Origin of the sequence: Micromonospora sp. NPDC048999, assembly GCF_040649295.1 — a bacterium.
Lineage (GTDB): Bacteria > Actinomycetota > Actinomycetes > Mycobacteriales > Micromonosporaceae > Micromonospora.
The window spans coordinates 1-57671 of sequence record NZ_JBEZFI010000039.1 but is presented as its reverse complement, the minus strand read 5'-3'; the positions used below and the strand labels follow the sequence as shown (position 1 = coordinate 57671).

The following is a 57671-nucleotide window of genomic DNA, read 5'->3' as shown; positions in this document are numbered from 1 at the left end:
GCATCAATCGCTGCTCTCTGACGACGCTCGCACCGTTCCGCCGAGGGCGCACCGGAGTCGCGCGGCGCATCTCGGCGGTGTTCTCCACGACTACGAGCATGCTGCGTGACCTGTACGGACGAGGTTTTCGGCAAGTGCAGCGTCGAGATCGTCGACCCAGTCGGCGATCGCGGCGAACGTGCTGGCTCCCGCCATCACCGCGCACACCGCGACCGCGAGCACGCTCGCTGCCGGCAAGGCCCGCACCGGCGCCGCCCTGGACAATCCGGTCCTGCGCACGGAGGGCCGGGTCACGCTCATCGACGGGCTGCTCGCGGTCGCGGTGCTCGCGGAGGCTGGCGCTCAACGCTGGCCTGGGGTGGTGGTGGGCCGACCCGTTGGCTGGGTTCGTGCTGGTGCACTACGCGCTTCGGGAGGCCCACGCGGTCTTTTCGACGAGCATTGAGCGGTCCGCGTCGGCGAGCGGCGACTGGTGGCCGAGCCGGCGCACCGGGCCGGCGCTCAGCGGCAGCGCCGCCGCCAACAGCACGCCGGGGGCGAGCCACAGCACCGGCCGGCTGCCGATCGCGTCGACCAGCGCGCCGGCGGCCACGGAGCAGACCGGGATCGCCGCGAACTGCACGAGCCGGTAGCTCGCGTTCATCCGCGCGTGTAAGCGCGTCGGCGTGAGCAGGTGCCGCAGGGTGACCGACGCCGAGCCGGTCACGCACGCCCCGGCCGCGCCCAGCAGCAGCGCTACGCCGGTCAACGCCACGGTGACCGCCGGCGTGTGCCCGACCGGCACCAGCGCCATCGGCATCGCGCCCAGGACGATGCCGGCGAGCATCGTCCGGCCATAGCCATGACGGCGCAGCAGCGCAGGCGCCGCGAGGGTGCCCACGATGCCGCCGACACCGCCGGCCATGAGCGTCAGGCCGAACAGCGCGGCGCCGAGGTGCACGTCGGCCAGCAGGTACACAACCATCGCGACGTTCGCCAGCTGGGTGCCGACCGTGAACACCGTCGCGTACACCACGCAGCGGCGGATCACCGGGTGGCCGAACACAGCCCGGAGTCCTTCGCGCGTCTCGGCCACCGGGTCGCGGTCACCCGGTGCGGCCATGGCCGGCTCGCAGTGCCGGATGCGCAGCAGCATCGCGCCGGAGACTACATAGGACACCGCGTCGAGCAGCAGCAGCGGCGCCGGGCCGACCAACGTGGCCAGCCAGCCGGTGAGTCCCACTGCGGTGGTGCCGGAGACGGCCAGGCTGGCGTGCATGCGGCTGTTGGCCTCGGCGAGCCGGAACGGCCCGACGAGCGGCGGCAGGTAGGCAACCGCAGCGAGCTCGGACACGACGGTGAGCGCGCCGCCGACCGCCACGACCGCGTAGACCTGCGGCCAGCCGAGCACGCCGACCCAGGCGCAGACCGGCACGGTGAGCACGAGGATTGCGCGGGCCACGTCCGTGCCGAGCATCACCGGCCGGCGGGCACGGCGCTCGAGCCACACCCCGGCCGGGAGCGTGAGCAACAGAAACGGCACGGTGTACAGCGCCCGCAGGAGACCCACCTGAGTTCCCGTCGCACCGAGGACCAGCACGGCGATGAGCGGCAGGGCGTTCATGGTGACCTGGGAGCCGACGGTGGACACCGCGTTGCCCCACCATAGACGGCGGTAGTTGGGCAGCCGCCAGACCCCGTCCGCGCCGGTGGGCCGCGCCACAGCGCTCACCGCTCGCTGCCCCGAAGTCGTCACAGGCCTCGCCCCTCCCGCGGGACGTGGGTCCGCCCGTCCCGGTCATCCTGCGCCGCCGGGCCCGGCCGCCCAAGTCGGGCAACTCCCCGATGCGGCGCCCGGCGCCGCGCCGCAAGACGCGTCCGACGACGATCGGGAGAACCACCGACTGCGCACCGGCGGCTACGCACGCGAGGTTGGGCAGCGTGCCCCAGAACTTCCCGACCGGCCTTTCCGGGCTGCCCGCATGACGGCGACGGCCGCGACACTCAGGCTGTGGCTCGCCGAGGGCAGCACTGGGCCGTTTCCGTTCCTGCCGGTCGTTCGCGAGCTGCAACGCACCGGCAAGCACTGCGCCGACGTCGCGCTGCTCGACGCGCTGGCGGAGGTCCGCACCGCGGTCCGCGCGGAGCAGGTGGCCGACGGCGACCGGATGCTCCGCCGGTTCCTCGACGTGGCGCTCGACAAGCACGACGATCGGCACCGCTACCCCAGCTACACCGCACTGTCGCTGTTCGACCTGCCCTCCGGGGCGGACGCCGGGCCCGCGCAGCGCCGCGCCGACCGGCTCGTGGTGGGATTGGTCGGCGACGTGCTCCGGTTCGAAACCGCGGCGCTCGCAGGGCGCGGCGCCATGCTCCCCCGCATGCGGCCCGGCCCCGATCTCGTGGCCAAGCGCTGCCGGCACGGCCTGCGGGTGCTGTCCCCGGCGCTGAACCGCCTGGGGGTAGCGCGCGCCGACCTCGACGCGCCCCGAGCCGTCCGAGAAGCCGCCCGCGTCTGGGTCGCCGGCCGGCGACCCGTCGGGCCGGACCCCCTGAGGCTGAGCATGCTTCCGGTCGACACGATCCACGACGAGCACCTGTTCATCCGCGTGCTGCAGACGTTCGAGGTGAGCTTCGCGCTGACCGCGGTGCGGCTGCACGCTACCGTCGCGGCGCTCGACGCCGACGACCCGGGCGCCGCCGCGCGGCACCTCGACACCGCCGCCACGACGTTCGGCGAGACGGCGCCGCTGTTCGCCCTGCTGGCCACCATGCGCGTAGAGGCCTTCCGGACCTTCCGCACATTCACCGATGGCGCGAGCGCGATCCAGTCCGACGGGTACAAGACGATGGAGTCTCTGTGTCGGCCGCCGGACCCGGCCCGGCTCGCCTCGGCCGCCTACGACGCGGTGCCGGAGGTGCGCGCGCGGGTGGCCGCGGGGGTACGCACCATCGACGAGGCCGTGGACGACCTGCGGCGCCGGGGCGGGACGGTGTACCAGGTGCACGCGGCCCAGGAGCGGTTCGCCCGCGCGTGGACCCGCTGGCGGCACACGCACCACCGGCTGGCGGCGCGCATGCTCGGCGACGTGCGCGGCACCGGCTACACGGTCGGCGTGCCGTACCTCGCGAGCGTCGTCGACATCCCGGTGTTCCGCGGCCTCCCCGGCTGAACGGCTACCCGGCTTCGTCCATCGCCCGGCGCAGGCTCAACGGCCGCATGTCGGTCCAGACCTCCTCGATGTGGGCCAGGCACCGGGCGGTCGGGCCGGTCGGGCCGGCCACGTGCCATCCGGCCGGCGGCGGCTCGTCGGCCGGCCAGATAGAGTACTGCTCCTCGTCGTTGCGCACCACGACGTGCAGCGCGTCGTCCTCGTCGTTCGTCACTCGATCACCATTCCTCTGCTCACGACGACGAAGTCGCCGTCCTCGTTGCCGGGCATCGTGTTCGGCGGGCGGCGCACCGCGCCGCGCAGCTCGGGGATTTCCTCGGTGCTGTAGCTGCGGTCGAGCAGCCGCACCGGGAACGGTGCCGACGACTCGACCTCGATCGTCACCTCGACCCCGTCGGCCGGTGGCGCGATGTAATGCAGGCTCCACCGGAACCCGTACGGGTCACGCTCGGCGGTGTTGACCACACGCCGTCCGTCTATTGTGGCCGCTCTCACCTTCGCGGGGGAGAGACTGATGATCTCGACCATCGGCGCGGGCCGGCCCGCCTTAAGCCGCAGCCGAACCGTACGGATGCCGTCGGTGACGGTGTTGGACAGAACCGTCGCCTCCGGGGCGGCCAGCGCGGCCGCTGGTGCCTGGCCGACGTGGAAGCCGAGCGGCATGCGGAAGTAGGTCGGCATCGGCCCGGCCCGGTAGTGCTCGACGAGCTGCTCCTGCCACGGGTCGGGGTCGGCGTCCAGGACACCCCAGATCGCCTGCCCGGTGTCCGCGTCCAATGCATAGAACACGTTGCCGGGCTTGGGGCGGCCGGGTCCGAAGTCGCCGGTGGGCACAGTGGCCACGAGCACGGCGACCGCCATCACGGCGGCGACCACCGGGGTCCACCGCCGCACCAACGGCCGGTCCAGGCGCAGCACCGGGAACACCACCAGCAGCACGGCCGACAGCAGCGGCACGCCGACGACCGCTAAGGCGGGCCCCACCGCCAGACCGAACAGGTACAGCACCGGGGTGAACAGCACCACGGTCACGGCGGCGGCCGGCGCGAACGCCAGCACCTGCCGGCCGGCCCGATCGTCTGGATGGCCGCGCAGCAGCCGCCACCCCAGCCCGGCGACGGCCGCCAGCAACGGCCACGCGAACAGGTAGGCGGCCACCGGCGCGACCGCGACACACCCGGCGAGCAGCAGCGCCCAGAGCACCGCAACGCCGGTCACGACGGTGTCCAGGCCCCACCGTCGCAGCCCCAGCGCCAGCCCGGTCGTCGACAGCGCGACCGCGAGCAGCCCGAAGCCCACCAGGTACAGCCCGCCGTTGTACCCGTCGCCGGCGTGGAAGCGCGTCAGGTCGGGATCGACCCGCTCCAGCAGCAGCCACACCCCTTCCACGACGGCGGCCGACACGACAACGCCGGAGACGGCCAGGCCCAGCGCCGCCGCGGCACGCCGCAGCCGCAGCCGACCCCGCGACCGACCGACGATCACGGCGCCGCACAGCCCGACGAGGGCCAGCGCCGTGAACACGGTGTTCAGCCAGCCCGGGTAGTGCACCAGCCCGAGGCCCGGGACGGTGAAGTACACCGTCGGGGCACCGCGGTCGGTGCCGGCGCCGTGCCGGTCGAAGTGCCGGGTGAGCTCGACCGCGTATTCGCCGTCGTGCTGGACCACGTCGGGGTCGACCGAGCGCAGCGAGTCGGCGGCGTCGTGATAGCGGACCTGGTCGCCGATGAAGGCGAAGTTCATGCCCCGGATGCCGGCGCGGTCGAAGACGGTGAAGTCGGTGTCGTTGGGAAGGAAGCGGTAGACCAGGGTACCCACCGAGCTCGCGACCGGGTGCGATGTCGCGGCGAGCCCAGCGACGAGGTCGGCATCGCCGGCGCTGGACTCGAACATGACGACAGGCCCGCCGCTCCCGCGAGCCTCGAAGTTCAGCAGCACCTTGGCGTCGGCCGCCCAGGGATGCTGCTCGGCGAAGGCGTGCGCGCCTAGCAGCCCGAACTCTTCGCCGTCTGTGAACAGCACGACGAGGTCGTGCTGCAGGGGCGGGCCGGCGGTCAGCACCCGCGCGGCCTCCAGGATCGCGGCGACGGCGACCCCGTCGTCGTTGGCGCCGGGGCCGGCGGCCACCGAGTCGAAGTGGGCGCACAGCACGATGGCGCCACCCCCGCCCGTACCGCGTTTGCGCCCAAGGACGTTGTCGACCACGCCAGCGTGAAAGTGGGTGGGCTGCTTCTCGTGGATCGCGGTCGTGTGCTGGATCTCGGTGTCCATGCCAAGGCCGGCGAGGGTGGAGCGCAGGTAGTCGCGCACGTCGGCGGCCGGCCCTGAGCCGGTCGGCCGGGGCTGCCGGGCGATGCGCTCCAGGTGCGTCATCGCGCGCCCGGCGGAGAACGCACCGGACGGCGCGCCGGCGCCCACCGCGTCGGGCGGCGCGAGCGGCCAGGCGCTGACCGCCACCAGCAGCACGAGCGCCAGCCAGCCGAGGGCCGGGGCGCCACGGCGCGGCCACGAGCCGACCCCGGGTGATGACGTCCGGGGTGGCGGGGCGGCGATCGGGTCGCCCCCGCCGTCGGTGTCTGGTCCTGGTGCGCGCTCGAACAACGTCGCCATCGGACAACTCCCCCTCGGCTCCCGTGCGCTGTACCGAATTCTCACGCAGACGCGAGAACCGCACAGGTCGGTGGTTGCCCTGAACGCACCAGCGCGGCGGGGGCTGGGGACCGCCACCGCGACTCGGTGATATTCCCGCTGGTGTGGTGGCGACCGCGACCGCGATCGTCGACATCGGACCGCGAACCGGCGGCTCCAGGAGCGGGCGGAGTGCGAACGTGGGATGTGAGACGACGGCTGCGGCGGCGGGAGCCACGGCGATGACCGACCCGGCCACAGCCGCCGAGCGCCTGGTCGCGCGGGTCTGGTCGGAGCTGCTCGAGCTGCCCGAACCGGCGCCGGCCATCGGCCGGGACGACGACTTCTTTCAGCTCGGCGGCTCGTCGCTGATGCTGGTTCAGCTCGCCGCGCGACTGTCGGCCGCGTCCGGCGTCGACATCGAACTGCTGGATTTGTTCACGGCGACGACCGTGCGCGCGCAGGCCGTTCTGGTCAACCGCGACGGCCTGGCGGCGCGGGCTCGTGCGCTGCCGCCGATCACACCGCTGGCCCGGCCGGGCGAGGAGCGATGACCCACGTGTACGCGCAGCCCGCCGTCCTCGACCGGCCGGTCGAGCACCGGCTCACCGACGTCGAGGCGCGGTCGGTGCTGGCCTTGGCGACGGAGCTGACGGCCGGTGGCGCCGACCCGGCCGACCCGGCGTTCTACGACCGGGCCTGGCCGGTGCTCGACCGGCTGCCACACGGCCTGCGGTGGTTCCTGGAGCGGTTCCGCCGCGAGGAGCCGGCCGCCGCGTGCCTCATCCACGGGTTCCCCGTCGATGACGCCGGCATCGGCCCGACGCCGGAGCACTGGGAGGCGGCCGCCCGGCGGCCCGTCACCGCCCGCCTGCACGAGGCGTGGCTGGCGCTGTGCGGCATGGTGCTGGGCGAGCCGTTCACCTGGTCGACGCTGCAGTCCGGACGGCTGATCCAGTCGATCCTGCCGATGCGCGGCGACGAGCAGCGGCAGAACGGCTACGGCAGCGAGGCGATCCTCGAGTTCCACACCGAGGACGGATTCCATCCGCGGCGCTGCGACTACCTGCTGCTGCTCGGGCTGCGCAACCCGGACGCCGTGCCGACGCTGCTCGCCTCAGTCCGCGACCTCGACCTCGACGCTGGGCACCGCGCGGTGCTCGCGCAGCCACGGTTCCACATCGTGCCCGACGACGAGCACCTGCTGCAGCTGGCCGCCCGCGACCCGCGGCACCCCGCCCTCGCCCGGATGCGCGCCATGCACCGCGACCCGGAACCGGTGGCGGTGCTGTTCGGCGGCCACCGTCGGCCGTACCTGCGCATCGACCGGCCGTTCATGCGGTGCGCCGCCGGCGACGCCGACGCCGAGGCGGCGCTCGACGCGTTGATGGCCGCGCTGGAGCGGGTGCGGCAGGACGTGGTGGTCGGTCCCGGTTCACTGCTGGTGGTCGACAACTACCTGGCCGTGCACGGCCGGCGCAGCTTCGCCGCGCGCTACGACGGCACGGACCGGTGGCTCAAGAAGCTCACCGTGAGCCGGAACCTGCGCCGGTTCGCCGACCACGCCGACGCGACCCACCGGGTCCAGTTCTAGGAGACCGATGCGCACCGTTGTCATCTCCGGCGCCTCCAGCGGCATCGGCCGGGCAACCGCGGCCCGGTTCGCCGCGGCCGGCGACCGCGTCGTGAACCTCGATGTGCGCCCGCCGGACCCGGCGGACGTGCGCGGTGGCATCAGCTGGCGCGAGGTCGACGTGGCCGATTGGGTGGAGGTGGGCCGAGCGGTGGACGAGATCCATGCGGAGCACGGCGCCATGGACGTGGTGGTGGCCAACGCTGGCATCAGCGTGCGTCGCGGCGTGCTGGACATCGACGAGCGCACCGCCCGCCGCGTCATGGAGGTCAACCTTCTCGGCGTGCTGCGGCTGTGGCAGGCCGCAGCCCGGCACATGGTGGCGCGGCGCCATGGGGTGCTGCTGGCGACGGCCTCGGTTAACGGAATGCGGGGCTACCCGCTCTACGCCGACTACAACGCCACGAAGGCGGGCGTCGCGTCGTTGTGCCGCACGTTCGCGCTGGAGCTCAGCCCGCACGTGCGGGTCGCCTGTGTCAGCCCGGGTGCGGTGCTCACCCCGATGCAGCAGGCGGAGTACACCGAGGAGATGCTCGCAGCCGTCAACCACCAGATCCCGGCCGGCCGGCACGCCGCGCCGGAGGAGATCGCGGCCGCGTTCGTCTATCTGGCCTCGGACGAAGCGCGCTTCTGCACCGGCCAGGAGCTGGTGATCGACGGCGGCGAGACGGCCGGCGCGACGACGGCGATGCACGGCACCGCCTACGCCTGACAGCGGGCTCGCACGGCTTCGATCACCGCCGGTCCGGCCGCACCCGTGATGAAGAAGTGCCCCCATGAGCAGCAGGACCTCGGTGTCCACGCTGCTCCACCGCGACCAGGCGGTCAGCTCCTCGACGGTGACGTCGTCGTCGGCCGCACCCAGTACCCGTGATCGGCACCGGCAGCGGCGCGCCGGTCGGTGGGGTGGCCGTGCCGCACACCTGGAAATCGGCTCGCATGGTGGGCAGGACGAGCTGGAGCAGCGCCGGCACCCGCAGCGCCTCCGGTGGCGTCCCGCCGAGCCGGCGCAGCTCGGCGACGAAGCTCCTCGTCGCTGCGCGGCAACGGCCGGCGCGAAGGCGCGGAAACGTCGCGCGCGGATCGGCCCCGGACCGCGACGCTCCAGGCCGGGACGTGCGGCGCGGCGCACCCACTGGCGAACAGCCGTGATGGCGGCGGTGCCCCGGCGGTCAGCAGCGACTGCACCGGGCCGAAGGCCAGACGTGCCCCCATGCTGTGCCCCAGCACCGCCCACGGCCGGTCGAGCTCGGGTCGCAACACCTCGGTCAGCGCGGCGACGGCGGTCTGGTAGACGGTGATCGCCGGCTCGGCGATCCGCGACTCCCGGCCCGGCAGGTGGACCAGGACCACCTCGATGTCGTCGGGCAGCGCGGCGGGCCATCCGCGGAACATGGCCGGGCCGCTGCCGGCCGCGTGCAGGCAGATCAGCCGGGTCCGGGCGAGTGGACGGGCCACCGGCCGCACCAGCCACTGCCCGGACACGGCCGAGGCGCTCACCGGGCGGCGCATTCCGCGTCGGCGAGCGCCGTCCGCAGCCAGCCGGCGAGGGCGTGCACCCGCGGCGGGTGCAGCATCGTGTGGTGGTTGCCCTCGGCGGCGTGCACGGTGAGCCGGCCGCCGGCGACCGGCGCCCAGCCGAGCGTCGGGTCCTGGCCGAACACGTTGGGCTGCTCGGCCGCCCGGACCAGCGTGACCGCAGTGTCCGGCATGGTCGGCCGGTGCCGGTTCATGGCGGTGATGTGGGCGCGGGTAACCCGCCGGGCGTGCCGGTCGGTGAGCAGCAGCCCGGCGACTGGGTGCTCATCGAGAATCCGGCGTACCTCGGCGGGGTCCGGGCCGGCACCCGCGGCGGGGTGGCGCGGCCCGCCCGGGCGCAGCACGTCGGCGACGAACGCCGGGGCGCCCGGCTCGGTGTCCAGCCAGGGCTCCCACCGGTCCAACAGTTCGGTGATGGCCGCCAGTTGCCGCGCCATCTGGTGCGGCACGCGGGTGTCGAGCATGACCACAGCGGGCACGTCCGCGCCGGCGGCCAGCAGCAGCCGCGCCATCTCGAGGGCGACGACGCCGCCGAACGACCAACCGCCCAGCAGGTACGGCCCGGCCGGCTGGACCGCGCGCAGGGCGTCGGCGTACGACCGGGCGATCGTGGCCACGTCGGTCTGCGGCGGCGCGTCGCCGTCGAGGCCGGGCGCCTGGACCGCGCGGAACGGCCGGTCGGCGCCCATCGCGTCGGCCAGGGCCCGGAACCCCAGGGCGCTGCCGTCCACCGGGTGCACACACACGAACGGCGTCCCGGATCCGTCCGGCTGGAGGGTCACGATGGGTGACCGGCGTGCCGTCGCCGCCCGCGAGCCGGTCGGCGCCTCGGGCGCGGGCGGTGCCGTGTGCCGGTCCCGCAGCGCCACCACCTGGTGCAGCGCGTCGCGCATCTGCGCGTTGGTGACGCCGAAGTCGAGCTGGCAGGCAATCTCGTCGACGCCCATGTCGCGCAGTCGCGTCACCATGGCGTCGGCGAGGTCGGGCGTGCCGAGCAGGGCGCTGGTGTGGAAGTACCGCTCGAACGCGAAGTCCAGCAGCGTCTCGGTGTCGTCGTCGTCGACCACGACGCCGTGCGCCTCCGCCATGCCGCGGTACAGCTGCAGGTGGCTGCGCAGGTAGTCGCGCAGCGGCCCCCGGACGGTGCGGCGCACGTCGTCGAGGTCGTCGCCGATGAAGGTGTGCAGCGACACGGTCACGTGCCCGCCGTCGGGGTCGTGGCCGTGTTCGGCCCGGGCCACGCGGTACCGCGCGATGTTCGCGGCCAGCGCGTCGAGGTCCTGCGCGAACAGGGCGGTGAGCACGTTGGCGCCCCGGGCGCCGGCGGCCGCCCAGGTGGCCGGGTTGCCGGAGCTGGTGAACCAGACCGGCAGCACGGGCTGGACCGGGCGCGGGTACACCGCCGCCTCGACCGCGACGCCGTCGTCGCGGGTCAACGTCACCGTCTCGCCGCGCCACAGCCGCTGCAGCAGCTCGAGCCGCTCGACCATGATCTCGCGGCGCCGCTCGTAGGTGCCGGGTTCGGCTAGGACGAAGTCGTCGCGCTGCCAGCCAGACGCGACCGACAGCCCGACCCGCCCGCGGGACAGGTTGTCCACCATGGACCATTCCTCCGCGACCCGGACCGGGTGCTGCAACGGCAGCACGACGCTGCCGGCCCGCAGGCCGATCCGGCTGGTGCGGGCCGCGATCGCAGCGGCCAGCACGGACGGGCTCGGGTACGGCGCGCCGAAGGCGTGGAAGTGCCGCTCCGGCAGCCATACGGCCTCGAACCCGTGCCGGTCGGCGAGTTCGACGTCGTCCAGGAGCGTGCCGTAGCGGTCGGCCGTGTCCTCGTCGCCGGCTGCGGAGAAGTACATCAGGCTGAAGCGGATGCCGGTTCCAGGCGCCGCCGGCTGTCGCGGCGTCGTGGGTCGCGGCCGCACGAGCGTGACGCTGGCCGGCGGTACGGCGGTCGGCTCGATGGTGGACCGGGGCGCGGCGGTGACGGCGGCGGCCAGCCCGGCCACGGTCGGGCGCTCCAACAGGTCGCGCAGCGCCACGGTGACGCCGAACCGGTCGCGGACCTGGCCGACGAGCTGGACGGCAAGGAGCGAGTGCCCGCCATGGGCGAAGAAGTGGGCGTCGCGGTCCGGCGGCGGGCCGCCGAGGAGCGCCTGCCACAGCTCGGCCACGATGGTTTCGACCTCGCCAACGGCGGTGCCCGGGACGGCATCACGGGCAGGCGCTGCGGACACCGGCGCCGCAGACACCGGCGCGGCGGAAATCGCCGCGCCGGCACCGGGGACGCCGTCGATCCAGTGCCGGGTCGGCTCGAACGGGTACCCGGGCAACGCCACAGTGCGCCCCGCGCCGCGTAGGAGCCGCGGCCAGTCCGCGTCGAGCCCGCGGACCCAGCCGTCGCCGAGCCGCTCCCGCAGGTGCACCGGCTCGTCGGGCCGGTCCGGGCGCAGCAGCGGGAGCGCGGTCCGGCCGCCGACCAGCCGGGTCAGGGTGCGTCCCGGGCCGACCTCAAGGAACAGGCACCGTTCGCCGTCGCGGTCGAGGGCGGTGAGGATGTCGGCGAACCGGACGGGCCGTCGCGCCTGCTCGGCCCAGTGCCCGGGGTCGGTGGCCTCCTCGGCCGTGGTCCACCGGCCGCTGGCGCCGGACAGATACCGCAGGCGGGGTGGGCTGAGACTCACGGCGGCGGCCTCGGCGCGCAGCTCGGCGAGGATCGGGTCCATGAGGGCGGAGTGGAACGCGTGCGTGGACTCCAGCGGCAGCGCGGCGACACGCCGCCGGGCGAGCGTCTCGGCGAACGCCTGCACGCGCTCGACCGGGCCGGAGACCACGCAGGCGCGCGGGCCGTTGACCGCGGCGACGTCGAGGTCGTCGGGCAGCAGCCGGAGCAGCTCCTGCTCCGGCGACGCGACCGCCAGCATGCGCCCGGGGCCGGTGCGGTGCATGAGCCGCCCGCGCGCGGCGACCAGCTGCATGGCGTCGTTGAGGTCGAACACCCCGGCGAGGCAGGCGGCGACGTACTCGCCGAGACTGTGCCCGACCAGCGCGTCGGGCTGTACGCCCCAGTCGAGCAGCAGCTGGGCCAGCGCGTACTCCACAGCGAACAGCGCCGGCTGGGCGTAGCGCGTCTGGTCGAGCCCGTCCCGGCGCGGATCGAGGATCAGCTCGCGCAGGTCCCGGTCGACGTGGGCCACGGCCGCGTCGACGGCAGCGTCGAGGTGCTCGCGGAACACCGGCTCCTCGCGGTACATCGCGTGGGCCATGCCCGGGGACTGGCTGCCCTGGCCCGGAAACAAGAACACCACCGACCTGGGCTCCACGGCGCTAGGCAGCGCCACCGGCTCATCGAGCCGGGCCGCGAGCTCACCGGCGCTCCAGGCCACGACCGCGCGCCGGAAGTCGAAGGCGCGCCGGCCGGTCGTCAGCGTCCGGGCGATGTCGGTGATCGACAGGTCGGTCCGATGGCGGGCCGCGTCGGCTAGCGCCCGGGTGAGGCGCACAAGCGCGGCCGGGTCGGCCGCGGACACGTGCACGAGCTCGCCAGGCCCCGGCTGCCCGCCCGCGGCCGGGCCGACGGGCGGCGCCTCCTCCAGCACGACGTGGGCGTTGGTGCCGCCGATGCCGAAGGAGCTGACGCCGGCGCGGCGCGGCGAAGCCCCGGGCGGCCACGCGACGAGGTCCCGGTTGACGTAGAACGGCCCGTCGTCGAGCTTGAGCTCCGGGTTCGCCTCGGTGAAGTGCAGCGTCGGCGGGATCTGCCCGTAGTGCAGCGCGAGCACCGCCTTGATGAACCCGGCGACGCCGGCGGCGGCGTTGAGGTGCCCGACGTTGGATTTCACCGAGCCGAGCGCGCAGCTGCCCGGCGCGGCGCCGGCGGGGCCGAACACCTCGCGCAGCGCCGCGACCTCGATCGGGTCGCCCAGCCGGGTGGCGGTGCCGTGCGCCTCGACGAACCGCACGCTGGCCGGGTCGACGCCGGCGACCTCGAGCGCCTCCCCGATGACAGCGGCCTGACCGGTCACGCTCGGGGCGGTGAAGCCGACTTTGTCCGGCCCGTCGTTGTTCACGGCCGTACCCTTCACCACCGCATAGATGGTGTCGGCGTCGTGCAGAGCGTCGGCGAGTCGTTTAAGCACGACGACGCCCGCGCCGCTGCCGAACACGGTGCCCTGCCCCGCCGCGTCGAACGACCGGCAGTGCCCGTCGGGCGACACGATGCCTTCGGGCTGGTACCGGTAGCCGGCCACCTGCGGCACGGTCACCGAGACACCACCGGCCAGCGCGAGGTCGCACTCGCCGGACAGCAGGCTCTGCGCGGCCAGGTGCACGGCGACCAGCGAGGTGGAGCACGCGGTCTGCACCGTGATCGCCGGCCCGCGCAGCCCGAGCTTGTACGCGGTACGGGTGGCGAGGAAGTCCTTGTCGTTGGCGTGCAGCACCGCGGCAGGACCGACGGCGTCGAGGACCTGCGGGGCGGCGCGCAGGCTGTGCATGAGGTACGCGTTGACGCCGCAACCGGCGAACACGCCAACCCGCCCCTCGGTGCAGGCGCCGTGGCCGCCGGGGGCCTGCCCGGCGTGCTCCATGGCGTGCCAGGCGCACTGCAGGAACAGCCGGTGCTGCGGGTCCATGACGTCGGCCTCGCGCGGCGAGAAGCCGAAGAACGCGCTGTCGAACCGGTCGGCGTCGTCGAGGACGCCACCGGCGCGCACGTACGCCGGATCGGCCAGGTCGGCCTCGGGCACCCCCGCGGCGCGCAGCTCGTCGTCGGTGAACCGCCGGACGGACTCCACGCCGCCGCGGAGATTGGCCCAGAACCGTTCGACCGTGTCGGCGCCCGGAAAACGGCAGCTCATGCCGATGACAGCCAGGTCGGTGTCGTGGCTCATGTCGGGTCTCCGTTTCTGCGGCGCCGCTGGGCCTCACGCCGGATGGCGCCTCGACGCCGCCCGGCGGCGGCGCCCACGGAAGGGCCGCCGCCGGCCAGTGCGTCCGCCAGCGTGGCGACGGTCGGGTACTGAAAGAGCCAGAGGATCGGCACCGACCGGCCGAGCTGCTCCTCGAGCCGGGTGTGGACCCGCACGATGCGCAGCGAGTCGCCGCCGAGGTCGAAGAACGAGTCGTGCCGGCCGATCCGTGCCGCGCCGAGCACGTCGCGCCAGATGCCGCCGATGAGCTCCTCGGTCGCGCCCCGGGGCGGCACGTTGTCCAGGGCGACGGCGGCGGGCCGGGCCAGCCGGCCGGAGCGCAGCAGCGGCAGGTCCAGTTTGCCGCGGGAGGTGACCGGCAGGCGCTCGAGCACGGTGATCACGGCCGGCACGAGGTACCCCGGCAGCCGCTCGCGCAGCAGCCGGCGCAGCTCGGCCGACGCCGGCGGGTCGGCCGGGTCGGCGGCGACCACGTAGCCGGCCAGGGCGTCGGCCGGCGAACCGCTGGCCACGACGACCGCGTCCCGCACGCACGTCAGCGCGGTCAGGTGGGCCGCGACCTCGGCGGGTTCGACCCGGAACCCGCGCACCGACACCTGCTCGTCGGCCCGCCCGAGCACGGTGACGGTGCCGTCGGCGGTCCAGACGCCGAGGTCGCCGGTGCGGTACCGCCGGCAGCGGGCACCGCCGGCGGGGTCGGGGCGGAACCGTTCGGCGGTCCGGGCGGCGTCGTTGCGGTAGCCGTCGGACAGGTACGGCGTGCGGACCCAGACTTCGCCGACCTCGCCGATCCCGGCAGGCCGCCCGGCCGCGTCGACGACGAGCAGCTGCACGCCCGGGATGCCGGTGCCGACCGGGATGCGGTGGCCGTCGGCGGCGGTGACCCGGTGGAAACCGGCGACCTGCGGCGTCTCCGTCGTGCCGTAGAAGTTGACGCACGCGGCGGCCGGCGCGGTCGCCCGCATCGCCACGACATGCGCGGCGGTGAGCGTGTCGCCGCCGAAGAAGACCCGGCGCAGCCGGGGCAGCCCGCCGGGCGCGGCGGCCTCAGCGATCAGCCTGGCAAGCGCCGGCGCGGCGTGCAGGACGGTGACGCGCTGCCGTGCGAGCCAGGCCGCCAGGTCGCGCGGCGCCCGCCGGACGTCCTCGGCCGGTAGGCAGACGGTGCCGCCAACGGTGAGCGGCACCAGGGTCTCCCGCAGGAACGGGTCGTGGCCGAGGCCGGACAGCGCGCTCCAGCGGTCCGCGCCGGTGAGCGCCCATTCGGCGGTCTGCCAGGCGGCGAAGTGGGTCAGCGGGGCGTGGCTGCCCAGAACGAGTTTCGGTTCCCCGGTGGTACCCGAGGTGACGGCGACATACGCTGGCGTCCACGGGTCGGGCCACTCCCGCGGCGCACGGTCCTCGTACGTGTCGTCCCAGCCGTCCGGGTCGGCCGGCAGCGGTACCGCGTGGCAGCCGTCCGGGGCCTCGACGGTCGCGGGCTCCAGGGTCACCAGCGCGGCGCAGCGGGCCGCGGCGAGCACCCTGCGCCCGCGCGCCGGCGGGTCGGCCGGGTCGAGCAGCAGGAACGCGGCGCCGGCGCGTAGGACGCCGAGCATCGCACAGACCAGCACGGCCGACCGGTTGCCGTACAAGGCGACCACGTCACCGGCGCGCACCCCGTCGTGGCGCAGCCGGCCAGCGAGGCGGCCCGCCGCGCGGTCCATCCGCTCATACGTGACGGTGCCGCAGTCGTCGACGAGCGCCTCCGCGTCCGGCGTCCGGCGGGCCTGCTCGGCGATCAGTTCGGGCACCGAGCTCTCCGCGCCCGTCGGCAGTGGTCGGTCCGGGTCGGGTAGGCCGTCGCCCTCGCCGGTGCCAAGCATCGGATACTCGTCAATCGGCCGGTCCGGCTCCCGACCGACGAGATCCAAAAGCCAGAGGTACTGCCGGAGCATGCGTTCGGCGTGCGCGGCGCTGAACAGGTCGGCGTTGTAGACCAGCTCGAAGGCGAGCCCACCGGCCCGGTCCTCGCGCACGTACAGGGTGAGGTCGAGCTTGGCCGGCGTGTCGGGCGCGGCCTCGGCCTCGATGGTCAGCCCGGGGGCGGGCAGTGTGTTCGGGCCGGCATCGATCAGGTTGACCATCACCTGGTACAGCGGGTGGCGCGACAGGTCGCGGGGCGCGCCGACCGCGTCGACGACCCGCTCGAACGGCACGTCCTGATGGGCCAGGGCGGCGACCGTCGTCTCCCGCACATCGGCGAGCAGGCGGGTGAACGGCGGCGAACCGCCGAGGTCGGCGCGCAGCGCCACCACGTTGAGGAAGCAGCCGATCAGCCGCTCGAGCTCGGGCAGGCTCCGGCCGGACACCGGGCTGCCGACGACGATGTCGGTCTGCCCGCTGAGCCGGTACAGCAGCACGTCGAAACCCGCCAGCACGGCCATGAACAGCGTGGCGTCGCCGGCGCGGGCCACGCGGCGCAGCCGCTCGACCGGTTCGACTGCCAGCGTGGCGGTGATCCGGTCGCCGCGGAACGTCTGCACCTCCGGTCGGGCCACGTCCGCCGGGATGGCCAGGACGGGCGGATGTGCCAGCTGCCGCTGCCAGTACCGCAGGCTCCCGTCGTAGCCGTCGGCCCGCCACTCGGCGCGCTGCCAGGCGGCGAAGTCGGCGTACTGGATTGGCGGACAGGGCGGCGGCGTACCACCGTATGCGGCGGCCAGCTCCCGCAGCACCAGCCCGAAGGACCAGCCGTCGCCGGCCACGTGGTGCAGGGTGATAAGCAGCAGGTGCTCGTCGGCGGCGAGCCGGACCAGCAGCCAGCGGGCCGGCGGCTCGGCGGCGAGGTCGAACGGGCGGGTCGCGCTGTCCTGCCGCAACCGGGCCAGGGCCCGGTCCCGCTCCGCCACTGCGAGGCCGCTGAGGTCAGCCGTGGTCATGGTCACCGCGTCAGGCGGCAGCACCCGCTGATACGGCTCGCCGTCGGCGACCACGATCACGGTCCGCAGCACCTCGTGCCGCTCGACGAGGTCGTCGACCGCGCGCTGGAGCGCCGCGACGTCGAGCTCGCCGGTCAACCGCAGCGCGCAGGGCATGTGGTAGGCGTCGGCGGCCGAGCCGAGCTGCTCCAGGAACCACAGCCGCTGCTGAGCGAACGACAGCGGCAGGGGCCGGTCCCGCGGCACCGGCCGCGGGGCGGCGCCACGGCGGCGGGTGAGCCCGTCGAGCGCGGCGGCGAGCTCGGCCATCGTGGGCTGTTCGAAGACCAACCGCAGCGGGACGTCGGCGTTGAGCGCGACGCGCAGCCGGGCCGCGAGCCGGGCCGCGAGCAACGAGTGGCCACCGAGGTGGAAGAAGTTGTCGTCGGGTCCGACCTCGGCCAGCCCGAGGAGGTCCGCGACGGTGCCGCACAGCAGCCGCTCGGTCGGGGTGCGCGGTTGCGCCGTCCGCGCCGCCGGCGGCGCCGCGGCGGGCAGGGCGCGCCGGTCGAGCTTGCCGTTACGGGTCAGCGGCAGCTCGGCGAGCCGCTGGTACGCCGTGGGGATCAGCTGGCGAGGCAGCACCTCGGCCAACCGGTTCGGCAGGTCATCGGGCAGCTCACCGCCCGGCTCGGGCACGAGGTAGGCGGTCAGCCGGTCGTCCCGGACGAGCACGGCCGCTTGGGCGATGCCGGGCTGTTCTTGCAGCACCGCTTCGATCTCGCCGGGCTCGATGCGCAGCCCGCGCAGCTTCACCTGGGCGTCGAGCCGGCCGAGGTACTCCAGCGTGCCGTCCGCTCGCCAACGCGCCCGGTCGCCGGTGCGGTACAGCCGGCTTCCCGGTGGCCCGAACGGGTCGGCGACGAACCGCTCGGCCGTGTGCGCCGCGCGGTGCAGGTACCCCCGGGCGAGCTGCTCCCCCGCCACGTACAGCTCGCCGGGCACGCCCGGCGGCACCGGCTGCAGGGCCTCGTCAAGCAGGTACACCCGCACGTTCGGCAGCGGCCGGCCGATCGGCGCGGACGCCGGCCATCCGGCGGGCTCGTCGTCCAGCCGGTGCGCGGTGACCACATGGGTCTCGGTGGGCCCGTAGTGGTTGTGCAGCCGCCGGTGCGGCCCGTGCAGCCGGCGCAGCGCCGCGCTCAGCACGAGCGCCTCACCGGCCTGGACCACGTCGGTCAGGCTGGCGGACAGGCTGGTGTCGCCGCCCCCGCCGAGCGCCTCGGCGAGGGCCTGGACGACCAGGTTCGGCGCGAACAGCTCGCCGACGGCGTGCTCGTGCAGCCACCCGGCCAGCGCCTCCGGGTCGCGGCGGACGTCGTCGTCGACGATGTCGAGGCAGCTCCCGGTGCCCAGCGCGCCGAGCACCTCCTGCGCGGCGACGTCGAAGGTGGGCGCGGTGAACTGCGCGGTGCGCACCCCCGGTCCGCCGGGCAGCGCGGCGGCCTGCCAGTCCAGCAGGTTGGCCAGGGCGCGGGCGGGCATGACGACGCCCTTGGGGGTGCCGGTGGACCCCGAGGTGTACAGCACGTAAGCGGGATGGTCCGGGTGCAGCGGCGCCCACCGATCGGCGTCGGTGACCTCGGCGTCGTTCTCCTCCAGGTCTTCCAGATCCTCCAGGTCGACAACAGCTTGTCCGGCCAGGGGCACCGCACTCGCGGTGAGAATCAGGGCCGGCGCGGCGTCGGCGACCAGGGCGGCGATGCGGCGGGGCGGGTCACTCGGGTCGATCGGCATGAACGCGGCACCGGCCTTGACGGTCGCGCACAGCGCGACGATCAGGTCGACCGAGCGCGGCACGGCCAGCGCCACGATCCGTTCGGGGCCGGCGCCGTGGGCGATGAGCCGGCGGGCCAGGCGGTTGCTGCGCCGGTCCAGCTCGCGGTACGTCAGCGTGACCTCGCGGTGGCGCACCGCTGGCGCGTCGGGTGCCGCCCGCGCCGCCCGGGAGAGCCGCTCGGTCGGCAGCGCGGGTGCCTGCGGTGCCGGCCCCGGCATCGACGCGCCGCTCCAGCCGCGCAGGACAGCCTGCCGTTCGGCCGAGGTGAGCAGTTCGAGCCGGTCGATGCCGCGGCCCGGGTCGTCCGCCGCGGCGGCGAGCAGCCGCAGGTACCGCTCGGCGAGGCCGCGGGCGGTGCCGGGTTCGAACAGGTCCGTGCTGTACTGCACCGCGAGGTCGAGCCCGCCGTCGGCGGCCGGGGTGAACGTGAACAGCAGGTCGAACTTGGCGGTGTCGACACCGACCCGCTGGCCGCGTGCGGACAGGCCCGGCACGTTCAGCGGCGCGTCGGCGTTGTTGTCCAGCACCAGCATCGTCTGGAACAGCGGGTGGGCGGCCAGCGACCGCGGCGGGTTGAGCAGCTCGACCAGCCGCTCGAACGGCACGTCCTGGTGCGCGTAGGCGCCGAGGGCCACCGCGCGCACCCGGTCGAGCAGCTCGGCGAAACTGGGCCGGCCGGCGGTGTCGACACGTAGGACGAAAGTGTTGACAAAGAAGCCGACGAGGTCGTGCAGCGCGGCGTCGGTCCGCCCCGCGATCGGCGAGCCGACGACGATGTCGGTGCCGGCGCCGACGCGGGTGTACGTGGCGGCGAGACCGGCGTACAGGACCATGAACAGCGTCGCCGACCGGTCCTGGGCCAGCCGTTCAAGCCGGCGCACGAGTTCGGCGTCGACGTGCGCTTCCACCGCCCCACCCCGACCGCTGGACCGGGCCGGTCGCGGCCGGTCGGCCGGCACGGCGAGCTCGGCCGGCGCGCCGTCGAGCCGCTCGCGCCAGTACGCCAGTTGCCGGTGCAGCCGGCTGCCCGGATCGTCCTCGCCGCCGAGCACGGCCCGCTGCCAGAGGCTGTAGTCGGCGTACTGCACCGGCAACGCCGGCCACGACGGCACGGCACCCGCGGCGCGGGCGCGGTAGGCGGCGACGACGTCGCGGCCCAGCCGGCCCATCGACCAGCCGTCGGTGGCGATGTGGTGCATCACCAGCAGCAGCACGTGCTCGTCGGCCCGCAGTGTGAACAGCCACGCCCGGACCGGCAGGTCGCGGCGCAGGTCGAACGGCACACCGGCCGCCTCGGCGAGCCGGCCGAGGAGGTCCGTCTCGTCCGCCGGGACGCGGCGCAGGGTCACCCGGGCGCCGGCCGGGTCGAGGATCCGCTGGTACGGCTGGCCGTCTTCGGCGTCGAACACCGTGCGCAGCGACTCGTGCCGCGCCACCACGTCGTCCAGGGCCGCCTGCAGCGCGTCGGTGTCGACGTGACCGTGCAGCCGCAGCGCGGCCGGGAGGTTGTAGCTGGCGGTGGGGCCGTCCATCTCGGCGATCAGCCACAGCCGCGTCTGCGCGTACGACAGCGGCACGCGCTCCGGGCGGGCCGCCGGACGCAGCGGCGGGACCGCCTCGGGTCGGACGCCCGCCGACGCGTCGGCGAGCAGCTCAGCTAGCGCACCGACGCGGGGCGTGTCGAACACCCGCCGCAGGGGCAGCTCGATCCCGAGGTCCGACCGGATGCGGCTGACGAGTTTGGTGGCCAGCAGCGAGTGCCCGCCGAGCGCGAAGAAGCTGTCGTCGAGCCCGACGCGCGGCACGTCGAGCACCTCGGCGACGAGGGCGCACAGGTCGCGCTCCAACGCCGTGGCCGGCGGCCGGTGGGTCGGCCCGCCGGTGCCCGGAGCCGGCAGCGCGGCCCGGTCGAGCTTGTTATTGGCGGTGAGCGGCATGCGCTCGATCGGCACGAAGGCGCCCGGCACCATGTACCCCGGCAGCCGGCGCTCGGCGTACGCGCGGACGGCCTCGGCGTCGGGCGCTGCCCGGCCCAGCGCGCCGGGCGGACGGGTCACGTATGCGACCAGCACCGGCTGGCCGGGGCGGTCCTCGCGCACGACGACGGCGGCGTCACCGACGCCGTCGTGTTCACGCAGGACGGCCTCGATCTCGCCCGGTTCGATCCGGTGGCCGCGGACCTTGACCTGGCCGTCGGTCCGGCCCCGGAAGTCGAGCCGGCCGTCGGCGCGCCAGGCGGCGCGGTCGCCGGTGCGGTACATGCGGGTGCCGGGCGGGCCGAACGGGTCGGCTACGAACCGCTCGGCGGTGCCGGCCGGGCGGTGCCGGTAGCCCCGGGACACCTGCGCTCCGGCCAGGTACAGCTCGCCCGGCGCCCCGGGCGGCATCGGCCGGAGCCGCTCATCGAGGACGTATGCGCGGGTGTTGGCCATCGGCCGGCCGATCGCCGGCTCGGCCGTGTCGGCGAGGTCGCACGCGACCGTGTCGACGGTGCACTCGGTCGGCCCGTACACGTTGACCACGAGCGTCCCGGCGGCGGAGGCGGCCCAGCGCAGCCGCTGCCACAGCGCGTCGTCGATCGCTTCGCCGCCGAGGATGAGCACCGCGAGCCGGTGTCCACCGTCGGTGTCGGCCTCCAGCAGCCCGGCGTCGAGCAGGTGCTTGCAGTGCGTCGGGGTCACGTCGATGACGTCGACGCGGTGGCGGCGCAGGTACGCGACGAACGCGGCGGCGTCGCGGCGCACGCGGCCGTCGAGCAGGTGCAGGGTGTTGCCGGCGACCAGCCACAGCAGCCCGGCCCAGGAGGCATCGAACGACAGCGGGGCGGCGAGGCAGACGCGCCGGCGGCCGGTCGCGGCGTCGGCGCGCATGACGCCGGCCGTGTGCGCGGCGAACAGGTTGACGAGGTTGCCGTGCTGCACCGTGACGCCTTTGGGACGGCCGGTCGAGCCGGACGTGTACAGCACGTACGCGGCGCATCCGGCGGTGAGCGGCCGGCGGCGGTCGGCGTCGACCGGATCGGCGGTGGGGACGTCGTTGCCGTCCGCGGCGAGCGCCGCGTAGGTAAGGCCGGTCGGCGCCGCGTCAGTGCCGCTCTCGCTGATGACAAGATCCGGCCGGGCGTCCGCGAGCAGCCCCGCGACGCGGTCCGCCGGTTGGCCCGGGTCGATCGGCAGGGCCGCCGCGCCGGCCTTGAGTACGCCGAACAGGCACGTGATGGCCTCCGCCGACTTGGGCAGCAGCATGGCCACGACGTCGTCCGGGCCTAGGCCGCGGGCAATGAGCCGGTGCGCGATCCGGTTGGCGAGCCGGTTGAGCGCCGCGAACGTCACCTCCCGCCGCTCGACCGCGACGGCGACCGAGTCCGGGGTGGCCGCCACCTGGGCCTCGAACCGCTCCATGAGGGTGCCGACCGGAACGGGCGCGGCGGTGTCGGTCGACTGGCGCGGCACTGGGTCCACCGCGTCCGCGCGGCCGGCGGCGGGGGTCGCCATGGCGACGAGGGCCCGACGGTCGATCTTGCCGCTGGTGGTGAGCGGCAGGGCGGCCAGTTCGACGATGCGGTTCGGGATCATGTACCGCGGCAGCCGCTCGGCCAGGTACGCCCGCAGACCGGCGGGGTCGGGCACGTGCGACGGCGCGGCCGTGACGAAGGCGACGAGGTCCCGGTCCCCGTCGTGGGCGGGGCGGGCCACGACGGCTGCCTGGGCGACCGCCGGATGCTCGGTCAGAACGGCCTCGATCTCGCCCGGCTCCACCCGGTGGCCGCGCAGTTTGAGCTGCTGGTCAACGCGGCCGAGGAACTCCAGGGTGAGGTCGCCGCGCTGGCGGGCGAGGTCACCGGTGCGGTACCGGCGGCTGCCCGGTGGCCCGAACGGGTCGGGCCGGAATCGGTCGGCGGTGAGGCCTGGCCGGCCGAGGTAGCCGCGGGCGACACCCGCGCCGGCGATGTGCAGCTCCCCCGGCGCGCCGAGCGGCACCGGACGTCCGCGCGGATCGAGCAGGTACGCGGCGTACCCCACGCGCGGCCGTCCGATCGGCGGCGTGGCCCACGGGTCGGTCGTGTCGAGCCGGGCGTTGGTCGCCTCGATGGTGGTCTCGGCAGGCCCGTACCCGTTGTGGATCACCCGGCCGGGCGCGCTCCACCGGGCGACGAGGTCCATGCCGAACGCCTCGCCGCCGATCGACAGCTTCCGCAGGTCGGCCAACTCCTGCCCGTCGAGCAGGGCGAGGATCGCCGGCGTCGACAGCAGCACCGACACCCGGTGTTCGCGCATGAGCCGCCCGAGCTCACGCGGGTCGAGCAGGCGGCGCCGCGGCGCGGCGACCAGCGAAGCGCCGGTGCCCAGCGCTGCGAAGATCTCGTAGACGCTGACGTCGAAGGTCGGGCTGGTGAACAGCAGGACCCGGTCGTCGGGCACCGGCCGCAGCGGCGCCGGGATCCCCCGCATGAACGTCATCGCGGACCGGTGCTCCACCAGGACGGCCTTGGGCCGGCCGGTGGAGCCGGAGGTGAACAGCACATAGGCGAGGTTGCGCGGGTCGCCGACCGCCGGCGGCCGGGTCGCCGGCCGGTCCGCCTGCTCGACCGGCACCACGGTGACCTGGTCGTCAGGCCCCTCGGCCGGCGCGGCCGCCACCATGAGGTTGCAGTCGGCCTGGCGGAGCAGTTCGGCGCGGCGGGCCGGCGGGTGGGCGGGGTCCAGCGGCAGGTACACGGCGCCGGACTTGAGCACGCCGAGCAGGGCCACCGGAAGGTCCGAGCCGGTGTCGAGCTGGACCGCGACGGCCCTTTCCGGACCGGCGCCGTGGGCACGCAGTGCGTGGGCGAGCCGGTTGGCGCGGGCCTCGACGTCGGCGTAGGTCAGGGTGCCGTCGGCGAGGCGGATCGCCGGCGCACCGGGTGCCACATCGACGTGCTGTTCGAACAGCTCGTGCAGCCGCTGCCCGGCCGGCGCCATCGGCGGCGCGGGCGGTGCCGGCTGCGGCCGGGCGGCGGCGAGCAGCCGGCGCGTTTCGGCGGGCGACATGACCTCGACGGCGCTGAGCCGGGCGTCGGGGTCGCCCGCGACGGCGGTGAGCAGCCGCACGAAGTCGTCGAGGAGCCGGTCGATCCGCTCGGTGTCGAACAGATCAGTGCTGTACTCCGCCCACAGCCGCAGCCCTTCGCCGACGACCTCGGTGAGCTCCACGGTCAGGTCGAACTGGGTGTACCGCTGGGGCCGCTCGTAGGGCTCGACGCCGAGCCCCCCCACCTCGACCCTCTCGGCGATGGCGTGGTGCACGGTGAAGCACACGTCGAACAGCGGGTTCCGTCCGGTGTCGCGGTGCGGTGCGAGCTCCCGCACGATTGTGGTGAACGGCAGGTCCTGGTGCAGATGCGCGCCGAGCACCGCCTCGTGGGTGCCGGCGAGCAGCTGCCGGAACGTCGGGTCGCCGGCGGTGGAGGTGCGCAGGACCAGCGGCTGCGCGAAGTACCCGATCAACGGCTCGGTCTCGGGCCGGGTCCGACCGGAGAAGACCGACCCGACGGCGATGTCGGTCTGGCCGCTGTAGCGGGCGAGCAGCGCGGTGAACCCGGCGAGGTACACCGTCAGCGGCGTCACCCGCGCCGTGCGGGCGAGCCGGGTGAGCGCCTCGGCGAGCGTCGCCGGCACGATCCGCCCGCGGGTCGCCCCGTGTTGTGAGGGGGTTGCCGGGCGGGGACGGTCGGTCGGCAGGTCGAGCACCGGCAGTTCGCGCAGCCGGTCCCGCCAGTAGTCCAGCTGGCGCTGGATCGCCCCGGCGCCGTCCGTGCGCTGCCAGACCGCGTAGTCGGCGTACTGGATGGGCAGCGGTGGCAGCGGCCGGCCGGCGTAGGCGGCGAACAGCTCGGCGGTGAGGATCCGCAGCGACGCGCCGTCGAAGGCGATGTGATGGAGCGCGAGGACCAGCACGTGCTCGGCCTGGCCGGTGCGGATCACCGCCGCCCGCAGCACGGGGCCGCGGCACAGGTCGAACGGCGCGCCGGCGACGTCGTCGACGAGTCGCGCGAGCCGGTCGGGGTCCGTGCCGTCGGCGACCGGCGGCACGAGGTCCGCGGCAGCCGGCGGCGGGTCGACGATCTGGTACGGCTCGCCGTCCTCGTCGTCGTAGCGGGTCCGCAGGATCTCGTGCCGGGCGACGACCGCCGCGACGGCGCGGCGCAACGCCTCGGCGTCCAGCGCGCCCCGCAGCCGCACCGTGATCGCGGCGTTGTACAGCGGGCGGTCTGGGTCCCAACGGTTGAGGAACCACTGCTGCTCCTGGTGCAGCGACAGCGGCAGCCGGCCCGTCCGCGGCGCCGGGCGGATCGACGGGGGCACCGCGGCCGGCGCGGTGGTACGGGCGGCCCGCGCGCCGGTCAGCGAGCGGCGGGCGTCGGCGAGCGTTGGTGCGGTGCGCTGGTCGGCGGGCATCGCGCTCATCGCCCGCCGGTGCCCGTCGCCGCGTCGGCGAGCTGCCGGAGGGTGTGTTCGCCGAGCACCACGTCCATCGGCAGCTCCAGGCCGGCCTCCCGTGCCTGCATCACCAGCCGTACCGCGCGCAGCGAGTTGCCCCCGGACGCGTAGAACTCGTCGTCGGCGGCCACGTTGTCGACCTCGAGGATCTCGGTCCACAGCCGGCGGAGCAGCTGCTCGACCGCCGCGCTGTCGTCCCCGCCGGGCTCGTCGGCCGGTTCACCGGGTGGCACCGGCCACGGGTCGCCGATCGGCTGCGCGGGTGGCACCGCCGGCTGGAGCAGGGGCAGCTGCGACAGCCGGGTCTCGGGCGCGCCGGCCACGGCCGCGAGCATCTCGGCGAGCCGGCGCGCCGCCTGCCGCACGGTCGCCGGGGTGATGAGGTCGGCCGCCGCGGCGAGGTCGCCGGACAGCGCACCCTCGTCGTGGGTGAGGCTCAGCGCGACGTCGAACGGCAGGTACGCGGGTGGTATCCGCACCGGGGTGAGCTCGAGCCCCGCCGGTCGGGGCAGCGCGACCGGCTCGCGGACCACCAGCCAGGCCTGCGCCAGTGGCATCCGCCCGACGTCGCGGCCGGGCGCGGCGGCCTCGACGATCCGCTCGAACGGCACGGCGGCGTCGGCGTACGCGGCGAGGCACGCGGCCCGGACCCGCCCGAGCAGCTCGCCGAAGGTGGGATCACCGGACAGGTCGACGCGCACCGGCAGCGTGTTGATGAAGTAGCCCACGACGTGCCGCAGCTCGGGCTGGTCGCGGCCGTCGGCCGGCAGCGCCACGACCACCTCGTCGCGGCCGGACCAGCGGCCCAGCAGCGCGGCGTACGCCGCCATCGCGACCATAAACGGGGTCACGCCGCCGGCGAGCCCGCGCAGGCGGCGCAGGACGTCGGCCGGCACGACGACCGGCGCGGTGACCGCCCGCGCGGTCCGGCGGTCCGGTGGGGGCAGCTCCGCGGGCAGCTCTGTCGGGCGGACTCCGGCGAGCCGCTGCCGCCACCGGTCGAGCGCGTCGTCGAAGGCGCCGGCGTCAGCGGCCTGCCGCTGCCAGGCGGCAAAGTCGGGGTACTGGATCGGCAGTTCGGGCAGTCGCGGATCGGCACCGTCGGCGTCGGCGGCGTAGCCGGCGGCCAGCTCCCCGACGAGGATCTCGCTGGAGCGTGGGTCGCCGATCGCGTGGTGTATGACAACGACCAGCACGTGGTCGTCGGCGGCGACGCGCAGCAGGTGGCAGCGCACCAGCGGACCGATGGCGAGATCGAACGGCCGGGCCGCGACGCGCCTGATCTCCTCCTCGATCGCGTCAACGCCGCCGCGCCCAGCGAGGTCACGTTCGTCCAGCGGTACGTCAAGCCGGGTGTGCACGACCGCGACGACGTCCGCGCCCTGCAGCCGCAGCACGCTGCGCAGCACCTCGTGCCGCTCGACGACGGTGTGCAGCGCGCGGCGCAGCCGGGCGGTGTCCAGCGCTCCGCGGATCCGCAGCGGATTCACCGTGTTGTACACCGGGCCGCCCAGCTGCGCCTGGTCGAGCAGCCACAGCCGGACCTGTCCGTAGGACGCCGGCAGCACGTAGGACTCGGCGGGGACGGCGGTGGGCGGGTCAGCGATCAAGGCGCACAACTCCTACGGTGAGATGGTCTGCCGCGGCCGCACGCACGGCCGCGAACGGCACATAGTCGACAGTGGACAAGCCGAACGGTTCCGGTGGGCTGGACCCGGATGCCGTCGCGATCGGCGGCCGGGGACCAGCGCGTCGGCGCCGCCGCCATCAGGGCTTCTTCCGATCCGGCGCCAGCAGGGCCTTGCGGTCGAGCTTGCCGTTGGCGGTGAACGGCAGTGCCGGCACGACGGTGACGACGGCCGGCACCATGTAGTCGGGCAGCAGGACCGCCACGTGCGCCCGCAGCCGGGTGCCGTCGGCGGTCCGGTCACCGGACGCCCCGGACGCCCCGGTCGGCGCGGAACCCGTCGTGGGGTCCGTGCTCAGCACGACGGCGGCCACGATGCGTGGGGTGCCGTCGGCGCGTCGCCGCACGGCCGCCCCGGCGTGGCGGACGTCGGGGTGCCGGCACAGCGCGGCCTCGATCTCGCCGAGCTCGATGCGATACCCGGCGATCTTGACCTGGTCGTCGGTCCGGGACACGAACATGAGCAGGCCGTCCTCGCGGCGGTAGGAGAGGTCGCCGGTGCGGTACATCCGCCCGCCGGTGAACGGGTCGGCCACGAACCGGGTGGCGGTGAGCGCCGGCCGGCGCAGGTAGCCGCGGGTGACGAGCGCACCGCTGACGTACAGCTCGCCGACCACGCCCGTGGGCACCGGCCGCAGCGCGGCGTCGAGCACATACAGGCGGGTGTTCCACACCGGCGTGCCGATCGTGATGCCACCGTCGGGCACCTCGTCGCCGGGCTCGATTCGGAACTCGCTGCACCCGACGGTCGTCTCGGTCGGCCCGTATTCGTTGACGACCGTCGCGCCGGGATTTCGTCGCCGCCAGTCGCGGAGCGGCTCGCCGAGCAGCAGCTCACCGCCGAGGACGAGCTGGCCCGTCGGGGAGAACTCGGACGGCAGGCCGCTGAGCATCGGCAGGTAGCTCGGGGTCGCCTTGACGAAGGCCGGCCGCCGCGCCGGGCGGCCGTCACGAAGCTCGATGAGCTCGACCCGGCCGCCGGCGGTCAACGGGGCGAGCACGCCGGTGACCGTGAGGTCGAACGCGATCGGGGTGTGCACGAGGGCGGCGTCGGCGACGGCCGGGTAGGCGTGCCGCGCCCAGGACAGGTACATGTCGAGTGACCGGTGCTCGACCACGACGGCCTTGGGCCGGCCGGTCGAGCCCGACGTGTAGATCACGATCGCCTGGTTGGTCGCGGCGACCGGGCAGTGTCGGTCACGGTCGGTGAGCGGCGCGGGCGCCGCCGCGGCGAGGTGGGCGGCGGTGACGGGATCATCAAGGTCGACCACCGTCCGGCCGGCCAGCGGCAGGCGACCGGCCACTCCGGCGCCGGTCAACACGAGGACCGGGGCGGCGTCGTCGAACATGAACGCGGTGCGGTCCGCCGGGTGGTCCAGCTCGATGGGCAGGTACGCCGCGCCGGTCTGCACCACGGCGACGAGCGCGACGATGAGCGCGGCGCTGCGCGGGACGGCCACGGCGACGAGCCGCTCCGGGCCGGCGCCGTACGCGACCAGGAGCCGCGCCAGCCGGTTGGCGCGCTCGGCAAGCTCGCCGTAGGTCAGCGTCACCGCGCCGCACTGCACCGCGACGGCGTCCGGGGTCCGCCGCGCCTGGCCGGTGAGCCGGTCGCCGAGGTGGACGAAGGGCACGTCGCGCGCGGTGTCGTCGGCGTCGGCGAGCACCTCGCGGCGCTGGGCGGCGGTGGTCACCGGCGGAGTCCGTCCATGGCGGTGGCGAGGCTGGCCGGGCGCATGTCGGTCCAGGTCTGCTCGATGTACCGCAGCGCGTCCGCCCGCGGCTGGTCGGCGCGCACGACGGTCCAGCCGGTGGGGACGTCGGCGAACACGGGCCAGATGCAGAACTGCCGTTCCTCGTTCACCAGCACGTGGAAGGTGGCCGCGTCGTCGTCGAACGGGTTGGTCGCCATCGTCACTCCTCAGTCACCGGGTCGGCTGGTCAGCACGTGTCCGCCGCCCGGCCGCAGCGCACGGGACCGACGGAAGTCGCGGTGGATGAAGACCCGTTGCAGCCACCGGTCCCGCCCGTCGTACCGCGCGGCGAACGCCGTGCGACCGTGGGTGGCGAGCCGGTTGTCGACCAGCGCGAGGTCACCCGGGGCCAGCACGACGGTGCGCCGCACGGCGTGCAGGGCCGCGGCGAGTTCGCGCAGGGCCGCGGCGGCCGCCTCGTCGACCGGCGCGGTGCTCTCGAAGTCGACGATGAGGTCCGGGTCGGCCGGGTCGCCGGCGAGAACCGGGTGCGCCGGCGCCGTGGTGCCCAGCGGCCCGAACGAGGCGGGCGCGGCGGTGCGGAAGCGCGCCTCGCCGAGCACCGAACGGGCCTCCTCGGTGAGGTGGGCCAGTGCGCGGCGGATCGAGGCGACCTGCAGGCCGGCCCGGTTGTCGTGATCGCTGCGTAGGCAGCAGAGGCCCACGATGTCGGGCCGGTGCGGGTGGAAGGCGTTCTCGACGTGGGCGCTCAGCGGCACCGAGCCGGCGTTGCCCGGGAACGTCTCCATGCCCGGCACAGGCACCACGTCCTGCACCAGCGCGCCAGACTTCTCCTCGCGGAACGCGACCGGCTCGCCGAGGGACAGGGCGATGAGCGTGAGCACCGACGCCGGCACCGTGCTGCCGCGCTGGACCGAATCGGCGTGCGACGGTGTGTCGGGCAGCTTGTCCGCCGCGACGGGCAGGTTGCGCAGCAGCAGCATCGCCTCGGCGCCGGCGTCGGTGGCGAAGCGGCGCAGGCACTGCCGCAGCCGCAGCGGCAGCTCAGCGGACAGGTCCCGGGCGGCGGCGAGCCAGCGGGCGTCGTCGACCAGCCCGGGCGGTTGCGCGGCGAGCCGCTGGGCGATCGCGGCGAGGTCGCGGTGCTCCTGCGCGTCCAGCCGAAGGCCGACCACCTGACCGAACGCCAGGTCGGACGCCGCGTCGATCAACGCGCCGGCCGGCGTGCCGGGCCGTGCGCCGGTCGGTGCGCCGTCGAGGATGCCGGGTTGCGTCATGCCGATGCTCCCATCCGCGCGGGGGTGCGCCATTGGAAGGTGACACGCAGCTGGCGATATCCATTCACTTTGGTGCTGCGCAGCCGGACCGGCGGGTCGGCCAGCGCGACCGAGCGGGCGGCGGCCGTGAGCCGGTCGAGCAGGACCTTGAGCTCCATCCGGGCGAGGGCGGCGCCGAGGCAGTAGTGCACGCCGGCGCCGAACGTCAGGTGCCGGTTGGGCTGGCGGGCCGGATCGAACCGGTCGGGTTCGGCGAAGACCCGCGGGTCGCGGTTGGCCACCATGAGCCAGCAGGCGACCGGCGCACCCGCTGGCAGCCGCACACCGTTGACCTCGACGTCGGCCGTGGCCACCCGCAGGACGTGCGGCCCCGGCGTCGACCAGCGCAGCAGCTCCTCGACCGCGGGCCGCAGCAGACGCCGGTCGCCGTGCAGCCGCTCGGCGAGCCCCGGGGTGACGGCCAGCGCGTGCAACATCGCGGCCACCGAGTGCTGGGTCGTGGCGTTGCCGGCGGCGAAGACGTTGTCGCAGTTGAGCAGCACGTCCTCGACGCTCAAGCCACCCTCGTGCAGCAGCGCGCTGATGAGGTCGTCGCCGCGGTGCCTCCGGCGCGCCATGACGAGCTCGGCCAGGTACGCCATGATCCGCGTATGCGCGGCCGAGGGCGACATGGCGGGCGGGTCGTCGGGTGCCCCGACGGCGAAGTGGGTCAGCTGGCGGAACTGTTCGCGGTCGCCGGCCGGCACGCCGAGGACCTCGCAGACGATTTCGTTGGGCACCCACGTGGAGACGCGGCCGGCGGCGTCGGTGACCGGCGCCGCCCGCAGCACGTCGATGAGGGCGTCGACCTGCTCGACGAGCACGGCGTGCAGCGGGCCGGTCATGGCACGCGCGAAGTAGCGGCCCACGACGGCGCGCAGCCATTCGTGCCGCTCGCCCTCGCTCACGACGATCATGCGACCGCCGCCGGTGTCGGGATGCGCCGTGTCGAAGCCGATGAACATGCCGTGGCGGGACGTGAAGGACCCGTCGTCGGCCAGCACCGCCCGGCACGCCTCGTGCGAGAACACCGACCAGAACCCGCGGTGGCCGTGCCCGGGCGGCGTCCAGACCACGGCGTCGCGCTCGAGCAGGCCGCGCCACACCGGCTCCATGTCCCGCCGGGTGTAGAGGCGGTCGTCGCCCAGGTCGAGCTCCTCGACCACGGCGGCATTGGATCCGACGTCGCTCATGCGGCTCCTCGGGGTACGAGCGGGTGGCACGGCGCCGGCGTGGCAGCCGTGCCTCTCATCGTTGTCGCCGCGTCATCGCCGACCCAGTCGGGCGAACCCCTGACCCGCGCTTCGCGCGCGAAGCAGCCTGCCTCAGAAGGCGCTGGCCAGGTGCCCCAGCGTCCCGCACAGCGGGCACGTCGTCTCCGCACCGTCGGGCGCGTACGCCGCCGGGCCGGTGGCCCGGCCGATCAGGTTGGCGATCTCGGCGCGGGACTGCACACCGAGCTTGTTGAAGATCCGGCCGAGGTGCGTCTCGACGGTCTTGTGGCTCACCGCGAGCCGGCGGGCGATCTGCCGGTTGGTGCAGCCGAGGCTGACGTGCTCCGCGACCTGGTGCTCGCGCGGCGTCAGGGCGGTCAGACCGGAGAGCTTGTCGGCCTCCAGCGAATCGGCCAGCCGCGCGACGCCGCCGACCGGTCGCGTCGGCCCGACGCGATCGGGGCGCGCCCGCAGCGTCGCCAGGACCACGGCCAGCTCCGCCTCGAGCCGCGGGCCGCCGCCCTCACGCACCGCCCGGGTGGCCATCTCGATGGCCGCCGCGAGATCAACACCGGCCACATCCTCGCCGGGGCGGCCGCCGTCCGCAGAACCGCGAGCGCCCTCCGCAGGGCCGCTGGTTCCGCCGCCGACCATGGCGTCCGGACCGCGCTCGGCGGCGACTGCCCGGACCTCAGCGACGGCCGCCCAGGCGACCAGCGCCCGAAGGTCGCACTCGCGCGCGCCGGCCGCGGCCGAGCGGGCCGCCTGCTGGGCCTGCCGCCGGTCCGGCTCGGTGTCCGCCCGCGTCAGCTGGGCGAGCGCGAGCTGGCCGGGCAGCCGCAGCTGGGTGGCGACCTCGTGCGCCCTCCGAGCCCGGTCCACGGCGTCCGACGGTGCGGCGAGCCGTGCCAGGAGGTCCAGGACGCCGACCCGGGCGTACGCCGGGAGGCCCGGCAGCTCCGGGCCGCCGCCGACCGCGAGGACGGCATCCGGGTCGCCGCCGGCGGCCAGCAGCGCGGCGGCGAGCCGACCGGGCAGGTAACCGCCCCGCCATCCAGGCACGACAGTGCCCGCCTCGTCCGCCTTGCCCAGCACGCCGCGCAGCGCCTCCACCGCGGTGGTGAGCGCCGGCGCCTCGAGTGTGGCGGTGAGCGTCGCCGCCTCCGCCACGCAGCGGGCGGCGTCGGCGTGGTCGCCCCGGACGAGGTGGACCCAGCCGATCGCGACCTGCATCGGTACCAGCAGCTGCCAATGACGGCCAGCCGCGGCGAGACGGGCACCGCGACGCAGGTGCCGCAGCGACTCGCCGGTCCGCTCCACGGCGAGCTCCGCCACCCCGAGGTCGGCCACGACGGCGAGCCGCCCGCCGAGCGCCTGGTCCGGCAGCTGGTCGACGAGCCGGGCCGCCTCGTCGAGGACGCGCTGGGCGGCGCCGACCGCGCCCGCCGCCGCTCGGGCGTGTGCGCTGAGCGCCAAGGCGTGCGCGAGGAGCACCGGCACCCCGGTACCCGTCGCGGTGAGCAACGCGTCGTCGGCGCCCTGTGGGGTCGCGGCCGGACTCGCCGCGAGGGCCAGCCGTAGCCGGGCGAGCGGACGGGCATCACGGCTGTCCGGCTGCGCCTCGATCGCCTCACGCAGCAGCGCGTCGGCGGCGTCGTGCTCGTCCGAAGCCCGCAGCACGGTGGCCCGCAACTCGACCGCGCGGGCGGAGGCGTCCGGGTCGCGGTCGACCCACGGCAGCGCCAGCCAGGCGTCCAGCGCCGCGGTCGCCGCGACGGCTCGCCCGGTCGTCACGCAGCAGTGTGCCGTGGCCAACAGCAGTTCCCCGCGGCGCACGACCGCGGCCGGTTCGTCCGGCAGTAGGCGAAGGGCGCAACGGTACAGCGCGACAGCGGTGTCCGGGTCGGTGCCCTGCAGCGCTCGGGCCCCGGTGGCCAGGTCGTCCGCGGCGGCGACATCACCGGGCAACGCCACGCGGGCAAGGTGCTCGGCGCACCGGTGCGTCGGCGCACCGCGCTGCTGCAGGGTCTGCAGGGCCCGGGCGTGCGCGCCGAGCCGCCAGCCGCCCGGTGCGCCGGCATAGGCGACCCGGCGCACCGCCGGATCACGGAAGCGGAACTGGCCGCTGTTGTCGGCGCAGCGCACGACGTCGGCGGCGAGCAGTTCGTCGATCGCGGCGAGCACCGCGTCGCCGTCGAGCTCGGCGACGGCGCCGACGAGCACCGGGTCGAAGGGCTCGCCCGCGACGGCCGCGGCGGACAGCGTCCGCTCCGCGTGCGGACCGAGCCGGGCCAGCTCGGCCTGCAGGGCCCGGGCGGCGGGCGGTGGTGGGCCGTCGACCGGCGCGGTGAACGGCCGGCCCGTGCACAACGCGCCGTCGCACCAGGCCGCGAGCGCCAGCGCAGTCATCGGCACGCCCCCGCTGGCCCCTGGAAGGTCGCGCCGGTGCGGCCCGCACAGCGACGAGCCGGCCAGACGGTCGACGTCCGCGTCGGCGAGCGGCTCGACGGTCAGGCAGGCAGCACCGGCACCAGCGAGGATGTCGCGCAGTTCCACCGGCGCCTGCCGGGAACGGTGGGCCAGCACGAGCAGCACCGGCGTGGCCGGCGGATGGTGCAGCAGGTGGGCCAACACGTCGATCGACGACGGGTCGAGCCGGTGCGCGTCGTCGCACACCAGCACGAGGCCGTCGCCGCCGGCCCGGTCCAGCATCACCCGCACGGCGTTCGCCACCGCGTACGACGAGCGGCGCACGTCGTGCCGGTCGTTGACCTCGGCCGGCAGCAGCCGCGCCAGCGCCGGCTCCGTGGATGCCGGTTGCCCGCCCTCCGCGCCGGCGTGCGCGGCGAGCGCTTGCAGCAGCTCCGCCGCCGCCCCGTGCGGCAGCTCGGTCGGCGTCACGGTCAACACCGGCAGGCCCTCGTGCGCGGCCCGCACGGTGAGCGCGCCGAGCAGGCGGCTCTTGCCGGCACCCGGTCCACCGACGACCTCGACGATGCGCGGCCGGCCCCGATGCAGTTGGCGGAGCCTGCGCTGCAGCAGGTCCAGATGTCGTTGGCGGCCGATCAGCGGTGCGGTCTGTGCGCTCTCCCCCATGTGCACCATCACCGGTGCTTCCCCGTCGCGATTGGTCCCGTCCCCCCGCAAGCCATTCTCACCATCCGACGCCCGTCGTCCGACTCCGTCGTTCATTCATGTAGATAACTGCCACCTCCGCCGGATCGGCCTCCCTCGTGTTGTAGCGCAGCGGTTCCAGCGCCACGCTCCGGCACCCTCCGGACAGACCGGTCAAACGGACGGCCGGTTGCCGGAGCCATGCCAGTCGATGTTCCGATGGGCCGAGGGATCGCGCATCGTGCGACGATCGCCGGTCCGTCTGGTGATCATCTGTTCCCACTCTGGTGCGGGTACCGGTCTCGCGCCAGGACAGCAGGCGGCAATTGGGCGGCAATTTGACAGCAGCACGTCCGAGCGCAAGAAGACCGCGACTGCGCACCGAGCTTCGTCATGGTCTCGGCCACGATGCGGCGGAGCATGCGCAGCGAGACGCCGAGGTGCCGAGCCATCGCCTCGTCCTTGGCTCCGCAGGCCAGCAGGCGCAGCACCGCCTGTTGCTGCGCGCCGAGCCCATGTGGTGCGGGCTCGTCCCGCACCCGGACCGGGTGACGTGCCGGCAGGTGATCGGACGTGGACCAGAGGTGATCGAAGACCGCGGCCCACGGGTCCACCACCGGACGGCCTCGCAGCATCATGACGTCCCGGTCCGCACGGAGAGGATTTCCCGCCAGTACCGCTGCCTCGTCGAGAATCGCGACGGGCAACGGCACCGCGTCCACCACCCGCAGTCTGGCACGGCGCCGACCCAGCATCCGCAGGAGACGGTACGTGCTCAGCGAGTTCAGGCACGACCGCTGCACGACCAGGTTCATCCGCCCGGCCATGCGCCAGAGCCGGATAATCGAGGCCGGCTGTCGGTTCACCGCTGTGCAGCTATGTCAACAGCGGCGTCGGGCACACGAGCCGCACCCCTATGACGCGCTCATCAGCGGCCCGAGGCGGTGCGGGCACACCGGCTCGACCTGTGCGGCGGTACTCCCGGTCGCAGTCTCACCCTCGGCACCGGGCACCGCGCTCAGCGCCTCGAACACCCGTTGCTGCGCCTGGTAGACGCCTTGCAGCCGGCGGTGCCGGGCGGCCAGGTCACGCCAGTGCCGATTGGTCAGTTCGTCGAGGGCCAGGCAAGGGCTCGTCGGGCTCAACCGGCCGGAGTCGCTCCGGTACAGCAGGCCGGCGCCGACAAGTTCGCCGATCGAATCGTCGACGGCCCGCAACGTGATCCCAGTGGCCGTCGCCACCATGCCGGCGGTCGCGCCCAGACGGCGCTCCACGAATCCGCAGACGATCAACGCCGCGTCGCTGAGATCGGCGCTGAACGCTGCCCTTGTCATCGCACGTCCTGACAACGTCACCCCCCCCCCCAATGCGTTGGTACAGATGGAACGACCGATCATCGGATGAGCGTTGGGGTGACCGTAGAGGCTCCATGAACAAGCGTGACGCGTCCGAGGGCGTGGTGGTGATCGGGCTCGGGCGGTTGGGCGGACAGGTAGCCGAGTCGCTCACCAAGCTCGGCCACGAGGCGCTCGGCATCGATGACGATCTCGAGATCGTTCAGAAACTCTCCGACGTGCTCCCCCACGTCGTGCGGGCCGACTCGACCGACGAGGACGCACTGCGCCAGGTCGGCGTCGGCGAGTTCAGCCGGGCGGTCGTCAGCACCGACATCCAGGCCAGCGTGCTGACCGTGCTCGCACTGACCGGCCTCGGCGTCGAGGAGATCTGCGCCAAGACCATCTCCGCCAAGCACGGCCGCATCCTGGAGCGCATCGGCGCCCGGCACGTCGTGTACCCCGAGGCCGACATGGGCGGGCGGGTCGCCCACCTCGTCACCGGCCAGCTGCTGGACTTCATCGAGCTCGACGACGGCTACGCCATCGCCAAGGTGTACCCGCCCGACGAGATATTCGGCTCGGCGTTGAGCCGGCTGAACCTGCGCACCCGGCACGGCATCACGGTCGTCGCCGTCAAGCGCGCGGGCGGGGAAGCCGAGACGGCGTTGCCCGAGACCATGATCGAGGACGGCGACACGCTCATCGTGTCCGGGCCGACGAAGAAGGTGGAACAGATCGGCGAACGCCAGGGCTTCAGACGCTGAAAGAGCGCACTGGCTCGCCGGCGACCTCCGCGCACACCCGGTCGACCTCGCTCACGACCCGACGCACCGCGGCGGCGTCGAGCACCTCAGTCGCGTACACGATGCGGAAGTCCAGGCCGTCGCGTCCGCTGGTACGGGCGAAGACCGTGAGGTCGAACCGCGCCACGACGATGTCGATGTCCTGCGGCACGAGTTCGAGCGACCCGGCCTGCACCCGAGGCATCGGCTCGGCCTGCTGCACCACGTGCCGGATCAGCGGCACATCGCCGCCCGGGTCGCGGGGAAGGCGCAGCCCGCGCACCATCGCGTCGAACGGCGCCTCCGCGTTGGCGGCCGCGGCGACCATGACGTCGCGGACGTGATCGAGCAACGCGCCGAACGAACCGGCGCCCGCGAGGTCGATTCGCAGCGGCAGGAGGTTGACGAAGCAGCCCACCAGGCGGTGCAGCTCCATGCGGTCACGGCCACCGAACGGCGTGCCGATGACCACGTCCGGCCGGTCCGCGAGCCGGGACAGGGCGAGCGCCCAGACCGCGATGGCGACCATCAGCGGCGTCGCCCGATGCTCCCGGCCCAGCGCCGCCAGCCGAGCCGCGGCGCCCGGCGCCACGGCATGCTCGACGACAGCGCCGGCGTAGCTTCGCCGCGCCGGCCGGGGGCACTCGGGAGCGAGGTCGAGGACCCGCGCGCCGCGCAGGCGGTCCAGCCAATGGTCGACCTGGGCCGCGAGCGCGCCGGAGGCGAAGCGGCGGCGTTGCCAGGCGGCGTAGTCGGCGTACTGGACCGGTGGGGGTTCGACGCTGCCGGGCGCCACATACCCGGCCACCAGCTCGCGCACCATGATCTCCAGTGATACGCGGTCGACGGCCGCGTGATGCGCGGTCAGGACCAGCAGATGTTCCTCCGGCGCCACGCGCAGCAGCGTCGCACGGAGCAGCGGACCGGCGGTCAGGTCGAGCCGGGCCGAAGCCAGATCCTTGGCCGCCCGCACCGCCTCCGCCGGGCCGTCCGCTTCGAGCACCGGCAGCGGTACGGCCGGGTCGGTGAGGAGGCCGCCGAGCCGACCGTCGCCGTCGACGTGCACCGTGGTTCGCAGCACCTCGTGCCGGGCGACGATGCCACGCACCGCCCGGTGCAGTCCCGCTCGGTCGAGCTCCCCGCGAAGCCACAACCCGCCAGACACGGTGTTGACACCGGTACCCCGAGCGACGGCGTCGACGAACCACAGTCGTTCCTGGGCGAGGGACAGCGCGGGGCGGCCGTGCCGCGGCCGTGCCGCGATCCGGTCGTCGGGCGGCCGCGCCTCGCGCAGCTGGTCAAGGAGCGCCTGACGCTCCGCGTTCCACCACGGCTTGGCCACCACCCGAGGATTGTCCGGGCCGTCGACCGTCACCATCGGTACTTCACCCGACGGAGGCATTTCCCCGACCGGGAGCCGTCGCGACGAAACAGCCGCCGAGGTAGTAGCGACCGCTCGGCCAGCGAATCCGTTCGACGCGCACGAAGCCGGCGGCCCGCAGAGCGCCCAGCCAGAACTCGGGTGTCCGGAAGCCACCCCGGTCGAACCAGCCTCCGCAGGCTCCGAAGAGCAGGTCAAGCGCCCACGGTACCCCCGGGGTGGGAAACGGCGCGCCTTCCGCCAGTACCAGTGCACCGCCCGGCTCCAGCAGCGCGGCCACGTGACGCAGCGCCACGGCCGGATCGGCGGAGCAGTGCAGCGCGTTGGTGGCCACCACCACGTCGGCCCCGGGCACCTGGCCGACCAACGGCCGGTCGAAGTCGGCGGCGCGCGCACCGCGGTAGAGCAGGTCGGTCGCCACCAGCCGACCGCCCCGGGCGCGGACGATCGGCTGGATCAGCCGCGTCGTGGCACCGACGCCGGCGCCGAGCTCAACGACGGTGCCTCCCGCACCGACGAGCGACGCCAGCGCGTCCGCCGCCATCCGGGCATAGTCGCCCATGGGCCACTCCGTCATGAGCCGGCCCCACAGCCCGTCGTGCAGGGCGAACACCTCCTCACCCGTCAGGTCACCGGCGCGAATGGCCGGATAGGCCCGGGCGACCGCGTCCAGGGCATCGGCGGCCCCGCAGTCGGGGCGTGGCCGGTCGCCACTCCGATGCCCGGCGACGAACTGTTCGCTGCGCCGGTACAGATAGGCCGCGCTGCCGCTCGAACCACCGCCAGGACCGTGACTCAGGATCTGCCTTGCCGTACGGGACGCGTGGTCGCAGAGGGCGGCGTACCGGCCGTCCGACGTCGCCTCATCGTTCACATCCGCCATCGTCACGGTGCCCCACCCCGGTGTCAGTCGGGATCACCCCCGACTGGGCAGCGACGCACCCGGGCGCGAGGCTTGCCGGCGACGTGTCGGAAGGAGAGTCTCTGTGTCCACCGCATCGCAGTCCGGCGACCGCACGCTCGTCGACATCCTGCGCGAACGGGCGGCCGCCACGCCGGACCGGACCGCCTTCATCGACGGTGACCGCGCCAATCAGGTCCTGACCTACGGCGCCCTCGACCGCCGGGCCCGGGCGATCGCTGGGGCCCTGCAGGAGCACGGCGCGGCCGGCGAGCGGACGATGCTGCTGTTCCCACCCGGGTTGGACTACGTCGCCGGCTTCCTCGGCTGCCTGTTCGCGGGTTCGGTCCCCGTGCCGGTGGCCGTCCCGGCCGGGCGGCGCGGGGTGACCGCGATCCGAGCGATCGCGGCCGACGCCGCCCCGGTGGTGGCGCTGGGCGACTCGAACAGCGTGGCGGCCGCCCGGTCGGCCGGCGCGTTCGACGGGCCTGCGCTGGACGTCGACGAGGTGCCCGACAGCGCGGCGTCGCTGTGGCGGGCGTCTGCTCGCCAGCCGGCGGATCTGGCCTTCCTGCAGTACACGTCGGGCTCCACTGGCACACCCAAGGGCGTGTCGGTCACGCACGCCAACCTCATGCACACCTCGGCCGCGATCGCCCGGTTCATCGACGCCGAACCGTCCGGCCACGCCGTCAGCTGGTTGCCTCCCTACCACGACATGGGCCTGATCGGCGGCATCCTCCAGCCGCTCTACAGCGGGTTCTCCTGCACCCTGCTGGCGCCCTCCACGTTCATCCGGCGTCCAGGACGATGGCTGGAAGAGATGTCCCGCACCGGTGCGACGATGTCCGTGGCCCCGGACTTCGGCTATCTGGAGTGCGTGCGCCGGATCCCGCAAGCCGATCGCCGGCACCTCGATCTCAGCCGGTGGCAGCATGCGCTGGTGGGCGCCGAACCCGTGCGGGCCGGCACACTCGACGCCTTTTCCCGGGCGTTCGCGGAGGCAGGGTTCCGGCCGTCGGCGTTCCAGCCCTGCTTCGGCCTGGCCGAGGCGACCCTGCTCGTCATCGGGGCACGCGGCGGAGCGACGCGGCTCCGGCTGGAGCGGGACGCGCTGTCCAGAGGCCGGGTCGTGGTCTCGGCGACGCAGCCCCCGGTGGCCGGCGCGGTCGAGGTGGTGGGCTGTGGCGACGTCCAGGGCGACGACGTGGTGATCGTAGTCGATCCCGGCACCAGGCGGCCCTGCGCCGACGGCGAGATCGGTGAGCTGTGGGTCAGCGGTCCGAGCGTCGCCGCCGGCTACTGGCGTCGGCCCGGAGGAACCGACAGCGTCTTCCGTGCCCGTCTGGCCGGAGACGGCAGCCGGACCTTCCTGCGGACCGGTGACCTCGGGTTCCGGCACGCCGGTGAGTTCTTCGTGACCGGGCGCCGCAACGACGTGATCATCATCCGGGGCCGGAACCATCACGCGCACGACCTGGAGCAGACGGCGACCGACGCGCACTCGGCGCTTCATCCGGGCGGTGCAGCGGCGTTCTCCGTCGAAGACGGCGCGGAGGAAGGCTTCGTTGTGGTGCACGAGGTCGAGCGCGACTTCGACCGGCGCGACCATCCCACCGTGGTCGCGACAATCAAGGCCCGGCTGGCCGGCGAGCACGGCATCACGCCGCATGACGTCTTCCTCGTCCGCCGCGGCGGCATCGAGCGGACCACCAGCGGCAAGATCCGCCGCACGGCCTGCCGGGACCGGTGGCTGGCCGGCACCTTGCCGGCCGTCGCGCCCGAGGCCGGTGATCGGGCGGACGGCGAAGGCGCCGCGCGTGGCGCGTTGGCTGAGCTGGTGGCCACCCAGCTCGGCGGGTCGGTCGCGGACCTCCGAGCCGACGTGCCGCTGGTTGCCCTGGGACTGGACTCGCTGCGCGCCGTCCGCCTCGCCGAGCGGCTGCGTGACGCCTTTCACGCCGACATCGCCCTGGACCGGCTCCTGGGTGGCATGACGGTGGCGGAGCTCGAGCAGGCGGTCGGTGCGGCCGCGGCACCTTCGGCACCGGAGCGGTCCGGCGATGCGCCGGCCGGCGCCGACCGCGTGCCGGCGACGCGCGCCCAGCAGTGGATGTGGCTGCTCGAACAGTGGATCGGCGCGAGCGGGGCCTGTCACGTCGTCGGCGGCGTGCGGCTGGCCGGGCCGCTGGACCCGGAGCTGCTCCGGCGCGCCATTGAGGAACTGCATCTCCGGCATGCCGCGCTGCGCAGCGTCTTCACGGCGACCAACGGCGACCAGGTGTGGCGGCGGACCCGCGCACCGGAGCCCTTCGCCTTGCCGGTCGTGGACCTTCCCGGGGCCACCGACACGCAGCTCCGCACGCGGATCGTCGACCTGGCCCGCCAACGCTTCGACCTGGCCCAGGGGCCGCTGCTGCGGGCGGTGCTGTTCCGCGCGGCGCCCGACAACTGGTGCGTGGGCATCGTCGCCCACCACATCCTGGTCGACGGTTGGTCGCTGGGGTTGCTCATGCACGACCTCGGCGACTGCTTCCGCGAGCTCTCCGCCGGGCGCCTGGCACCGCCGCTGCCCGCGCGCGACGGGCCGGCGATCGACGGTCAGGAAGCGGGATCGGCGGCGCGCGCGTTCTGGCAGGAGCACCTCACGGGCGCGCCGCCGCTGAACCTGCCCGTCGGCCGCGCGCCCGACGGCCTGCCGGCATGGTCCGGCGCAACGGTGCCGTTCAAGCTTTCCACGGGGGAATCCGCAGCAGTACGGGCGTGGGCAGCCGCGCACGGCGTCACACCGTTCATGGTCGTGCTCGCAGCCGTCTATCGGGTGCTTGCCGAGGTGTGCGACCAGGACGACCTCGTCGTCGGCGTGCCGGCGGCCGGGCGGCACCGGCCCGGCGGTGCCGAGCAGCTCGGCCTGCTGGTGAACGTCGTGCCACTGCGGCTGCGCCTGTCCGGTGCCGCCGGGCTCGCGGAGCTGGTGGACGGTGTACGGGCGGTCTGGCTGGCCGCGTCACCGCACCAGGGCTTCCCGTTCGAGGAGAGCCTGCGGCTCGCGGCGGCCGCCCGGGAATCGGGTCGGGCTCCGCTGGTGCGGTTCGTGGTCGCCTACCAGAACATCCCGCTGACCCCGTGGCAGGCCGGCTCGCTCCGCGCTGAGCCGTTCGAGCTGCCGCCGCCCGGGGCCCAGTTCGAGATGCATCTGCGGCTCGCCGCGACGGCCGGCGGCGCGATCACCGGCGACCTGCTCTACCGGGCCGACCTGTTCGAGGCCGAAACCTCGCGGCGCATTGTGGACCGCATCCGGGACGTCGTGCGCGCGGCGACCGGTGTGACCGACGCGCCGGTGGGTCCGGAATGGGCGCGGCTGGGCGCATCCGCCGACGCAACCGCCCTGTGCTGGACCGGCGGCAGCATGACCTACGGGGCGCTGTGCTCCCGCGTGGAGCACCTCAGCCGCTCGCTGGCCGCAAACGGGATCGGCCAGGGGGACCGGGTCGCGATCGAGCCCGACGGTGCCGACGGAGTCGCCGGTCTCCTCGCCGTGTACGGGATCGGTGCGGTCGCGGCGCCCAACGCGCCCGACACGCCGGACGCGGTCCTGTCGCGGGCCGGCGGCGTGCGGGTGATCCAGGCCTGTGGGCCGGACGCGCCACCGTCGCACCGCGACGGCATCGCCGACATCACCGAGACCGGGGTCCTGCGCACCCACGAGTCCCGCGACACCTGGCTGCGCCGGATGCGGCTGCTCCATCCGCTCGACCCGGACGACCGCGGGCTCGTCCGTGGCGCGGCAGACGCGCTGTGGCCGTTGACAGCCGGCGCGACCGCAGTCCTGGCGACGGACGCGGGCACGTCCGCGCTCGGTCAGCTCGTCACCGAGTTCGCCGTCACCGTGTGCCACCTCGACCCGCCCGGCCTTCGGGCGCTGCTCGACGACCTCGACGGATCGGTCCCGCCGGCCCTGCGGCGTATCGTGTGCGGTCCGGGGCCGCTGCCGTCGGCCCTGGTGCACCGGGCGCGCGCGGCGCTGTCCGCTGTGGAGTTGCACACCTGGTACGGCGGAGAGGAGGTGGGCATCGCGCTCGCCGGACCGGTGCCACCGACCGACGGCATGAGCCAGGAGACCGTCCCCGTCGGCCGGCCGGTCGACGGAGCGCGGGTGACGGTTCGCGACGCGCACGGTGACGAGGTGCAGGTCGGGGTACCCGGCGAAATATGGCTCGGAGGTCCCGGCATGGCCCTGGGCTATATGAACAGTCCGGGCCGAACGGCCGAGCGCTTCACGCCGGACCCGGCGGCCGCGGGGCGTCGACTGTTCCGCACCGGCGACCGCGGCCGGTGGCTGGTGGACGGCACGCTCGAGGTGTCGGCGCAGATGCCGGCCTACAGGCCCACGCCGCCGCGCAACGCCACGGAGTGCGCGTTGGTGGAGATCTGGCGCGACGTGCTCGACGTCGACGACGTTTCGGTGACCGACGACCTCTTCGAGCTCGGCGGGCACTCATTGACCGCGACCCGGATCGTCATGCGGGTCCGCGACATGTTCGGCGTCGACCTGGCGCTGTCCGGGATGCTCACCGGCCGGCTCACCATCGAGCGGCTGGCCGATCGCGTGGAGGCGCTGCGGCTCGCACAGCCCGACGCCGGCGTGCTGGCACAGGCCCTGGCCGAGCTGTCCGAGCTGTCCGACGAGCAGGTCGCGCAGCTCCTCGGCCCCGAGCCGGCGTGACCGAGGCCCATGGCGATCATTGCCGGGTAGACGGCGGGAATCTCACCCGCCATCCCCCACAGATCCGGACGTGAGCCTCTCGGCTTATCCGGCTCGTGCCGTTCAGGTGTCAGGTCGTGTATCGCAGCGCCCAGTGCCACCTACAAGCCGTCCTTCGATCCATGCGGTGCCTCGGAGAACACGGCTTCGCGATCCTCGTCGGCCGCTGGCGGACCCTGCGTCACAGCACAGCCAGCCCACGCCAGGTCGGCGACATCGTCCGCGCCGCTCTCCACCTCACCCATTTTCGAATACCGATACCTACCGGAATCTTGTTGAGATCACGTCATTACACGGTAAGGGCCAGACCCGCGATACGGTCGACGTCGATGCCATCGCGTCGACCCGTCGCGCGAAGCAGTTCGGCGAGGGCGGCGACGGTCGGCGCGTCGACGAAAAAGTACATCGGCACCTCGACCCGGAACACGTCGCGGATCTGTGCCACGACGAGGGTCGCCAGCAGCGAGTGCCCGCCGAGCTCGAAGAAGTCGTCGTGCACGCCGACGCCGGGCACGTCCAGACAGTCGACCCAGATGCGGGTGAGCACCTCTTCCAGATCGTCCCTCGCCGCGACCGGCGCCGCGTCGGCCGCGGTTCCGGCAGTCTCGGTGGTTTCGGCGATCGCGGGAGTTTCGGCGTCGTCGCCGTCGTCGAGCAGCTGCACCGAACCGTCAGCGCACCAGCGGGCCCGCCGTCCGGCAGGCCGGCCGTCGATGTGCAGGTAGCCGGGCACGCCGATGGGCTGGCGCGAGCCGTGCCCATCGAGCACTGACTCGCCGCGCTGCTGTTCCCATGCGACGAGGCGCCGCCGCTGCGCGCCGGACATAACCGGAAAGTCCGCGACCGCCGTGACGCCGGCCGCCACTGCGGCGAGCACTTCCCGAACGGACTCCGCGAAGCGTTCCGCAGTGTCCGGGTCGAATAGGTCAGCGGAGTAGACGAGCCATCCGGTCAGACCGGAGTCGGCGGTCGGTGCCAGCGCCAGCGTCAGGTCGAAGTCGGCGCCGCCGCGCGGCAGGTCGACCGGCTCGATGTCGACGTGCGGCAGGCGGATCTGGGCCACCGGAACGTTGTGCAAGGCGAGCATCACCGTCACAAGCGCCGACCGGCCGCCGCGGCGCTCGCCGAGCGCATCCCGCGCGACGCGTTCGAAGGGCACGTCCTGGTGCGCATACACGTCCAGGCAGACCGACCGGACCCGGCGCAGCATCTCGTCGAACGTCGACGCACCGTCGAGCCGGACGCGCAGCGGGATCATGTTGATGAACAGCCCCACCACCGACTCGAGCTCCGGCCGTGGACGGCCAGCGACCGGCGCCCCGATGACCAGGTCGTCCTGACCTGACCAGCGGCGCAGCACGACCGCGAACGCCGCGGCCAAGGCCATGTAGAGCGTTCCCTGCTCCGCGCGGGCCGAACGGGCGAGGCCGGCGACCACCGACGGTTCGACCCGCAACCGCACCGCCGAGCCGGCGAACGACTGATCCACCCGGCGTGGGCGGTCACTGGGCACGCGGACCCCGCGTGCACTGGCCAGTGTCGTGCGCCAGAACTCGAGTTGCTGCTGGGGACCGGGCGATTCGAGCCAGCGACGTTGCCAGGCCGCGAAGTCGACATACTGCACCCGCAGGTCGGGCACCGCGGCCGGCCGCCCCTCGGACGCCGCGGTGTAGCGCTCGACGAGCTCGTCGACCAACACCTTCGTGGACCAGCCGTCGACGACGAGATGGTGGACGCACAGAGCCAGCACCGCGGTGGGCACGGCCGTGCCGACCACCGTCCAGAACGCCGCGCGCAGCAACGGCGGCGACGCGAGGTCAAACGGCCGGCTGCGCCACCAGTCGACGCGGTCGACGACGTCGTCCGGGTAGATCTCGTCGGTGACCCACTCGGGCGCGACCGAGCCGGCCGGGTGCACCACCTGCGTCAGGCCTTGCCGGCCGTCGAGCGCGAAACCGGTCCGCAGGCTCTCGTGCCGGTCTACCGTGGCGACCAGGGCCGACCGGAGCCGATCCGCGCTGACCGGTCCAGTGATCCGCAGGACGACCGGCATCAGGTACACGGCCGAATCCGGGGCCAGCCCGTGGATGTAGTACAGCCGTTCCTGGCCCGGGGACGCCGGGTATCGACCGATGCCCGGCCGCCGTTCGACGACGGGCACGGGCGGCGGGCCGTCGACGTCGGTCAACCCGAGCCGCTGAGCCAGCAGGGCGCGGCGCTGGGGCGAGAGGCTGTCGAGGGCACGATGCAGCGCCGCCGAGTCCGTGGGCCCGCCGATCGTCTCGCTGCCTGTCATGGACGCTCCCTGTCACACCGGTCGGTACGCCGCGCCCACCCCGCGCGGGCCTGCGCCGATCGTCGCCGCCGTCCGACCGCACGATCCAGTCGGTGGAAGCCCTCGCGGCGTACCGCGCCACCCTCGCGATCAGCTGTCAGGACATCCACCGACTGGCCGCAGCGCGGCGGTCGCCGGAGTGTCTGCGATGAGAAGGTCACCGGCCGCCACGCCGAGAAGGAGAGCCCGTGCGGATCGAAGAAGAGCTGGCGCGCTCGGAGCTGTTGTTGGCAACGTGGGCGTCCAGTCGGATCGATGTCCAGTCCACGACGCTGCACGTCAGCCACGAGGAGCGTGCTGTGCGCATGGCTGGGGCGGCCGCGTCGACCGGGACAGCCCTGGTCAGCAACGGTGCGGTGGGCGCCGACCTGATCCGGTTGCCAGCGGGCGCGCGGTTCGCGCCGCACACCCACCCCGGACACCACATCCTGGTGGTCGTCGCCGGGGAGGGCACCATCACCCACGCCGGCGAGGTGCGCCGGACGGTCGCCGGGCAGGCGTACCTCATCGAGGGTGCGGTGCCGCACGGGGTGGGGGCTATCACCGACCACGTGATCCTCGCGGTGGGCGCGCCACACAAGCGCATCGACGCGTCCGACCGGATGGTGCTCGTCGGCTACGAGGAGGTTATCTCCCCGGAGGGCGACCTGCACTGCCTGCTCTGCGGCGTCTTCGCCGAACTGCCGCAACGGCTGCACGACCGCGACTGTCCACACTGTCCGTGCCCGTCCTGCGCCGGTCTGCGATGAGCGCCGGGGGCGATCTGCCGCTCCTCGATCCGCGGACCGGAGCCGTTCGCGGGTCCTGCGCCGCCGCGGACGAACCGGGCGTTGCCACGGCCGTCGCCCGGGCGCGCCGCGCCGCGGCTGGGTGGGCCGCCGCCACCCCGCAGGACCGGGGTCGGCGCCTCGGTGAGCTCGCCGCTCGGATCGAGGCGTGCGTCGCCGACTACGTGCGTGCCGAGCGGGCTGGCACGGGCAAGCCGGAGGCGGAGGCGTCGGCCGAGGTGATGGCGTGCGCCGACCTGTTCCGCTTCTACGCGGGTGCCGCGCGCGCCGAGATGACGCCGGCCGGCGGCCACCGCATCAGCGGCCACGAGAGCTGGATCCGGTGGGAACCGCTCGGCGTGGTCGCGGCGGTCGTGCCGTGGAACTATCCCGTGCTGATGGCGGGCTGGCGCTGTGCGCCGGCGCTGGCGGCCGGCAACGCGGTCGTGCTGAAGCCGGCCGAGACCACGCCTGACAGCGCCCTGCTGCTCGACCGCCACGCGGCCGAAACCCTCGGCCCCGACGTGCTGGTCACCCTGACCGGTGGCGCCGAGACCGGGCGGTTGCTCGTGCGCTCGACCGTCGACGCCGTCGCCTTCACTGGTAGCGCCCGGGCCGGTGCGAACGTCGCCGCCGGTGCCGGGCACCGGCGGGTCAGCCTGGAACTCGGCGGCAACAGCCCGGTCATCGTCCTGCCCGATGCGCCGCCGGACACCTGGGACAAGATCGCCTCCGCAGTCGTCATGAACGCCGGGCAGAGCTGCGCCGCCCCGGCCCGGGTGCTGGCGGTCGGATCGGCCTACGAGACGGTCGTGGACCGGTTGGGGGCCGCCCTGACCGGCCGCCGCGCGGGCGTGGATTTCGGTCCGCTGAACAACAGCCGCCAGGTCGACCGCTACGACGATCTGGTCGAGGGGTCGTCGGCGAAGCTGCGCCGTCAAGGCGAGACCGTGCTCCGAACCGGTGAGACGAACGGGTTCTGGCGCCCCGCGTGTCTGCTGGCCGACCTCCCTCCCGACGATCCGGCGGTGCTGCAGGAGGTGTTCGGACCGGTGGTCACCGTCCAGGCCGCAGACAGCGTCGATGAGGCGATGCGAATGGCCAACAACGCGCCGCAGGCGCTCGCCGCGAGCGTCTGGACCGCGGACCTGCCAACCGCACTGGCGATGGTGCGGGACCTGGACGCGGGGGAGGCGTGGGTCAACTGTCACCTCGTGCAGACCGCGGAGTTGCCACACGGCGGCCGCCGGGCCTCCGGCACCGGGACCGACCTGAGCGTTCTGGCCCTCGCCGAGTACCAGCGGCCGAAGACCGTGACGGTTCGCCTTGGCGGCTGACGAGGATTTCGAGCTGGCGCACAGCTACCGCGGGGTGTCGTGGCGGACGGCGCTCGCGTCGTCGGGCACCGTCGTGGACGTCCTGCGGGCACGGGCGTCGGACGACCGGCCGTGCCTGACGGTGTCGTCGGCCGACGGTACCGGTTCGGTCACCGCGTCGTTCCGGCAGGTCCACGACCACAGCGCCCGGCTCGCCACCTGGCTGCGCGAGGATCACGGCGTGGGTCCCGGCACCGTGCTGGGCCTCCTGCCGGCCAACGACCTGCCGTCGGTGCTCGCCATCTTCGCCGGCCTACGTGCCGGCGCGACGCTGCTGTTCCTGAACCCGAACGATCCGTCCGACCGGCTGCGCGCGGTAGTGGCACATCAGGATGCCGAGCTGGTCCTGCGGTCGCCGACCACGGCGCCGGACCCGCTGCCCGGGTCGGTGCCGATCCCGGATCCCGGGGTCCTGTCCGCGACGGCCGGTCCGCCGGACCCGTCCATCGACCCCGCCGCGACCGCCATGCTGTTCGGCACGTCCGGTTCCACCGCGGTTTCGAAGATCGTCGAGCAGTCGCACACCGCCATCATGGTGAACGCGCAGGCAGCGCGGAGGCACCACCGGCTGCGGCCCGGCGACCGCCTGCTGGGCTGCCTTCCGCTGCACCACGTCAACGGTGTCCACTTCACGCTGCTCGCGACCCTGGTGGCCGGCGCACACGCGGTGCTGGCCCAGCGCTTCGACCCGTTCGGCTACCCGAAGCTGCTGGCGGAAGCGCGACCGCGACTGGCCAGCGTCGCGCCGAGCCTCCTCGAAACGCTGGTGCGCACGTGGCGCGAGCCGGTCATGCCCGCCGGGTTCGACTATTTCGTCTCCGCCGCCGCACCGTTGCCCCGCTCCACCGTGCAGGCCGTCAGCCGTGCGTTTGGCGCACAGGTCCGGCAGGGCTTCGGCCTGACCGAAACGACCAACTTCGCGACCACCATGCCGGCCGTCCTGGACGACGACGCCTACCGCCGGCTGCTGCTCGACGCCGACATCCCGTCGATCGGCGTCGCTCTGGACGGCAACGAGGTCACGGTCCTGAGGGAGGACACGGTGCCGGCCGAACCGGGTGAGGTCGGCGAGGTCTGCATCCGTGGACACAACGTGATGACGGGCTATGCCGGAAACGCCGAGGCGACCGCGACGGCCTTCCGCGGCGGCTGGTTCCACTCCGGCGACCTCGGATACCTGCGGCCCGACGCCGCTGCGGCCCGCCCGTTCGTGGTGTTGACCGGGCGGCTCAAGAACATCGCGAAGGTCGGTGGCGAGGCGGTGTCGCTGGAGGAGATGGAGCGGGTCCTGCGTGCGTTGCCAGCGGTGCGCGACGCAGCCTGCGTGGCGGTCGCCCATCCGATGCTGGGCGACGAAGTCATCGCGGCGGTCGTGCTCGAGCTGGGTGAGCAGTGCGACATCCGGCGGTCGCTCGCCGCCTCTTTCCCGCCGTACGCGCTGCCGAGGCGGATCGTTCCGCTGCCCGCGATCCCACGGACCGCCACGGGCAAGATCCTGCGGCCACAGCTCACCCGACAGCTCACCGGCGAGAACCGCCCGGTGCCATGACGCCGATCCACGAGACCATCGAGCGTCAGGTCGACGCCACGCCCGCCGCCGCGGCGGTACAGTGCGGCTCAGAGGTCCTGACCTACGGCGAGCTGGACGCGCGCGCCAATCGCCTGGCGCGTCTGCTGCGGGCGTACGGTGCCGGTCCGGACCGCGTGGTTGCCGTGGCGCTGCCCCGTAGCGTGGATCTCGTGGTTGCGGTGTTGGGCGTGCTGAAGGCCGGCAGCGCCTTTCTGCCTCTCGATCCCGAGCAACCTCCGGCGCGCGCGGCCCTCATGCTGGCCGACGGACCCGTGTCCGCCGTGGTGACCAACAGCGTGGCGGTCCCGGCGGAGCTGATGGCGACGCTAGCCGCCCACCCCGCGGACCTGGTGTGCCTGCGCAGAGACGCCGAGATCCTCGAAACCCACGAGCCGACGCGTCCCGGCGTGCCGGTGCATCCCCGCAACCTGGCGTACGTCATCCACACGTCCGGCTCCACCGGCCGGCCCAAGGCCGCAATGAACGAGCACGAGGCCATGGCGAACCGGCTGCACTGGATGCAGCGAACGTTCGGCCTGACCCCGGGCGAGGGTGTGCTGCACAAGACGCCGGTGAGCTTCGACGTGTCGCTGTGGGAGCTGTTCTGGCCACTGCTGGTGGGCGCCCGTTGCGTGGTGGCCCGCCCGAGCGGCCACCTCGACCCGGTCTACCTCGCAGAGCTCATCGACACGGCGGCTGTGTCGACCGTCCATTTCGTACCCACCCTGCTCGCCGCCTTCTTGGCCGCTGTGGATGGTGGCGCCGTGCCGCCTTCCGCCCTGCGCCGGATCGTGTGCAGTGGCGAGGAGCTGCCCAGCGCGCTGCTGTCGGTGTGTGCCCGGGTGCTGCCCGACGCCGCGGTGTTCAACCTGTACGGCCCGGCCGAGGCGGCGATCGACGTGATGTGGCACCGCTGCCGGCCGGACGATCAGCCCTGGGTACCCCTGGGCCTTCCGATCGACGGCGCCACCGTCCAGGTGACCGGCCCGGCCGGCGAGCCGGTGCCGCCGGGCACCCGCGGCGAGCTGATCCTCGGTGGCATGCCTGTGGGCCGCGGTTACCGCAACCGTCCCGGCCTGACCGCCGAGCGGTTCGTCCCCGACCCGTTCGGTGCGCCGGGCGCGCGGCGGTATCGCACCGGTGACGCCGTACGGGTATGGGCAGACGGTCGCATGCAGTTTCTCGGCCGGCTGGACCGCCAAGTGAAGCTCTACGGCGTCCGGATCGAGCCCGGCGAGATCGAGGCAGTCCTGGCCGGGCATCCGTGCGTCGAGTCGGCAGTGGTGGACCTCCGCCGCTCCGGCGGGAGCGCCGAGTTGCTGGGCTGGGTACGACCGCGCGGGGAGGCGGGGGCGGCCGGTCCGGTGCTAGGCCGGCAGCTGCGGGCGTACCTGCGCGAGCGGCTGCCGGTCGCGATGGTTCCCGTTCGCATCATGACGGTCCGGCAGTGGCCGGCCGGGCCACATGGGAAGCTCGACCGTCGATCGCTGCCCGAGCGCTGATCTGGGTCCGCGCTGAGTCGCGGCGGGCCAGGCCAGATGGTCCGCGCTGAGTCGCGGCGGGCCAGGCCAGATGGTCCGTACGGGCGATCGCGGCGGCCGTCAGGCCGTCAGAGGTTTCCCCCGATAACGCGGAGTGTTGGTTAGCAGGCTAGTGCCAACAGCCGCGTCCAGCCGAGCCCGGACTAGCTGGCGTACCTCCTCCCGCAGGGCCGGATCCCGGCACGCCGCGGTAGCGAGCGCGAGCAGCGCCGCACCGGCGACCCAGTCCTCGACGCCGAAGGCAAGGCCCACCGGTACCTGACGCCGGGCCGAGGTCGACCACGCCTCGTCTTCGGCGTAGTGCAGGATGCCGAGGCACACCCACGGCTGCATCAGCCGATACCGGTAGCAGGACGGCGGCGACTTCCACAACGGACACCGGGTGATCAACGCTACTCGATCACGGAACTTGTGCCGGAGCCTTTTTCACACGCCGCCGACGGTAGAAGCACTGGCCCCGGGACACGCCGTGGCCGCGATCTGCAGAACCGCAGGCGGCCGACGCCCGGCCATAACCTCATGCACTGCCGCCGGTTAGCTATGGGTCGGTCGTTCAGAAGCACCGCCTACGTCAGCGTCTCCGAGAACCTGGGAGGCGCAGGGTCCTGATGACGAAAGTCAAGTGGACGCCAGCAATGAGCGGGTGACCGCGCGGCGCGAGCCGAACCCACGGGCGGGCCTATCAACGGAGAACGATGCGTTCGGTCCCGGCGCCGACGCGCCGCGGGGGGGCTCAACCCGTCGGCCGGTGACTTCCACGACCTTCAGATCGACCGGACCGCCTGATGCCGTCCGAGGCCTCCAGGGCGATCAGCCGGGCGCGCAGGTCGTAGGTCTGGTCGGGGTTCAGGTCGTTCATGATCGACAGCGCCTGCCGCCACGCCATGCGGGCGGCCTGCAGGTCGCCGGTGGCCTCGTGGTTCTCGCCGCCGTGCTGGAGGACAAGCGCCTCCAGGTGCCGGTCCCCGACTAGCCGGGCCAGATCAAGAGATTCGGCGTACGCGGTCGCGGCCTGGGCGTGGCGGCCGCTGAGATAATGCGCCAGCCCCAGCGAGTCCAATGTGGTCGCCTGCCCGTGCCGGTCGCCGGTCACCCGGTGCAGGGCCAGCGCTCGCTCGCAGTCGGGGATGCCGCGGTCGAGGTCGCCCAGGCAGATCCAGGCCCAGCCGCGGGTGTTGAGCACGTCCCCCTGACTGCTGCCGGTGGGCAGCCGCTCACTGAGGGCGAGCACCGCAGAGCAGTGGTCGGCCGACTCGGCGTACCGGCCTTCGCTCTCCAGCAGCAGCGCCAGGTCGAACAGGGCCATTGCGCGCAGCTGCGGCTCGTCCAGCTGGTCGGCGACCCGCAGCGCATGGTGGTAGTAGTGCTCGCCGGTGCGGAAATCGCTGACCTTCGCGTGGCCCCGCGCCACGTACCGCAGGCCAAAGAAGCGGGCGATCGGCGGGCCGGTGTGCCGCGAGGCTGTGAGCACGTGTCGGGCCACCATCAGGCTGGCCGTCCAATGCCCGATTCGGTCGAAGTAGGTGCTGAGCGGGGAGCCGAGGGACAGGCAGGTGGCGTGGTCCCCGGCCCGCGCTGCGTCCTCCATCACCGCTAACAGCACCTCGCGTTCGCTGGCGAACCAGGCGAGCCCTTCGGCCTGGCCGGCGAAGACCTCCGGGCGTACGCCGTCGTGCTGCCGACCGTGGAAGGTTCGGTGCGTGGGGCACAAGTGCTCGGCGGAGGCGTTGGCGGTGGTGGCGTAGAACTCGCGGAGGCGGCCGAGTGTCTCCGGGTCGTCGCCTGCCTGCTCGGACGCGTACGCGTGCAGCAGGTCGTGCATCGCGTAACGGCCGGGGGTCCGTTCGGCGACCAGGTTTGCGTCGGCCAGTTCGGACAGTGCGGCGCGGGCCCGGGCGGTGGGGATGCCGAGGGCTCCGGCGACGACGGCGGGGGTGACGTCGGGCAGCGGATGCACGCCAAGGACCCGGAAGATCCGGCGGGCGTGGTCGCTGAGGGCAGCGTACGACCAGGAGATGGTGGAGCGGACGTCGCTGTGCGGTTCGCCGGTCTCCAGCGCGTCGAGGCGGGTGTCGCGCAGGGCGCCGGCCAGGGCGGCAAGCGGGAACTGGGGGCGCAGGGCGGCCCGGGCGGCGACGACGGCCAGGGCCAGTGGCAGGCCGCCGCAGTGCCGGAGGATCTCATCGGCGGCGGCCGGTTCGGCGCGCACTCGGTCGCGGCCGACCCGGGCGGCGAGGATGTCGAGGCCGTCGTCGCGGTCGCACGGCTCGATCACGAGCGGGTGGGCGCCGGAGGTGACGACCAGCCCAGCGAGCTGGTGGCGGCTGGTGACGATCGCGGCGCTACCGCGGTCAGCCGGGAGCAGGTCGCGGACCTGTTCGGGGTCGCGGGCGTTGTCCAGGACGAGCAGCACCCGCCGGCCGGCCAGCGTGCGGCGGTAGAGCAAGGCCAGGTCGCGGGGCCGGTCCGGGACCTGCTGCCGGGGTACGCCGAGCGCCTCGACGAGTTCGGTCATTACCTCGGCCGGCTCGCGCGGGGACACCGACGGGGTGAAGCCGTGCAGGTCGGCGTGCAGCACTCCGTCCGGGAAGGACGGTGCGGACCGGTGCGCCCAGCGGACCGCGAGCGCGGTCTTGCCGACGCCGGGTGGGCCGGAGATCACCACGGTCATTGGCCCGTTCGCGGCGGCCCGGTCCTTCAAGTCCTCGAGGTGCCGCAGCTCGGCGCCGCGGCCGCGAAAGCCGGGCGGGTCAAGCGGCAGTCGCACCGGCACCTCAGCCGGCCGGGCGGTGCTGGGCCGGCGGCGTCCGGCGGCCTCGTCTAGGGCCCGGATGATCAGGCGGCGGGTCTGCGGGCGCGGGTTGCTGTTCTTCTCGGCCTCGAGGTCGCGGACGGTGCGAACCGCGATGCCCGCCCGCTGCGCCAGCGCATCCTGGGTCAGATCAAGATCGGTCCGCGCACGGCGAAGCCACCGTCCAAAACTCTCGCCCGAATGTTCGGCCCGGAGTGATTCCCCCATCGCACAGACGTTAGCCCATAAGATCCCGGCCGCCCTCACGCCTCGGGTGCCACGATGATGGAGAGTCGCGCGGTCGGCCCGACCAGCAGGATCAGGTCGGCGCCCGGCTCCAGCGTGATCGCCCGCGGCGGTGGTCCGGCCGGTGCCGTGCGTTGCGTGACGGCGGCGTCCATGAGCTGCCGGTACGCGCCGTCGTCCAGGCACAGGGCCTCGGCGATGTAGCGCACGGAGCTGGTCCGGGGTGCCCGGACGGCGCCGGTCTCCAGGTTGCGAACCGACCGGACGCTGAGCCCGGCGGCCTCGGCGAGCTGCTCCTGGGTGAGCAACCGGGCGGTGCGGTGCCGCCGCACCAGGGCGGCGAGGGTGTGGTCGTGAAGGGCATGGTCGTTGGTTACGGCGTCCGGCACGAGTTCGAGCCTAGGAACGCCCGCCGGCGCCCGACAGGCCTTCCGACCGGCAACAAGAGGCAACTATGTGGCCGCTGCCGGCAACGCCTCGTAGGTGCCGCGGTGGAACAGCAGCGGTCCCCGCGAGGCGTCCGCCGCCTCATGGATCGCGACCACCTGGCCGATGACCAGGCAGTGGTCGCCCACCGGGTGGGCAGCGTACGGCCGGCACTCGAACGTGACCAGCGCCCCGCCCACCAGGACGTTTCCCGGGCAGTGACGGTCGCTGCCAGGACCTGGGCCACGGCACGGCCGGACGGCCGGTCGCGCCGGGCGAACTGCGCGGCCAGGTCCTGCTGGTCCGCCGCCAGCACGTGCACCGCGAACCCGGGCGCCCGGCCGAGCCGAGAGGAAAGCCGCCCGCCCGTGCGCAGGCCGAACGCCACGAGCAGCGGCTCGAGGGAGACGGAGGTGAACGAGTTGACCGTCACCGCGTCCAGCGTGGCCCCGCCGCCAGTAGTCACCAGGGTGACGCCGGTCGGGAACACCGTCAAACGCTACGCGCGAGCCGACCGGCCCGAGCGGATGCTCCGCGTCCCCAAGTACCGTGCCAGCCTCGTCGACCCCTACCGCGAGCACCTACGCACACGTCGGGCCGAGGACCCCGCCGTCCCCGTCGCGCACCTCTTCGAAGAGATCAAAGCCCTCGGCTACGAGGGCTGCCTCAACCTCCTGCACAAGTACATCAACCAAGGGGTCACGTCCGCGCTGGGGGTGTGTACAACTAACGGCTGATCGACCGATCAAGGGAGAGACGCCAGATGACGACCGAGACCACCTCGGGGCAGGAGCCGGCCGTGGTGCCGGTGGGTGCGGTCACGGATGAGCAGTTGATCGCGATGCTGGTCGATCGGGCTCGTGGTGATGGGCTGAAGCTCACCGGCGAGGGCGGGCTGCTGCAGCAGCTGACCAAGCGGGTTCTGGAGTCGGCCCTGGACGGTGAGATCACCGACCACGTCGGCTACGACAAGCGAGACTTCATGTACCAGGCCGCGGTCGACGTCGCCACGATGAAGATCTGGCTACGCGATCTCGCCAGAGATCCACGAGACACGGCCTAGTGCAGAAGTGACTGGCAACCGCTGTTCGCAGCGGTTCAATCGTCCGCTGCTGGGTCAGTCCCGTCCAGCGCCGCTGCTGTCATCCGCTGCTGTCACCCGGGGCGGGTTCGACCGCCGGGGTCGGCGGCGGGCGCAGGAACCGCTGCGGGTGATGGGACTCCGTCATCTCCGCGCGCTGCGGAAGTCCTGGTAGCCCATGATGTGCACCGTCTGGGACGGGTTTAGGGCGTACGGTATCGCCTTGCCGGTTTCGGCGAACCCGAGCCTGCGGTAGAACGTCCGGGCCCGGGGGTTGTCCTCGTGAACGCCCAGGGTCAGCCACGCCGCGTCGGTGTGGTCGCGCGCGAAGCGGATCGCCGCAGCCATCAGGGCAGCGGCGGGTCCAGCCGGGCCGCGGTGCGCCGGGGTGACGAAGACCGCGTAGACGTGGGCGTGGTCGGGAACTTCGGCAAGCGGCGCGACGGCAGCCATCCCGGCCCAGTCGCCTGCCTCGCCGGTGGCGACGAATGTCGCTGACGAGGCGGAGTCGGCTTCGCGGGCCGCCTCCTGCTGCCAGACGGTGTCGCTCAAGGCGGTCGCCTCGGCGAGTGGCATGCTGAACGCGGTCGGTGAGTCCTGGAGTGCCTCCAGCCGGATGGACTTCAACTGCCGCCACTCGCCGGCGGCCATGCGGCGTATTTGGTAGATCATGAAAGTCCATTCTCGCTGTGTGGCGGAGCTCAACTGTTCGGTGATGCAGTCTGCTACAGAGCCCCCTTGCCGGGGCTCTTCGGGGCGGAGCCCCGAGGTGGTCGAAGTTTTGTCGCCGGTCAGCGTGACCGGCCGGCCCGGCCGATGCCGGCCGGAGGTCGCCAGCAGGCCGGGGCCGGGCCGGCGCGGCCCGCTTTGCGGGGCCGCTTTGACGATTCAAGAACCGAACTCGGCAAGATGCCGCTGTTAGGGGCTCCGGACTCGTTCGGTGTGAACGAATGATCGATAGCCGAGGACGTGCGTAGTTAGCCCGCCCAACCTGCCTACGCGGTCCGCCACCGTCCAGAGGCGTCCGGCACCGGCCACGTCCGTCGTCACCCAGTTGGTCACCCAAGTGCAGCGCCGTCACGTCTCTGCCGGCAGCACTCCTCGTTGCCGCAGCCAGGCTTCAAGTTCCTCGGCGGTCCCGTTCAACGGCGGCGGGTCGTCTGTGAAGTAGGAGTAGGGCGCGATGGACACACCCTCGACGATGTGACGCCAGTCCTTCTCGGGCGCGTCCGGGTCCAAATCCCGGGCTGACAGCGATGCCATTGAGAAGATCGCGAATCCGGCCTGAAAGTCATACCCGATGTCGGACGGGGTAGCGAGGTGCCCTTTTGCGGTCAGGTCGGCCATCACCTCGTCCATGAACCTGTAGGTCAACTGCACTCCGTCGAAGAAGACCTGGTCGTTCACGCCATAGCTGGCTTCGACGAGTTCAACGACGTTGTCGTCGTATGTGACCACGAGCATCGGGTCTACTGAGTCATAGACGGCCTTGGGGTGGCTGCCGGGGCGGGCCGGAGGCCCAAGCCTGCGCTCTACTTCATCTCGGGGGTCACCGATCTTCACTGCTTCCACGCCGACCCCAGGGATGATCTCCACCCTCGGATTATCGCCGCCACCTGCTGACCTCCGTCAAGGGAGGGTTACACCGCCGCTTCGCGAGTAGTGCCTCCTGCCATCCCGCGTGCCGTCGGCCCCTTCTGGAAAGCGGGTCGCTGCCGGGTCCGCCACGTCAAGCGGGCCTTGACGCACCTACGGGCGCTGCCGGAACAGCCCGAGTCGGCTCTCGTGTCACGGACCCCGCCCCCGGCGGACACCGCCACAGTGGCGCAGTTGACCCAACCTCGCGCCGGCACCGACCCGGCTCCCGGGGTCGGAGCTGGCCAGGGGCGGCCACCCCTCCCCCTCCCAGGTGAGCGGTTGACCTGACCCCGAGGGGCTGCGGAGCCGGCTCCTGGACGACCGGCATGCCTTCACGCGGCCACCGCCCCCATGCTCGGGGCTTGCCGCGCGGACCCGGCGCGCCCCCTCACTGCGCCGCGCTGCTCAGGCGCAGCGCGGCCGGCAGCCGGCGACAAACCTCCACCACTCTCCCCGCTATCCCGCCTGCGGCGGCCCCGGGCTCCCCGCTCCTCCGCGCCAGCCGCCGGGCATCAGGCGTGACGGCCGCAGAGCGACAGCGGCAGCGGCCGGCGCGCGCCCAGGCGGCGGCGCGTGCGGCCCGTCA

General features: G+C 73.7%; 33 protein-coding genes and 5 pseudogenes (1 of these 38 running past the window's edge). 13 read left to right on the top strand and 25 right to left on the bottom strand.

Annotated features, from left to right (window positions below):
* A protein-coding gene (locus AB0C02_RS27340; RefSeq protein ID WP_357551811.1) for a maleylpyruvate isomerase N-terminal domain-containing protein crosses the window boundary here: on the top strand, positions 1-21 show its 3' end. 606 nt of this gene lie to the left of the window's left edge; only the last 21 of its 627 coding nucleotides appear in the window; the start codon falls outside the window, past its left edge; its stop codon occupies positions 19-21.
* Positions 22-90: 69 nt separating this feature from the next.
* Here AB0C02_RS27340 and AB0C02_RS27335 read toward each other — a convergent pair whose 3' ends face one another.
* Together AB0C02_RS27335 and AB0C02_RS27330 are read right to left on the bottom strand one after the other, a co-directional pair.
* Positions 91-300: a hypothetical protein gene (locus AB0C02_RS27335; protein ID WP_357551810.1), complete on the bottom strand. Its 210-nt coding sequence runs from the start codon at positions 298-300 to the stop codon at positions 91-93.
* Positions 301-400: 100 nt separating this feature from the next.
* Positions 401-1711 carry an MFS transporter gene (locus AB0C02_RS27330; protein WP_357551809.1) on the bottom strand — a complete coding sequence of 437 codons (1311 nt, stop codon included), beginning with the start codon at positions 1709-1711 and terminating at the stop codon, positions 401-403.
* 250 nt (positions 1712-1961) lie between these two features.
* Between AB0C02_RS27330 and AB0C02_RS27325 the strand changes: the two genes are divergently transcribed.
* Entirely contained in the window at positions 1962-3152 is a 1191-nt protein-coding gene (locus AB0C02_RS27325) for a hypothetical protein (RefSeq protein ID WP_357551808.1), read from the top strand.
* Positions 3153-3156: 4 nt separating this feature from the next.
* Here AB0C02_RS27325 and AB0C02_RS27320 read toward each other — a convergent pair whose 3' ends face one another.
* Both AB0C02_RS27320 and AB0C02_RS27315 read right to left on the bottom strand, forming a co-directional pair.
* Positions 3157-3366, bottom strand: a complete 210-nt coding sequence (locus AB0C02_RS27320) for an MbtH family NRPS accessory protein (protein ID WP_357551807.1) — start codon at positions 3364-3366, stop codon at positions 3157-3159.
* Complete coding sequence (locus AB0C02_RS27315; RefSeq protein ID WP_357551806.1) at positions 3363-5762, bottom strand: M20/M25/M40 family metallo-hydrolase; 2400 nt, start codon at positions 5760-5762, stop codon at positions 3363-3365. Before AB0C02_RS27315 ends, AB0C02_RS27320 begins: the two co-directional genes overlap by 4 nt.
* Positions 5763-6022: 260 nt before the next feature.
* Between AB0C02_RS27315 and AB0C02_RS27310 the strand changes: the two genes are divergently transcribed.
* The 3 genes from AB0C02_RS27310 to AB0C02_RS27300 are packed head-to-tail and all read left to right on the top strand — an operon-like array spanning position 6023 to position 8125.
* Positions 6023-6334, top strand: coding sequence for a phosphopantetheine-binding protein (locus AB0C02_RS27310; protein WP_357551805.1), 312 nt, complete (start codon positions 6023-6025; stop codon positions 6332-6334).
* Positions 6331-7374 carry a guanitoxin biosynthesis L-enduracididine beta-hydroxylase GntD gene (gntD, locus tag AB0C02_RS27305; protein ID WP_357551804.1) on the top strand — a complete coding sequence of 348 codons (1044 nt, stop codon included), beginning with the start codon at positions 6331-6333 and terminating at the stop codon, positions 7372-7374. Before AB0C02_RS27310 ends, gntD begins: the two co-directional genes overlap by 4 nt.
* 7 nt (positions 7375-7381) lie before the next feature.
* Positions 7382-8125: an SDR family oxidoreductase gene (locus tag AB0C02_RS27300; RefSeq protein ID WP_357551803.1), complete on the top strand. Its 744-nt coding sequence runs from the start codon at positions 7382-7384 to the stop codon at positions 8123-8125.
* A 22-nt stretch (positions 8126-8147) separates the two neighbouring features.
* Here AB0C02_RS27300 and AB0C02_RS27295 read toward each other — a convergent pair.
* The 11 genes and pseudogenes from AB0C02_RS27295 to AB0C02_RS27245 all read right to left on the bottom strand — a co-directional run bounded on the left by AB0C02_RS27295 (position 8148) and on the right by AB0C02_RS27245 (position 35482).
* Positions 8148-8808 (bottom strand): annotated as a pseudogene (locus tag AB0C02_RS27295) (thioesterase domain-containing protein).
* 101 nt (positions 8809-8909) lie between these two features.
* Entirely contained in the window at positions 8910-13844 is a 4935-nt protein-coding gene (locus tag AB0C02_RS27290; RefSeq protein ID WP_357551802.1) for a MupA/Atu3671 family FMN-dependent luciferase-like monooxygenase, read from the bottom strand.
* Positions 13841-25069: an amino acid adenylation domain-containing protein gene (locus tag AB0C02_RS27285; RefSeq protein WP_357551801.1), complete on the bottom strand. Its 11229-nt coding sequence runs from the start codon at positions 25067-25069 to the stop codon at positions 13841-13843. The genes AB0C02_RS27290 and AB0C02_RS27285 overlap by 4 nt, the downstream gene beginning before the upstream one ends.
* The gene (locus AB0C02_RS27280; protein WP_357551800.1) at positions 25066-26712 is read right to left on the bottom strand and encodes a condensation domain-containing protein; all 1647 of its coding nucleotides are present in this window, start codon (positions 26710-26712) and stop codon (positions 25066-25068) included. Before AB0C02_RS27280 ends, AB0C02_RS27285 begins: the two co-directional genes overlap by 4 nt.
* A 157-nt stretch (positions 26713-26869) precedes the next feature.
* A complete protein-coding gene (locus AB0C02_RS27275) occupies positions 26870-28483 on the bottom strand; it encodes an amino acid adenylation domain-containing protein (protein ID WP_357551799.1) in 1614 nt (537 codons plus the stop codon).
* A complete protein-coding gene (locus AB0C02_RS27270; RefSeq protein WP_357551798.1) occupies positions 28480-28701 on the bottom strand; it encodes an MbtH family NRPS accessory protein in 222 nt (73 codons plus the stop codon). The genes AB0C02_RS27275 and AB0C02_RS27270 overlap by 4 nt, the downstream gene beginning before the upstream one ends.
* A gap of 9 nt (positions 28702-28710) precedes the next feature.
* Positions 28711-29781: a TauD/TfdA family dioxygenase gene (locus AB0C02_RS27265; protein ID WP_357551797.1), complete on the bottom strand. Its 1071-nt coding sequence runs from the start codon at positions 29779-29781 to the stop codon at positions 28711-28713.
* Positions 29778-31013, bottom strand: coding sequence for a cytochrome P450 (locus tag AB0C02_RS27260; RefSeq protein ID WP_357551796.1), 1236 nt, complete (start codon positions 31011-31013; stop codon positions 29778-29780). The genes AB0C02_RS27265 and AB0C02_RS27260 overlap by 4 nt, the downstream gene beginning before the upstream one ends.
* A gap of 132 nt (positions 31014-31145) precedes the next feature.
* Positions 31146-34139 carry an AAA family ATPase gene (locus AB0C02_RS27255; protein WP_357551813.1) on the bottom strand — a complete coding sequence of 998 codons (2994 nt, stop codon included), beginning with the start codon at positions 34137-34139 and terminating at the stop codon, positions 31146-31148.
* 278 nt (positions 34140-34417) lie between these two features.
* Entirely contained in the window at positions 34418-34963 is a 546-nt protein-coding gene (locus AB0C02_RS27250; RefSeq protein ID WP_357551795.1) for a hypothetical protein, read from the bottom strand.
* Positions 34964-35062: 99 nt separating this feature from the next.
* Positions 35063-35482 carry a hypothetical protein gene (locus tag AB0C02_RS27245; protein WP_357551794.1) on the bottom strand — a complete coding sequence of 140 codons (420 nt, stop codon included), beginning with the start codon at positions 35480-35482 and terminating at the stop codon, positions 35063-35065.
* A gap of 95 nt (positions 35483-35577) precedes the next feature.
* Between AB0C02_RS27245 and AB0C02_RS27240 the strand changes: the two genes are divergently transcribed.
* Positions 35578-36249, top strand: coding sequence for a TrkA family potassium uptake protein (locus tag AB0C02_RS27240; RefSeq protein ID WP_357551793.1), 672 nt, complete (start codon positions 35578-35580; stop codon positions 36247-36249).
* Here AB0C02_RS27240 and AB0C02_RS27235 read toward each other — a convergent pair.
* Entirely contained in the window at positions 36239-37645 is a 1407-nt protein-coding gene (locus AB0C02_RS27235; protein WP_357551792.1) for a condensation domain-containing protein, read from the bottom strand. The two genes, AB0C02_RS27240 and AB0C02_RS27235, sit on opposite strands and share 11 nt — an antisense overlap.
* A gap of 7 nt (positions 37646-37652) precedes the next feature.
* A complete protein-coding gene (locus AB0C02_RS27230; protein ID WP_357551812.1) occupies positions 37653-38531 on the bottom strand; it encodes a methyltransferase domain-containing protein in 879 nt (292 codons plus the stop codon).
* A 103-nt stretch (positions 38532-38634) separates the two neighbouring features.
* Here AB0C02_RS27230 and AB0C02_RS27225 point away from each other — a divergent pair, with 103 nt between their 5' ends.
* Positions 38635-43275 (top strand): AMP-binding protein, encoded by a 4641-nt coding sequence (locus AB0C02_RS27225; RefSeq protein ID WP_357551791.1) that lies wholly within the window; start codon positions 38635-38637, stop codon positions 43273-43275.
* A gap of 328 nt (positions 43276-43603) precedes the next feature.
* On the opposite strand, the gene AB0C02_RS27220 is transcribed toward AB0C02_RS27225, so the two are convergent.
* Positions 43604-45610, bottom strand: coding sequence for a condensation domain-containing protein (locus AB0C02_RS27220; protein WP_357551790.1), 2007 nt, complete (start codon positions 45608-45610; stop codon positions 43604-43606).
* A gap of 227 nt (positions 45611-45837) precedes the next feature.
* Between AB0C02_RS27220 and AB0C02_RS27215 the strand changes: the two genes are divergently transcribed.
* From AB0C02_RS27215 to AB0C02_RS27200, 4 genes are read left to right on the top strand one after another with little or no spacing between them, the layout of a single operon-like run.
* Entirely contained in the window at positions 45838-46398 is a 561-nt protein-coding gene (locus AB0C02_RS27215) for a cupin domain-containing protein (protein WP_357551789.1), read from the top strand.
* A complete protein-coding gene (locus AB0C02_RS27210; protein WP_357551788.1) occupies positions 46395-47753 on the top strand; it encodes an aldehyde dehydrogenase family protein in 1359 nt (452 codons plus the stop codon). Before AB0C02_RS27215 ends, AB0C02_RS27210 begins: the two co-directional genes overlap by 4 nt.
* A complete protein-coding gene (locus tag AB0C02_RS27205; RefSeq protein ID WP_357551787.1) occupies positions 47743-49341 on the top strand; it encodes a class I adenylate-forming enzyme family protein in 1599 nt (532 codons plus the stop codon). Before AB0C02_RS27210 ends, AB0C02_RS27205 begins: the two co-directional genes overlap by 11 nt.
* On the top strand, positions 49338-50864 hold the full coding sequence (locus AB0C02_RS27200; protein ID WP_357551786.1) for an amino acid adenylation domain-containing protein: 1527 nt from the start codon (positions 49338-49340) through the stop codon (positions 50862-50864). Before AB0C02_RS27205 ends, AB0C02_RS27200 begins: the two co-directional genes overlap by 4 nt.
* A gap of 99 nt (positions 50865-50963) precedes the next feature.
* On the opposite strand, the gene AB0C02_RS27195 is transcribed toward AB0C02_RS27200, so the two are convergent.
* The 5 genes and pseudogenes from AB0C02_RS27195 to AB0C02_RS27175 form a co-directional block, all read right to left on the bottom strand.
* Positions 50964-51293 carry a hypothetical protein gene (locus AB0C02_RS27195; RefSeq protein ID WP_357551785.1) on the bottom strand — a complete coding sequence of 110 codons (330 nt, stop codon included), beginning with the start codon at positions 51291-51293 and terminating at the stop codon, positions 50964-50966.
* A 343-nt stretch (positions 51294-51636) separates the two neighbouring features.
* Positions 51637-53922, bottom strand: a complete 2286-nt coding sequence (locus tag AB0C02_RS27190; RefSeq protein ID WP_357551784.1) for a tetratricopeptide repeat protein — start codon at positions 53920-53922, stop codon at positions 51637-51639.
* A gap of 35 nt (positions 53923-53957) precedes the next feature.
* Positions 53958-54329: a helix-turn-helix transcriptional regulator gene (locus tag AB0C02_RS27185; protein WP_357551783.1), complete on the bottom strand. Its 372-nt coding sequence runs from the start codon at positions 54327-54329 to the stop codon at positions 53958-53960.
* A gap of 63 nt (positions 54330-54392) precedes the next feature.
* Positions 54393-54572: pseudogene (locus AB0C02_RS27180) on the bottom strand (flavin reductase); the annotation flags it as partial.
* A gap of 113 nt (positions 54573-54685) precedes the next feature.
* A pseudogene (locus AB0C02_RS27175) lies at positions 54686-54799 on the bottom strand (flavin reductase family protein); the annotation flags it as partial.
* A 52-nt stretch (positions 54800-54851) separates the two neighbouring features.
* On the opposite strand from AB0C02_RS27175, the pseudogene AB0C02_RS27170 reads away from it, so the two are divergent.
* Both AB0C02_RS27170 and AB0C02_RS27165 read left to right on the top strand, forming a co-directional pair.
* A pseudogene (locus AB0C02_RS27170) lies at positions 54852-55064 on the top strand (ISL3 family transposase); the annotation flags it as partial.
* Positions 55065-55210: 146 nt separating this feature from the next.
* Positions 55211-55345 (top strand): annotated as a pseudogene (locus AB0C02_RS27165) (IS256 family transposase); the annotation flags it as partial.
* 246 nt (positions 55346-55591) lie between these two features.
* Here the strand turns inward: AB0C02_RS27165 and AB0C02_RS27160 are convergent.
* Positions 55592-56119: a GNAT family N-acetyltransferase gene (locus AB0C02_RS27160; RefSeq protein ID WP_357551782.1), complete on the bottom strand. Its 528-nt coding sequence runs from the start codon at positions 56117-56119 to the stop codon at positions 55592-55594.
* Between the two features lie 405 nt (positions 56120-56524).
* A complete protein-coding gene (locus AB0C02_RS27155) occupies positions 56525-57043 on the bottom strand; it encodes a hypothetical protein (RefSeq protein ID WP_357551781.1) in 519 nt (172 codons plus the stop codon).
* Positions 57044-57671 lie beyond the last annotated feature (628 nt).

What these genes read in the sequence shown, in the direction of transcription:
- AB0C02_RS27190 (WP_357551784.1), bottom strand. Translation starts at nt 53,922, where the DNA reads ATGGGGGAATCACTCCGGGCCGAACATTCGGGCGAGAGTTTTGGACGG.
- AB0C02_RS27300 (WP_357551803.1), top strand. Translation starts at nt 7,382, where the DNA reads ATGCGCACCGTTGTCATCTCCGGCGCCTCCAGCGGCATCGGCCGGGCA.
- AB0C02_RS27240 (WP_357551793.1), top strand. Translation starts at nt 35,578, where the DNA reads ATGAACAAGCGTGACGCGTCCGAGGGCGTGGTGGTGATCGGGCTCGGG.
- AB0C02_RS27210 (WP_357551788.1), top strand. Translation starts at nt 46,395, where the DNA reads ATGAGCGCCGGGGGCGATCTGCCGCTCCTCGATCCGCGGACCGGAGCC.
- AB0C02_RS27325 (WP_357551808.1), top strand. Translation starts at nt 1,962, where the DNA reads ATGACGGCGACGGCCGCGACACTCAGGCTGTGGCTCGCCGAGGGCAGC.
- AB0C02_RS27310 (WP_357551805.1), top strand. Translation starts at nt 6,023, where the DNA reads ATGACCGACCCGGCCACAGCCGCCGAGCGCCTGGTCGCGCGGGTCTGG.
- AB0C02_RS27285 (WP_357551801.1), bottom strand. Translation starts at nt 25,069, where the DNA reads ATGAGCGCGATGCCCGCCGACCAGCGCACCGCACCAACGCTCGCCGAC.
- AB0C02_RS27315 (WP_357551806.1), bottom strand. Translation starts at nt 5,762, where the DNA reads ATGGCGACGTTGTTCGAGCGCGCACCAGGACCAGACACCGACGGCGGG.
- AB0C02_RS27245 (WP_357551794.1), bottom strand. Translation starts at nt 35,482, where the DNA reads ATGACAAGGGCAGCGTTCAGCGCCGATCTCAGCGACGCGGCGTTGATC.
- AB0C02_RS27200 (WP_357551786.1), top strand. Translation starts at nt 49,338, where the DNA reads ATGACGCCGATCCACGAGACCATCGAGCGTCAGGTCGACGCCACGCCC.
- AB0C02_RS27220 (WP_357551790.1), bottom strand. Translation starts at nt 45,610, where the DNA reads ATGACAGGCAGCGAGACGATCGGCGGGCCCACGGACTCGGCGGCGCTG.
- AB0C02_RS27265 (WP_357551797.1), bottom strand. Translation starts at nt 29,781, where the DNA reads ATGACGCAACCCGGCATCCTCGACGGCGCACCGACCGGCGCACGGCCC.
- AB0C02_RS27290 (WP_357551802.1), bottom strand. Translation starts at nt 13,844, where the DNA reads ATGAGCCACGACACCGACCTGGCTGTCATCGGCATGAGCTGCCGTTTT.
- AB0C02_RS27235 (WP_357551792.1), bottom strand. Translation starts at nt 37,645, where the DNA reads ATGGTGACGGTCGACGGCCCGGACAATCCTCGGGTGGTGGCCAAGCCG.
- gntD (WP_357551804.1), top strand. Translation starts at nt 6,331, where the DNA reads ATGACCCACGTGTACGCGCAGCCCGCCGTCCTCGACCGGCCGGTCGAG.
- AB0C02_RS27335 (WP_357551810.1), bottom strand. Translation starts at nt 300, where the DNA reads ATGAGCGTGACCCGGCCCTCCGTGCGCAGGACCGGATTGTCCAGGGCG.
- AB0C02_RS27160 (WP_357551782.1), bottom strand. Translation starts at nt 56,119, where the DNA reads ATGATCTACCAAATACGCCGCATGGCCGCCGGCGAGTGGCGGCAGTTG.
- AB0C02_RS27250 (WP_357551795.1), bottom strand. Translation starts at nt 34,963, where the DNA reads ATGAACCTGGTCGTGCAGCGGTCGTGCCTGAACTCGCTGAGCACGTAC.
- AB0C02_RS27230 (WP_357551812.1), bottom strand. Translation starts at nt 38,531, where the DNA reads ATGGCGGATGTGAACGATGAGGCGACGTCGGACGGCCGGTACGCCGCC.
- AB0C02_RS27260 (WP_357551796.1), bottom strand. Translation starts at nt 31,013, where the DNA reads ATGAGCGACGTCGGATCCAATGCCGCCGTGGTCGAGGAGCTCGACCTG.
- AB0C02_RS27270 (WP_357551798.1), bottom strand. Translation starts at nt 28,701, where the DNA reads ATGGCGACCAACCCGTTCGACGACGACGCGGCCACCTTCCACGTGCTG.
- AB0C02_RS27255 (WP_357551813.1), bottom strand. Translation starts at nt 34,139, where the DNA reads ATGGTGCACATGGGGGAGAGCGCACAGACCGCACCGCTGATCGGCCGC.